The organism is Erwinia sp. Eh17-17, from assembly GCF_039675725.1.
In the GTDB taxonomy this organism is placed as follows: Bacteria; Pseudomonadota; Gammaproteobacteria; order Enterobacterales; family Enterobacteriaceae; genus Erwinia.
The window spans coordinates 169760-226669 of sequence record NZ_JBDFQT010000006.1 but is presented as its reverse complement, the minus strand read 5'-3'; the positions used below and the strand labels follow the sequence as shown (position 1 = coordinate 226669).

Annotated in this window: 54 protein-coding genes and 1 pseudogene (2 of these 55 only partly in view); 32 read left to right on the top strand and 23 right to left on the bottom strand. The window is 57.8% G+C overall.

What is annotated here, in order from left to right; translation table 11 throughout:
- Together ABEH87_RS16685 and ABEH87_RS16680 are read right to left on the bottom strand one after the other, a co-directional pair.
- Positions 1 to 220, bottom strand: partial view of a hypothetical protein gene (locus tag ABEH87_RS16685; protein WP_346577875.1) — the beginning only. It extends 1061 nt beyond the left edge of the window; only the first 220 of its 1281 coding nucleotides appear in the window; its start codon is at positions 218 to 220; its stop codon lies off the left edge, out of view.
- A gap of 158 nt (positions 221 to 378) precedes the next feature.
- Positions 379 to 2451, bottom strand: a complete 2073-nt coding sequence (locus ABEH87_RS16680; RefSeq protein WP_346577873.1) for a DUF4034 domain-containing protein — start codon at positions 2449 to 2451, stop codon at positions 379 to 381.
- A gap of 433 nt (positions 2452 to 2884) precedes the next feature.
- On the opposite strand from ABEH87_RS16680, the gene ABEH87_RS16675 reads away from it, so the two are divergent.
- From ABEH87_RS16675 to yjiA, 3 genes are read left to right on the top strand one after another with little or no spacing between them, the layout of a single operon-like run.
- Positions 2885 to 5035 (top strand): carbon starvation CstA family protein, encoded by a 2151-nt coding sequence (locus tag ABEH87_RS16675; protein ID WP_346577871.1) that lies wholly within the window; start codon positions 2885 to 2887, stop codon positions 5033 to 5035.
- Between the two features lie 46 nt (positions 5036 to 5081).
- Positions 5082 to 5285 (top strand): YbdD/YjiX family protein, encoded by a 204-nt coding sequence (locus ABEH87_RS16670; protein WP_133843580.1) that lies wholly within the window; start codon positions 5082 to 5084, stop codon positions 5283 to 5285.
- Positions 5286 to 5298: 13 nt separating this feature from the next.
- The gene (gene yjiA, locus ABEH87_RS16665) at positions 5299 to 6258 is read left to right on the top strand and encodes a GTPase (RefSeq protein ID WP_346577870.1); all 960 of its coding nucleotides are present in this window, start codon (positions 5299 to 5301) and stop codon (positions 6256 to 6258) included.
- 2 nt (positions 6259 to 6260) lie between these two features.
- On the opposite strand, the gene btsR is transcribed toward yjiA, so the two are convergent.
- The 6 genes and pseudogenes from btsR to ABEH87_RS16635 all read right to left on the bottom strand — a co-directional run bounded on the left by btsR (position 6261) and on the right by ABEH87_RS16635 (position 11872).
- Positions 6261 to 6980 carry a two-component system response regulator BtsR gene (btsR, locus tag ABEH87_RS16660; protein WP_346577868.1) on the bottom strand — a complete coding sequence of 240 codons (720 nt, stop codon included), beginning with the start codon at positions 6978 to 6980 and terminating at the stop codon, positions 6261 to 6263.
- Complete coding sequence (locus ABEH87_RS16655) at positions 6977 to 7966, bottom strand: histidine kinase (RefSeq protein WP_346577913.1); 990 nt, start codon at positions 7964 to 7966, stop codon at positions 6977 to 6979. Before ABEH87_RS16655 ends, btsR begins: the two co-directional genes overlap by 4 nt.
- 168 nt (positions 7967 to 8134) lie before the next feature.
- Positions 8135 to 8562: pseudogene (locus ABEH87_RS16650) on the bottom strand (LytS/YhcK type 5TM receptor domain-containing protein); the annotation flags it as partial.
- Positions 8563 to 8808: 246 nt separating this feature from the next.
- Positions 8809 to 9597 (bottom strand): ABC transporter ATP-binding protein, encoded by a 789-nt coding sequence (locus ABEH87_RS16645; RefSeq protein ID WP_346577866.1) that lies wholly within the window; start codon positions 9595 to 9597, stop codon positions 8809 to 8811.
- The gene (locus ABEH87_RS16640; protein WP_346577864.1) at positions 9594 to 10646 is read right to left on the bottom strand and encodes an iron ABC transporter permease; all 1053 of its coding nucleotides are present in this window, start codon (positions 10644 to 10646) and stop codon (positions 9594 to 9596) included. Before ABEH87_RS16640 ends, ABEH87_RS16645 begins: the two co-directional genes overlap by 4 nt.
- Positions 10647 to 10753: 107 nt before the next feature.
- The gene (locus ABEH87_RS16635; protein ID WP_346577863.1) at positions 10754 to 11872 is read right to left on the bottom strand and encodes an ABC transporter substrate-binding protein; all 1119 of its coding nucleotides are present in this window, start codon (positions 11870 to 11872) and stop codon (positions 10754 to 10756) included.
- 540 nt (positions 11873 to 12412) lie between these two features.
- Between ABEH87_RS16635 and mdtJ the strand changes: the two genes are divergently transcribed.
- The 8 genes from mdtJ (at position 12413) to lldD (ending at position 20493) form a co-directional block, all read left to right on the top strand.
- Positions 12413 to 12757 (top strand): multidrug/spermidine efflux SMR transporter subunit MdtJ, encoded by a 345-nt coding sequence (gene mdtJ, locus ABEH87_RS16630; protein WP_346577861.1) that lies wholly within the window; start codon positions 12413 to 12415, stop codon positions 12755 to 12757.
- Entirely contained in the window at positions 12744 to 13073 is a 330-nt protein-coding gene (gene mdtI / locus ABEH87_RS16625; RefSeq protein ID WP_346577860.1) for a multidrug/spermidine efflux SMR transporter subunit MdtI, read from the top strand. The genes mdtJ and mdtI overlap by 14 nt, the downstream gene beginning before the upstream one ends.
- 181 nt (positions 13074 to 13254) lie before the next feature.
- Positions 13255 to 15087 (top strand): beta-glucoside-specific PTS transporter subunit IIABC, encoded by a 1833-nt coding sequence (locus tag ABEH87_RS16620; RefSeq protein WP_346577858.1) that lies wholly within the window; start codon positions 13255 to 13257, stop codon positions 15085 to 15087.
- Positions 15084 to 16550 (top strand): family 1 glycosylhydrolase, encoded by a 1467-nt coding sequence (locus ABEH87_RS16615; protein WP_346577857.1) that lies wholly within the window; start codon positions 15084 to 15086, stop codon positions 16548 to 16550. Before ABEH87_RS16620 ends, ABEH87_RS16615 begins: the two co-directional genes overlap by 4 nt.
- Positions 16551 to 16566: 16 nt before the next feature.
- Positions 16567 to 17403, top strand: a complete 837-nt coding sequence (locus ABEH87_RS16610; RefSeq protein WP_346577855.1) for a PRD domain-containing protein — start codon at positions 16567 to 16569, stop codon at positions 17401 to 17403.
- A gap of 77 nt (positions 17404 to 17480) precedes the next feature.
- Positions 17481 to 18386, top strand: coding sequence for an aromatic amino acid DMT transporter YddG (yddG, locus tag ABEH87_RS16605; RefSeq protein WP_346577853.1), 906 nt, complete (start codon positions 17481 to 17483; stop codon positions 18384 to 18386).
- 182 nt (positions 18387 to 18568) lie between these two features.
- On the top strand, positions 18569 to 19351 hold the full coding sequence (gene lldR / locus ABEH87_RS16600; RefSeq protein ID WP_346577852.1) for a transcriptional regulator LldR: 783 nt from the start codon (positions 18569 to 18571) through the stop codon (positions 19349 to 19351).
- Entirely contained in the window at positions 19348 to 20493 is a 1146-nt protein-coding gene (gene lldD / locus ABEH87_RS16595; protein ID WP_346577850.1) for an FMN-dependent L-lactate dehydrogenase LldD, read from the top strand. Before lldR ends, lldD begins: the two co-directional genes overlap by 4 nt.
- A 114-nt stretch (positions 20494 to 20607) precedes the next feature.
- Here the strand turns inward: lldD and ABEH87_RS16590 are convergent, their stop codons facing one another.
- The 4 genes from ABEH87_RS16590 to ABEH87_RS16575 form a co-directional block, all read right to left on the bottom strand.
- Entirely contained in the window at positions 20608 to 21792 is a 1185-nt protein-coding gene (locus ABEH87_RS16590) for a nucleotide disphospho-sugar-binding domain-containing protein (protein ID WP_346577849.1), read from the bottom strand.
- Between the two features lie 20 nt (positions 21793 to 21812).
- Positions 21813 to 22937 carry a glycosyltransferase gene (locus ABEH87_RS16585; protein ID WP_346577847.1) on the bottom strand — a complete coding sequence of 375 codons (1125 nt, stop codon included), beginning with the start codon at positions 22935 to 22937 and terminating at the stop codon, positions 21813 to 21815.
- Positions 22931 to 23893 (bottom strand): NAD(P)-dependent oxidoreductase, encoded by a 963-nt coding sequence (locus tag ABEH87_RS16580; protein ID WP_346577845.1) that lies wholly within the window; start codon positions 23891 to 23893, stop codon positions 22931 to 22933. Before ABEH87_RS16580 ends, ABEH87_RS16585 begins: the two co-directional genes overlap by 7 nt.
- A gap of 128 nt (positions 23894 to 24021) precedes the next feature.
- A complete protein-coding gene (locus ABEH87_RS16575) occupies positions 24022 to 24408 on the bottom strand; it encodes a cupin domain-containing protein (protein WP_346577843.1) in 387 nt (128 codons plus the stop codon).
- Positions 24409 to 24559: 151 nt separating this feature from the next.
- Between ABEH87_RS16575 and ABEH87_RS16570 the strand changes: the two genes are divergently transcribed.
- From ABEH87_RS16570 to fecE, 9 genes are all read left to right on the top strand, one after another.
- Positions 24560 to 25252, top strand: coding sequence for a LuxR C-terminal-related transcriptional regulator (locus ABEH87_RS16570; RefSeq protein WP_346577841.1), 693 nt, complete (start codon positions 24560 to 24562; stop codon positions 25250 to 25252).
- A 19-nt stretch (positions 25253 to 25271) separates the two neighbouring features.
- The gene (locus tag ABEH87_RS16565; RefSeq protein ID WP_346577839.1) at positions 25272 to 25544 is read left to right on the top strand and encodes a helix-turn-helix transcriptional regulator; all 273 of its coding nucleotides are present in this window, start codon (positions 25272 to 25274) and stop codon (positions 25542 to 25544) included.
- A gap of 157 nt (positions 25545 to 25701) precedes the next feature.
- Entirely contained in the window at positions 25702 to 26220 is a 519-nt protein-coding gene (gene fecI / locus ABEH87_RS16560) for a ferric citrate uptake sigma factor FecI (RefSeq protein ID WP_346577837.1), read from the top strand.
- Positions 26220 to 27188 carry a ferric citrate uptake sigma factor regulator FecR gene (gene fecR / locus ABEH87_RS16555; RefSeq protein ID WP_346577912.1) on the top strand — a complete coding sequence of 323 codons (969 nt, stop codon included), beginning with the start codon at positions 26220 to 26222 and terminating at the stop codon, positions 27186 to 27188. Before fecI ends, fecR begins: the two co-directional genes overlap by 1 nt.
- 112 nt (positions 27189 to 27300) lie before the next feature.
- The gene (fecA, locus tag ABEH87_RS16550; protein WP_346577835.1) at positions 27301 to 29667 is read left to right on the top strand and encodes a TonB-dependent Fe(3+) dicitrate receptor FecA; all 2367 of its coding nucleotides are present in this window, start codon (positions 27301 to 27303) and stop codon (positions 29665 to 29667) included.
- A 64-nt stretch (positions 29668 to 29731) separates the two neighbouring features.
- On the top strand, positions 29732 to 30637 hold the full coding sequence (locus tag ABEH87_RS16545) for a Fe(3+) dicitrate ABC transporter substrate-binding protein FecB (RefSeq protein WP_346577833.1): 906 nt from the start codon (positions 29732 to 29734) through the stop codon (positions 30635 to 30637).
- Positions 30637 to 31629, top strand: a complete 993-nt coding sequence (fecC, locus tag ABEH87_RS16540; protein ID WP_346577911.1) for an iron-dicitrate ABC transporter permease FecC — start codon at positions 30637 to 30639, stop codon at positions 31627 to 31629. The genes ABEH87_RS16545 and fecC overlap by 1 nt, the downstream gene beginning before the upstream one ends.
- On the top strand, positions 31626 to 32588 hold the full coding sequence (fecD, locus tag ABEH87_RS16535) for a Fe(3+) dicitrate ABC transporter permease subunit FecD (RefSeq protein ID WP_346577831.1): 963 nt from the start codon (positions 31626 to 31628) through the stop codon (positions 32586 to 32588). The genes fecC and fecD overlap by 4 nt, the downstream gene beginning before the upstream one ends.
- Positions 32588 to 33358 carry a Fe(3+) dicitrate ABC transporter ATP-binding protein FecE gene (gene fecE / locus ABEH87_RS16530; RefSeq protein WP_191936292.1) on the top strand — a complete coding sequence of 257 codons (771 nt, stop codon included), beginning with the start codon at positions 32588 to 32590 and terminating at the stop codon, positions 33356 to 33358. Before fecD ends, fecE begins: the two co-directional genes overlap by 1 nt.
- 55 nt (positions 33359 to 33413) lie before the next feature.
- On the opposite strand, the gene ABEH87_RS16525 is transcribed toward fecE, so the two are convergent.
- On the bottom strand, positions 33414 to 33866 hold the full coding sequence (locus ABEH87_RS16525; RefSeq protein WP_191936293.1) for an acyltransferase: 453 nt from the start codon (positions 33864 to 33866) through the stop codon (positions 33414 to 33416).
- Positions 33867 to 33875: 9 nt separating this feature from the next.
- Positions 33876 to 34298 (bottom strand): DUF2000 domain-containing protein, encoded by a 423-nt coding sequence (locus ABEH87_RS16520; RefSeq protein WP_346577829.1) that lies wholly within the window; start codon positions 34296 to 34298, stop codon positions 33876 to 33878.
- A gap of 143 nt (positions 34299 to 34441) precedes the next feature.
- Here ABEH87_RS16520 and ABEH87_RS16515 point away from each other — a divergent pair, with 143 nt between their 5' ends.
- The 6 genes from ABEH87_RS16515 to ABEH87_RS16490 all read left to right on the top strand — a co-directional run bounded on the left by ABEH87_RS16515 (position 34442) and on the right by ABEH87_RS16490 (position 40449).
- On the top strand, positions 34442 to 34918 hold the full coding sequence (locus tag ABEH87_RS16515; protein ID WP_346577827.1) for an Lrp/AsnC family transcriptional regulator: 477 nt from the start codon (positions 34442 to 34444) through the stop codon (positions 34916 to 34918).
- A gap of 162 nt (positions 34919 to 35080) precedes the next feature.
- A complete protein-coding gene (locus ABEH87_RS16510; protein ID WP_346577825.1) occupies positions 35081 to 37216 on the top strand; it encodes an EAL domain-containing protein in 2136 nt (711 codons plus the stop codon).
- Positions 37217 to 37228: 12 nt separating this feature from the next.
- On the top strand, positions 37229 to 37567 hold the full coding sequence (locus tag ABEH87_RS16505; RefSeq protein ID WP_346577823.1) for a hypothetical protein: 339 nt from the start codon (positions 37229 to 37231) through the stop codon (positions 37565 to 37567).
- A gap of 438 nt (positions 37568 to 38005) precedes the next feature.
- Entirely contained in the window at positions 38006 to 38416 is a 411-nt protein-coding gene (locus ABEH87_RS16500) for a GNAT family N-acetyltransferase (RefSeq protein ID WP_346577909.1), read from the top strand.
- Positions 38417 to 38441: 25 nt separating this feature from the next.
- The gene (locus ABEH87_RS16495) at positions 38442 to 39131 is read left to right on the top strand and encodes a LuxR C-terminal-related transcriptional regulator (protein WP_346577821.1); all 690 of its coding nucleotides are present in this window, start codon (positions 38442 to 38444) and stop codon (positions 39129 to 39131) included.
- A 22-nt stretch (positions 39132 to 39153) separates the two neighbouring features.
- Positions 39154 to 40449 (top strand): cytosine permease, encoded by a 1296-nt coding sequence (locus ABEH87_RS16490; RefSeq protein ID WP_346577819.1) that lies wholly within the window; start codon positions 39154 to 39156, stop codon positions 40447 to 40449.
- Between the two features lie 46 nt (positions 40450 to 40495).
- On the opposite strand, the gene wzz(fepE) is transcribed toward ABEH87_RS16490, so the two are convergent.
- Both wzz(fepE) and ABEH87_RS16480 read right to left on the bottom strand, forming a co-directional pair.
- Positions 40496 to 41638: an LPS O-antigen length regulator Wzz(fepE) gene (wzz(fepE), locus tag ABEH87_RS16485; protein WP_346577817.1), complete on the bottom strand. Its 1143-nt coding sequence runs from the start codon at positions 41636 to 41638 to the stop codon at positions 40496 to 40498.
- A 410-nt stretch (positions 41639 to 42048) separates the two neighbouring features.
- Positions 42049 to 43071, bottom strand: a complete 1023-nt coding sequence (locus tag ABEH87_RS16480; protein ID WP_346577815.1) for a LacI family DNA-binding transcriptional regulator — start codon at positions 43069 to 43071, stop codon at positions 42049 to 42051.
- A 338-nt stretch (positions 43072 to 43409) separates the two neighbouring features.
- Here ABEH87_RS16480 and ABEH87_RS16475 point away from each other — a divergent pair, with 338 nt between their 5' ends.
- The 5 genes from ABEH87_RS16475 (at position 43410) to ABEH87_RS16455 (ending at position 48416) form a co-directional block, all read left to right on the top strand.
- Complete coding sequence (locus ABEH87_RS16475) at positions 43410 to 43733, top strand: PTS sugar transporter subunit IIB (RefSeq protein WP_346577814.1); 324 nt, start codon at positions 43410 to 43412, stop codon at positions 43731 to 43733.
- Positions 43730 to 45046, top strand: a complete 1317-nt coding sequence (locus ABEH87_RS16470; protein ID WP_346577813.1) for a PTS sugar transporter subunit IIC — start codon at positions 43730 to 43732, stop codon at positions 45044 to 45046. Before ABEH87_RS16475 ends, ABEH87_RS16470 begins: the two co-directional genes overlap by 4 nt.
- A 2-nt stretch (positions 45047 to 45048) precedes the next feature.
- The gene (locus ABEH87_RS16465; RefSeq protein WP_346577907.1) at positions 45049 to 45372 is read left to right on the top strand and encodes a PTS lactose/cellobiose transporter subunit IIA; all 324 of its coding nucleotides are present in this window, start codon (positions 45049 to 45051) and stop codon (positions 45370 to 45372) included.
- A gap of 107 nt (positions 45373 to 45479) precedes the next feature.
- Positions 45480 to 46907 (top strand): glycoside hydrolase family 1 protein, encoded by a 1428-nt coding sequence (locus ABEH87_RS16460; RefSeq protein ID WP_346577811.1) that lies wholly within the window; start codon positions 45480 to 45482, stop codon positions 46905 to 46907.
- Positions 46908 to 46973: 66 nt separating this feature from the next.
- Positions 46974 to 48416, top strand: coding sequence for a 6-phospho-beta-glucosidase (locus ABEH87_RS16455; protein WP_346577809.1), 1443 nt, complete (start codon positions 46974 to 46976; stop codon positions 48414 to 48416).
- A gap of 319 nt (positions 48417 to 48735) precedes the next feature.
- Here the strand turns inward: ABEH87_RS16455 and ABEH87_RS16450 are convergent, their stop codons facing one another.
- From ABEH87_RS16450 to ABEH87_RS16430, 5 genes are all read right to left on the bottom strand, one after another.
- Positions 48736 to 49629, bottom strand: a complete 894-nt coding sequence (locus tag ABEH87_RS16450; RefSeq protein WP_346577807.1) for a MurR/RpiR family transcriptional regulator — start codon at positions 49627 to 49629, stop codon at positions 48736 to 48738.
- Positions 49626 to 50582 carry an ABC transporter substrate-binding protein gene (locus ABEH87_RS16445; protein ID WP_346577806.1) on the bottom strand — a complete coding sequence of 319 codons (957 nt, stop codon included), beginning with the start codon at positions 50580 to 50582 and terminating at the stop codon, positions 49626 to 49628. The genes ABEH87_RS16450 and ABEH87_RS16445 overlap by 4 nt, the downstream gene beginning before the upstream one ends.
- Positions 50583 to 50658: 76 nt before the next feature.
- Positions 50659 to 51711, bottom strand: coding sequence for an iron ABC transporter permease (locus tag ABEH87_RS16440; protein WP_346577804.1), 1053 nt, complete (start codon positions 51709 to 51711; stop codon positions 50659 to 50661).
- On the bottom strand, positions 51708 to 52733 hold the full coding sequence (locus ABEH87_RS16435) for an iron ABC transporter permease (RefSeq protein WP_346577802.1): 1026 nt from the start codon (positions 52731 to 52733) through the stop codon (positions 51708 to 51710). The genes ABEH87_RS16440 and ABEH87_RS16435 overlap by 4 nt, the downstream gene beginning before the upstream one ends.
- Positions 52730 to 53575, bottom strand: coding sequence for an ABC transporter ATP-binding protein (locus ABEH87_RS16430; RefSeq protein ID WP_346577800.1), 846 nt, complete (start codon positions 53573 to 53575; stop codon positions 52730 to 52732). Before ABEH87_RS16430 ends, ABEH87_RS16435 begins: the two co-directional genes overlap by 4 nt.
- 454 nt (positions 53576 to 54029) lie before the next feature.
- Between ABEH87_RS16430 and ABEH87_RS16425 the strand changes: the two genes are divergently transcribed.
- Positions 54030 to 56216: a TonB-dependent siderophore receptor gene (locus ABEH87_RS16425; RefSeq protein ID WP_346577798.1), complete on the top strand. Its 2187-nt coding sequence runs from the start codon at positions 54030 to 54032 to the stop codon at positions 56214 to 56216.
- A 132-nt stretch (positions 56217 to 56348) separates the two neighbouring features.
- On the opposite strand, the gene ABEH87_RS16420 is transcribed toward ABEH87_RS16425, so the two are convergent.
- Both ABEH87_RS16420 and ABEH87_RS16415 read right to left on the bottom strand, forming a co-directional pair.
- Positions 56349 to 56651 (bottom strand): hypothetical protein, encoded by a 303-nt coding sequence (locus ABEH87_RS16420; RefSeq protein ID WP_346577796.1) that lies wholly within the window; start codon positions 56649 to 56651, stop codon positions 56349 to 56351.
- A 17-nt stretch (positions 56652 to 56668) separates the two neighbouring features.
- Positions 56669 to 56910, bottom strand: partial view of a PTS sugar transporter subunit IIC gene (locus ABEH87_RS16415; RefSeq protein WP_346577795.1) — the 3' end only. Its footprint extends 1024 nt past the window's final position; the window shows 242 of its 1266 coding nt (coding positions 1025-1266); its start codon lies off the right edge, out of view; it ends in the stop codon at positions 56669 to 56671.

Here is a 56910-nt window from a genome sequence, read left to right as displayed (position 1 = left end):
TTCTCTGCTCGCGCGCCAGGCTGCCAACCGCGAAGCTGTTATCCATCGCTTTAACAAAATAGCCGTTAGTGACATTATCCAGGCCGGAAAGATAGGTATCTTTGCAGATGGTTTTTTCGGTGGTGTTCAGACCGCTCAGCGAACAGTCAAATCCGGCGGCCAGCGCATTCTGCGCCAGAAAAGCCAGCCCGATTCCCAGACAGTATTTTAGCTTTATCATTTTTATTTCCTTACGCCCTTTCCATAATGACATGTTGATGAGCAGGTGCTTGTATGTGTATTGCCGCGGGACTGAAGGCCCGCGTGTCAGGCAGAGCAATAATCTACCGGAAAAAACAGCAAAAGGTGCGATTAAGAAAACAAAGCGCACCGGCAGGCTTACTCTGCCCCGTCAAAGGTGATGGCCCTGCCCCGCTGGTCGATACGCTTCTGGTCGCGCCGGAAGGCCATTGACGAGCGCAGCCCGCCGAACAGCGCGCCACGCTGATAAATATCCGCCGCATGCGCCAGCAGGTATTCATCCTGCGGGTTAAGGGCCAGCCCGCGATCCACCCAGACTTTCGCCAGATAACGGTTTGCCTGGCAGCCCGCTCCGGTGAAAAAGGCGTAGGCATAATAGCCAGCGGCATACTCCTGATTCACCGGGCGTTCATCGCGCCACAGGGCAGCCAGCACCTCTTCAACGGCCAGCCTGCGGTCGGCATCGCTGGCATACTCGTTAAACAGAATCAGCCCTGCCAGCTCTCGCGTGGCGCGCTGCCAGACTTCCAGCCCGACATTGGATGCGTTCATCACCCGGATAAACAGATCGCGCGCGCGCCGGTACTGCTGCGCATTCACGATGGCGTTTTCCCGCGAGATCACATAGCCGAGGTTATACTGGCATGTCACATTGCCCGCGTCTGCCGCCCGCTCCATCCACCGCAGAGCCTGCACCCGATCTTCATATGGCGTGGCGTCGCGGCCATAGCGGCGTGACAGGCTGCCGGAATAGAGGTCATACAGCCCGGCCATGGCAGAAGCATCCCCGGCATCGGCTGCGATCTGCGTCAGATAAATGCCCGCCTCTTCCGAAACGGACCCGAACAGATTCGCTGCGGCCTGACCGAGATCGCTGTCAGACTCCAGCGCCAGACCGGTCGCGATCAGTTTCTCATGGTCAAACTGCCCCTGACGGATACCATAAAAACCGTATTTGCTGGCCAGGCCTGCGATCAGCACTTCGTACTGGCTGTCGCCCCACTGCTGGCTGCGTTCCAGCCACAGCGGGAGCAGCCCAAAACGGTCTTCAATGCCGGCAAAATCCAGACAGGCGATTAAGGTGCTGAAGGCATCGTCAGAGCCCGGATCGGCCACCGGATGATCCACCTGCCACGCCAGAACCAGCGCATCGTAAGCGCGCTGCATCTCAGGCAGGTTCCAGCTCACCTCCCCTTCCTGTTCCGTGCGCGCATAGTGGCAGAGGAAGCTGGCATAGCTGCGCAGCACGGCGGCGTGCTGACGCGGCGTCAGGTTGAGCGCCAGCAGCGCATCGTACTGGCGCAGGCAGAAGGCAATATGCTCATCATCGTCGGCGCGCGGCATCAGCGCCACATAGCCAATATAGTCCCAGGCCTGGATCATCCGCAGACCGTTGCGCTCTTGCTCACTCAACCCGCGACACAGATCGCTGTCGATAAACGCCGACATTTGCTGGTGACTGCCGCCCCAGCGCGGATAGAGGAAATGCACCCAGGCACTGAGGATCGCATAGAGGTTCGGGCGCGCCGCCAGCGTCAGCTGCAGCCAGTAGTGCTTACTGTCCTGCTGACCGTCATCGCGCGGCGGTAAGCAGTGCGGTAACGCCGCAGGGATCGCGGCCAGCTCACTGCCGCCCTGCTCGCGCAGCCGCTGCACTCCGGCGGCCCAGACCGCAGGCGCTACCCCGGCCTGCTGCTGCGCATAGTCCTGCACTTCTGTGCCCTCAGCCAGCGCGGTCAGCCACTGCGGTTCGCCCAGATAGCAGGTCAGGCGGAAAATACGGAACAGCGCAAAGGCGGGCTTCAGGTGCAGAGGCAGCGCCCGCAGATAAGCGGCTATTCCCAGGTCTCGCGCCAGCCCGGCCCCTGTCCAGCGGTCGTCCGAGACAAACTCGCCGCCATCCTGGGTACGAATCCTGGATGCCGCACGCTCCCAGTAGCAGCCCAGCAGCAGATGAGCGTGATACGAAGCCGGGCTCTCGGCAACCCACGACTGCAGAAGCGCCAGCGTTTCCGCATCAGACTGGAGCGGATCGAACATCATTTCGATGCTCCACTCGTAGTCGTATCTGGCGCTGACGCCATTCAGCCAGGGCTGGGATTGCTGTTCCAGTAGCGCATCCAGTGCGTCAAACTGCTGGCTGACAAACAGTGCACGCAGGTGCGCACGGCGGCTGAGGATCGACGCCAGAGGTTCGAAATCAGTGGTCATGTAATCGGTTCTTCCTGAGTTTTCGCTCTTCGCTCTTTCCGTAAGTCAAATTCAGCGAAAAGTCCCTGAGCTATTGAAAAAGTTGATGAAAGACATTTTTTTAAGGCTTGTTTATAGCAGTATTTACCCCCGGAATCAGGCAATAAATGATCCTGAATGACAAACTTTACATTAACGCTGCTGATTTATTCCCTGCCAGCCCCCCGGCGTCAGAGCGCCGGAATGCACGGCAGGACAGGTGAGACCTCAGTCACAAATTTTAAGCTACTGGTTTCACTGCAAAACCGTTCATTCCGGCAGGCTACCGCTTACCCCCGCATTATAACCACTCAGCGAATTATCCCCCCGGTAGCTATTGAAATTCGCCACCATAGACCCGGTATACCAACATTTCGATTGCACACCCTATAACATCGTTAAAACCAGGTCCCCTATGAATAAAAATAAGTTTATCAGGCATATACCCTGGATGATTCTTGGCATCATCGGAGCATGCTGTCTGGCCGTCGTCGCACTGCGGCGCGGTGAACATATCAGTGCGCTGTGGATCGTGGTCGCCAGCGTCTCGGTCTATCTGGTGGCCTATCGCTACTACAGCCTGTATATCGCCCAGAAGGTGATGAGACTCGACCCGACCCGCGCCACTCCGGCGGTGCTGAACAATGACGGCCTGAATTACGTGCCGACCAACCGTAACGTGCTGTTTGGTCATCACTTCGCCGCGATCGCCGGGGCGGGACCGCTGGTCGGCCCGGTGCTGGCGGCACAGATGGGCTACCTGCCCGGCGTGCTGTGGCTGCTGGCAGGCGTAGTGCTGGCCGGAGCGGTGCAGGACTTTATGGTGCTGTTTATCTCCCAGCGCCGTAACGGTGCCTCGCTCGGTGAGATGATCAAAAACGAGATGGGTCCGGTGCCCGGCACCATCGCACTGTTCGGCTGCTTCCTGATCATGATTATCATCCTCGCGGTGCTGGCGCTGATCGTGGTGAAAGCGCTGGCGGAAAGCCCGTGGGGGGTGTTTACCGTCTGCTCAACGGTGCCGATTGCGCTGTTTATGGGCATCTATATGCGCTTTATCCGCCCCGGACGGGTGGGTGAGATTTCGGTGATTGGCGTGATACTGCTGATTGCCTCCATTTACTTCGGTGGCGTCATCGCCCACGACCCTTACTGGGGCCCGGCGCTGACCTTTAAAGACACCACCATCACCTTTACCCTGATTGGCTACGCGTTTATTTCCGCGCTGCTGCCGGTGTGGCTGATCCTCGCCCCGCGTGATTATCTGGCCACCTTCCTCAAAATCGGCGTCATTGTCGGCCTGGCCATCGGGATTGTGATCCTCAACCCGGAACTGAAAATGCCGGCGCTGACCCAGTACATTGACGGCACCGGTCCACTGTGGAAAGGCGCCCTGTTCCCGTTCCTGTTTATTACCATCGCCTGCGGTGCGGTCTCCGGTTTCCATGCGCTGATCGCATCCGGCACCACGCCAAAACTGCTGGCCAGTGAAACGGACGCGCGCTTTATCGGCTACGGCGCAATGCTGATGGAGTCGTTTGTGGCAGTGATGGCGCTGGTGGCGGCATCGATTATCGAACCCGGCCTTTACTTCGCCATGAATACCCCTCCGGCTGGTCTCGGCATCGTGATGCCCAACCTGCACGAGCTGGGCGGCGCGAACGCACCGATGATCATGGCGCAGCTGCACGACGTGACCGCTCAGGCGGCCGCCACCGTCAGCTCGTGGGGCTTTGTTATCTCGCCGGAAGAGATCCTGCAAACCGCGAAAGATATCGGTGAGCCGTCGGTGCTGAACCGTGCGGGCGGCGCGCCCACGCTGGCCGTCGGAATTGCCCACGTGTTCGACAAAATTATGCCGATTGCCGATATGGGCTTCTGGTATCACTTCGGCATTCTGTTTGAGGCGCTGTTTATCCTCACCGCACTGGATGCCGGTACGCGTTCCGGCCGCTTTATGTTGCAGGATCTGCTGGGGAACTTCGTGCCGTTCCTGAAAAAAACCGACTCGCTGCTGGCCGGCGTGGTCGGGACCGCAGGCTGCGTCGGGCTGTGGGGCTACCTGCTTTATCAGGGCGTGGTTGACCCGCTGGGCGGCGTGAAAAGCCTGTGGCCGCTGTTCGGCATCTCGAACCAGATGCTGGCCGCCGTGGCGCTGGTGCTGGCGAGTGTGGTGCTGATTAAGATGAAGCGCACGCAGTACATCTGGGTGACCATGCTGCCCGCTATCTGGCTGCTGATCTGTACTACCTGGGCACTGGGTCTGAAGCTGTTCAGCAACAACCCGCAGATGGAAGGCTTCTTCTATATGGCCGGGGAGTACAAAGCGAAAGTGGCGGCAGGCGGTGAACTGACCGCCAGGCAGATCGCCGATATGAATCATATCGTGATCAACAACTACACCAACGCAGGCCTGAGTATTCTGTTCCTCGTGGTGGTGTACAGTATTATCTTCTACGGTATTAAAGCCTGGCTGAAAGCACGCCAGTCCGATCAGCCAACGGATACGGAAACACCGTATTTCGCGGTGCCGAAGGAAGGGATCAAGATTTCATCCGGTCATTAATCACTGCGGGCCGGGCATGACCGGCCCGCAGAACAGGACAGATATTATGTTTGATAATCTCGGCGCAGCGAAAAAATACCTCGGCCAGGCCGCGCGGATGCTGGTCGGTATTCCTGACTACGACACCTACGTCGAACATATGCAGACCAATCATCCGGACAAGCCGGTGATGACCTATAAAGAGTTCTTCCGCGAGCGCCAGCAGGCGCGCTACGGCGGGGACGGTAAAGGCGGCATGCGCTGCTGCTGATAAGGAAAAGACCATGACACCGATTGCCGTTACCGTACTGACTGGTTTTCTCGGCGCGGGTAAAACCACGCTGCTGCGTCATATACTGCACGAACAGCAGGATTATAAAATTGCTGTGATTGAGAATGAGTTTGGCGCCGTCGCGATTGATAACCAGCTGCTGGGCGACCGCGCCACACAGATCACCACGCTGACCAACGGCTGCATCTGCTGCACCCGCTCCGGCGAACTGGAAGAGGCGCTGCTGGACCTGCTGGCACGTCGCGACAGCGGTGAAATCACTTTTGACCGCTTAATCATTGAATGCACCGGCATGGCCGATCCCGGCCCGATTATTCAGACCTTTTTTTCCCATGACGTTCTCTGCCAGCGCTATCTGCTGGACGGGGTGATCGCGCTGGTGGATGCGGTTCACGCCGGGCAGCAGATGGATGAGTATATTCTGGCGCAGTCGCAGGTGGGCTATGCCGACCGTATTTTGCTGACCAAAACCGATATCAGCGGCACGCCGCCGGCGCTGCTGGAGCGTTTGCAGCGCATCAACGCCCGCGCGCCGATCTATCCGGCGATCCACGGCGATATTGACCTGGCGCTGCTGTTTGATACGCGCGGATTTATGCTGGAAGAGACGATCGTCACCCCGAAGCCGCGCTTCCAGTTTATCCCGCAGCAGCGCAATGATATCGTCTCGGTGGTGCTGGAGCTGGACTACCCGCTGGCGCTGGAGGCGGTCTCCAGAGTGATGGAGGAGCTGCTGGCCGGTTTCGCCGATAAGCTACTGCGCTACAAGGGCATGCTGTGGATTGCCGACCAGCCGTGCCGCCTGCTGTTCCAGGGCGTACAGCGCCTGTACAGCGCCGACTGGGACCGCGAGTGGCAGCCTGATGAGCTGCCTGCCAGTACGCTGGTGTTTATCGGCGTACAGCTACCGGAAGCGCAAATCCGCGCCGCGTTTGCCGGGCTGAAACCCTGAATCTACAGCCCCAGCGCCTCCTTCAGGCTTTTCAGATAGCGGCGGCTGACCGGTACGGTATGGCCGCCCCGGAGCAGCAGTTCAGCCTGGCCGTTATCCTCCAGGCGGATCTCCTTCAGATGGTCCATATTCACCAGAAACTGGCGATGGCAGCGCAGCAGCGGCGTGCGGTTCTCCAGCGTGCGTAATGTCAGCTCGGTGATGCCCTCTTTTCCCTCCTGGCTGGTGACGTACACCCCGCTCAGACGGCTGCTGACAAACACCACGTCTTCCATCTGCAACAGCCAGATGCGGCTCAGGCCACTGCAGGGAATAAACTTCAGATCCTGCTGACTGTCCGGTAGGACCGAAACATCCTGACCGTGACGATCGTGGCGCAGGCGCATCAGCGTTTTATTCAGGCGCGACGCTTCCACCGGTTTCAGCAGATAGTCAAAGGCATGTTCCTCAAACGCCTGTACGGCAAACTCATCAAAGGCGGTGAGGAACACGATCCACGGGCGCTCTTCCGGGTCGAGCATGCTGACCATTTCCAGCCCGCTGATGCGCGGCATCTGGATGTCGAGAAACAGCACGTCAGGGCGCAGTTTATGCACCATGCCGATACCTTCAACCGCATTACCACACTCTCCGACAATTTCGATATCGGCTTCATTCTGCAGCTGGACGCGCAGGTTTTCACGCGCCAGGGGCTCATCGTCCACAATCAATACGCTTATCATACAGTTTCCTCCAGCGGCAACCGCAGGGTGATACGGGTGAGACAATCCGGCTCACAGGTGACGGTGATCCCGTACGCGTCGCCATAGCGGGCGCGTAAACGTTTATCCACCAGGCTCATCCCCAGCCCACCGCTGCTCTCTCCGGGCTGATACAGCCCGGCATTATCTTCAATATCCAGCACCAGATGCTGCCCGTCGCGGCTGGCCTGCAGGGTGATCTCCCCCGTGCCCAGCAGCTGCGAGGTGCCGTGCTTAATGGCATTTTCAACAATCGGTTGCAGGGTGAACGCCGGAAGCTGGTAATACGCCAGCTCGTCGGGCACCCGTAAGCGGATGCTCAGCCGCGACTGAAAACGCGCCTGCTCAATTTGCAGGTAGGCATTCACATGTTCGATCTCATTCGCCAGTGTCACTATCTCCGACGGGCGCTTGAGATTTTTGCGAAAGAAGGTGGAAAGATACTGCACCAGCTGCCCGGCTTTATCGCTGTCGTGGCGGATCACCGCCATCAGGGTATTCAGCGCATTAAACAGAAAATGCGGGTTGACCTGGGCATGCAGCAGCTTGATTTCCGACTGGGCGAGCAGCGCCTTCTGGCGCTCGTACTGACCGGCCAGGATCTGCGCCGACAGCAGCTGTGCAATCCCTTCACCCAGCGTGCGGTTGATGGAGCTGAACAGGCGGTTGCGCGGCTCGTACAGTTTTATGGTGCCGATCACCCGCTGATTTTCCCCCCGCAGCGGGATCACCAGCGTGGAGCCGAGCTTGCAGTTAGGGTGCAGCGAACAGCGGTACGGCACCTCGTTGCCGTCGGCGTACACCACTTCCCCGCTGTCAATCGCCCGCCAGGTATAAGACGACGAGATGGGCCTGCCGGGCAGATGGTGGTCGTCGCCGGTGCCGGTAAAGGCCAGTAACCGTTCCCGGTCGGTAATCGCCACCGCGCCAATATCCAGCGCCTGGTAGAGCACCTGCGCCACCTTCATGCTGTTCTCTTCGTTAAAGCCCTGGCGCAGGATCCCCTCGGTAGAGGCTGCCACCTTCAGCGCCGTAGCGGAAAACGCCGTGGTGTATTTCTCAAACATCGCCCGCTTATCCAGCAGGATACGCATAAACATCGCCGCACCCAGGGTGTTGGTGACCATCATCGGGGCGGCAATGCTCTGCACCAGGTGCAGCGCATCCTGAAACGGGCGGGCAATCAGCAGGATAATCGCCATCTGCACCAGTTCGGCGATAAAGGTGATCCCCCCTGCCGTCAGCGGGCTGAAGACCTTATCGCTGCGCCCGCGTTTGATCAGAATACTGTGCATCAGGCCGCCCAGCAGCCCCTCAGCAATGGTCGAAATCATGCAGCTCAGCGCGGTCATGCCGCCCAGCGAATAGCGGTGCAGCCCCCCGTCAGCCCCACCAGCCCGCCGACCACCGGCCCGCCCAGCAGGCCGCCCATTACGGCGCCGATGGCGCGCGTATTGGCAATCGAGTCTTCGATATGCAGGCCAAAATAGGTGCCCATAATGCAGAAAATCGAGAAGGTGATGTAGCACAGCAGCTTGTGCGGCAGGCGCACCGTCACCTGCATTAAGGGGATGAACAGACGGGTTTTACTCATCAGCCAGGCGATGACCAGAAAGACACACATCTGCTGTAACAGCAGTAAAATTAACGTAAATTCGTACATGCCCTGTAACTCAAAATTCCCAATGCCAGCAACATACACCCGGCAAGGCAATCTTTCCTGCATCAAGCTGCAAAATGCGAGCTGGTACGCCATTTTGACAGAAAAATGCCACAGTAAGGGCGGTTCATGCCCTGACTGACTCTGAGCTTACCCTGCCGCGCGGCTGAACGGCTGGATCACCGGATGACCGGCACGATCGCGCAGGATCTCCACCTCAACGCCGTAGGTGGCGGCGATCAGGTCGGCGGTGACCACATCACGCGGTTTCCCGGCGGCCTGGATTTTCCCCTGTGCCACCACCAGCAGGTTGTCGGCATACTGGCAGGCGAGGTTGAGATCGTGCAGCACAATCACCGTGACCCAGCCGCGGGCGCGGGTTTCACGCCGCACCAGGTCCAGCAGCGCCAGCTGATGTTTCAGATCCAGGGCGCTGACCGGTTCATCCAGCAGCATCACCTGCGGCTCACGCATCATCACCTGGGCAAACAGCACCATCTGGCGCTGCCCGCCGCTCAGCGAGGCGATATCGCGCCCGGCAAGATGGGCGATACCCGCCTGTGCCAGGCGCTGCATCGCCGCTTCCAGCGTTTCATCATCAATATGCAGCGCCAGCCTGCCCAGCCGTCCCAGCACCACCACTTCCAGCACCGTCAGGCCAATATCGGCACTGCTGTCCTGCGGCAGGTAGGCAAACACGTCGCGCCAGGCGTGCAGGACGCGGCCCGATGGCTTGCCCGCCGCCAGCGCAGCCCCGCCAAAGCGGATCTGTCCGCAGGCCAGCGCCAGCTCGCCAAAGATTGCGCTCAGCAGGGTGGTTTTACCGGTGCCGTTCGGGCCGATAATTACATGGATTTTACCGGCCTCCAGCCCGGCGCTGACCCCATCGATCACCGGCCGCCCCTGACGGTGAACAGAGATATTATCAAGCTGGATCACAGCGCACTCCTTCGCGGGGAAAAAATCAGCCACAGCAGGAAAGGCACGCCGACGATGGCGGTGACTATGCCTACCGGAAACAGCGCACCGGGCACAATAGATTTCGACAATACCGAGGCGGCCGACAGCATCAGCGCACCGCTCAGTAGCGACATCGGCAGGGAAAAACGCTGATCCTCCCCCACCAGCATGCGGGCAATATGCGGGGCCACCAGGCCGATAAAGCCGATCACCCCGACGAAGCTGGTGGCCGTCGCCGTCATCACCGCAACAATCACCAGCACCTTCATACGCAGACGCCGCACGTTGACGCCCAGACTGAGCGCGCGCATTTCCCCCATGCGCAGGGCGGCCAGCTTCCACGAGTCCGCCATCAGCAGCAGACAGCACACCAGCGTCACGCCTGCCGTCAGGGCCAGCGTGGGCCAGGTGGCTTTGGTCAGGCTGCCGAACAGCCAGAATAATATCTGCTGCGACAGCTCAGGTGCGGAAAGAAACTGGATCAGCGACAGCATCGACTGGAACAGGAACAGCAGCGCAATGCCGCCGAGGATAATGGTTTCAGTTCGCACCCGGCGCATCGACGCCAGCATAAACAGGAACAGCGCCGCCAGCATGGAGAAGAGAAAAGCCCCCACCGGCACGGCAATCATCGGGTTCAGCCCGAAGCCGCCCGCCGCCAGGCTCAGCGCCGCGCCAAACCCGGCAGCGGCGGCCATCCCCAGCGTGTAGGGGCTGGCCATCGGGTTATTGAGCAGGGTCTGCATCTGCGCACCTCCGGCGCCGAGTGCCGCGCCCACCACCAGCGCCATCAGCGCCATCGGCAGGCGAAACTCCCGCACGATGGCGTCGGTCATCGCCGCCCGTTCACCGATGCCGGTCAGCGAGCGGATCACCTCTGACGGTGCCAGCAGCGACGGCCCGGTGGCAATATCCAGCACCAGGCAGGCGGCCGTCAGCAGAATAAAAAGCAACACATAGCGCCAGCGCTTACCTTCGCGCACGCGATGTGCCGCAATAGCAGCACGATGGTCGGTAGGAGTGTTCATTAAACGGTCCTGGCTAACAGCGCGCGGCGACCCAAACTGCGGTCGCCGCTTCGGAAAACAGGGCGATTCGGACTGTCGTCGCCCCGGATGAGACAGGCAAGGCTGGCTTACGCTTTTACGCTAACAACAAAGGTGCCTTTCGGGGTCACCGGCAGGTATTTTTTGTAGAAGTTCAGGTAATTTGCCAGCGGGTCGATATCCTTAAACAGCTCAGGATAGAGCTGCTTCGCCATATACTGCACCATCGCGAAATCTGACAGGGTGCGCGATGCGCCCTGATAAACGCCGAACACCTTGCCGTTTTTCACCGCCGGTAACTGGTTCCAGCCCGCACGCTGTTCAAAGCCTTTCAGCTTCGCCCGCGCTTCCGCTTCGTTTACCCCCTGCCCCATCGGCAGCGCGTCAGGATTTTTATTGTTCTCACGCCCGGAGATGAAAATCGCGTCCGGTTTTGACGCCAGCACCTGCTCCGGGTTCAGCGGCCCCCACCACTCCACGAACGGCGTAGCGATGTTATTGCCACCCGCTGCCGTAGCCATTGAGCCCCACATATTTTTGCCGTAGGTAAAGGAGTACTCTTCCGGCCCTTTGTTGCCGAACTCCACGTACACCTTTGGCTGCGGTTTGCCCGCCGCCGCAATGCGGTCAGCCACCTGCTTCAGCGCACCGGCGTACAGCGCCGCCATTTCACTGGCGCGCGCCTCCTGCCCGGTCAGCGTTCCCAGCACGCGCGTTGAGGCCACGTGGCGCTCCACGGTCTGTGCGTTGTAGTCGATGACCACAATCGGGATACCCTGTTTTTCAATGCGCTGCACATCCTGCCCCAGCGCCTGGAACTGCCAGTCGGCGAGGATCACCAGGTCCGGGTTCAGGCTGAGCACTTTTTCTACCGAGAAGCTCTGTGCTTCCACTTCCCCCACGTCCGGAATGTTCTTCAGCGAAGGGCGGTGCGCCACGTGCATATTCCAGTTCGCCGGCACCCAGCCTTCCCAGGCTTCGCGAGAAATGCCGACCACGGAGTCGTACGCTTTTTCACCGCCCACCGACATGTAATCTTCAAAGTAAAAACCCAGCACCACGCGTTTGGCAGGCAGGTCAACTTTCACTTCACGGCCGATGACATCGGTCAGCGTCTGAACTTTGGCGGAGGCCGATGTGGCCACTGCCAGTACCGCCAGGGAGAGCGCGCAGACAATGGCACGCGGATTTAATACAGAGAGGGTCATGGATACAGGTTCCTGGTAAGAAACTAAAGACAAATAAAAATGATTATCAGTTAGATTTGATACGGTTTTTTACACAGTTTAACGATTTCCTGCAACTGATTTAGTGGCTGCATTATCTCGCAGCGTGAGCAACGACCTCAGTGATGAACTCTGCCCCTGAACCGTTCTCTGGCGCGTTATAACGCCATCAGACAGTGATATTCGCTGCTTTTTGTTTTAAATGCAGCGTAAAGAATTGAAAATAAGCCAGCTTAACGGTTGATGATCGGGTAAAAGAGAGGCGTGTATCACTACTGAGGACAATTCTCTTTCCGCACTGACGAGAAGCAACAACGCGGATAAGTTGTAAATATTATGGATAATATCGGCAAGACCTGGCAAAACCGCTCTCCCCTTTTCTCTTCTGCTTATTCCCTTTCCGGTGAACAACACTGGCGTAACGCGCTTTAGTCCCCTTCCTCATTCTGTTTGTCTGTAATTTATTGCCGCCTGTACGCTTTTCAGGCTGGCGCGTAGACAGTTTTTGTGGAAGAAAAAATCATGTTTTACTGGATGTTACTGGCTCTGGCGATCGCGCTTGAGATCGCCGGCACGCTATTAATGAAGTGGTCAGACGTCAGCGATAATCAGCTGGGCTATTTCCTGATGCTGGTGATGATCGCTCTCTCTTACATCGCCCTTTCCGTTTCGATTAAAAAAATCGCCCTCGGCGTCGCCTACGCGATGTGGGAAGGGATCGGTATTTTGTTTATTACGCTGTTCAGCGTGCTGTTATTCGATGAGTCCGTCTCGCTGGCCAGACTCTTCGGCCTGGCCACGCTGGTGGCGGGGATTATCCTGATTAAATCCGGTACCAGCAGCAGGAGGCCGCATGCAGGCGTTTGAGTGGCTACATGCCGCCTGGCTGTGCGCGGCCATCGTGCTGGAAATTGCCGCCAATATTTTCCTTAAGCTGTCAGACGGCTTTAAGCGTAAAGCCTTTGGCCTGCTGTCATTGCTGGCCGTGCTGGCGGCTTTCAGCGCGCTGGCGCAGGCGGTGAAAGGGATTGAACTGTCCGTCGCTTACGCGCTGTGGGGCGGGTTCGGGCTGGTGGCGACCATCGCCGCAGGCTGGATCCTGTTCGGTCAGCGCCTGAATCGTCAAGGCTGGCTGGGGGTGGTTCTGCTGCTGATCGGCATGGTGATGATTAAGCTTTCCTGATCCCACTCTGCAATAGCGCTCACAAAATCTGTACAGCAGAATGCAATCTGGTTGCCTTTAGCCGCCGCTGGCGATAGAAGTGAACGCAGGCGTGTCACTGGTATCGACCAGGCAAGACCTGAAGCTCTCCCTCACCGGAGGGCTTCAGGTCTTTTTTTTTGCGTGAAAGAAGGGGCGTCAGATGAATCACATGGAAACGGCACAACAGATCGTCGCTCTGGTGGGCGGTATCAATAATATTGACCATATTGAACACTGTTCAACCCGACTGCGGCTGACGCTCAATGATAACGCACTGGTGCAGCAGGCGGCGCTGGAGAAGGTACCGGGCGTCCTCGGCGTGCGCGTCAACGTGCAGTGCCAGGTGATCATCGGCAAAGAGGTGATCGGCATCTTTGAAGCGGTGCGTGACCTTGCCGCAGGGCGTGAAACCGGCGCGAAGCAACCCGCCGCCCGCATCAGCATTGGGGCGAGGATCGTTGACTTCGTGATCAGTATTTTCCAGCCGCTGATCCCGGCGATTGCTGGTGGCGGCGTACTGAAGTCGCTGCTGCTGCTGCTGGACCTGCTCGGCTGGCTTAGCCGCAGCAGCTCAACCTGGAAAGTGCTGGATAATATCGGCTCTGCCCCGCTCTACTTTCTGCCCGTTCTGGTGGCGATCACCACCGCCACCAAGCTGAAGGTCAATATACTGGTGGCGGTGTCCGCCGTGTCGGTCCTGCTGCTGCCCGCGATGGCGAAACAGCTGGCGGAAGGCGCGCAGTTCCTGGCGCTGGACCTGCAAAATGTCGCCTATGCCTCACAGGTGTTCCCGGCCATTCTCTGCGTGCTGTTCTACGCTCAGACCGAGAAACTGTTTAACCGCTATTCGCCCGCCGCACTGCGGGTATTTCTCTCCCCGATGCTGTCGCTGCTGGTTACCGTACCCGTAACGCTGCTGTTCCTCGGCCCGCTCGGCTATGAGCTGGGGTCCGGACTGGCCACGGTGATACTCTGGCTGTATGACCGACTGGGCTTTGTCGCTACCGCACTGCTGGCCGGCGTGCTGCCGTTTATGGTGGCTTCCGGGATGCACAAACCGATGATCCCTTATGTCGTGGCCTCAATGGCACAGTTTGGCCGCGAGATGCTCTACCTGCCCGCGTCGCTGGCCCACAATATTGCCGAAGCCGCGACCTGCTTTGCCATCTACTTCAAAAGCCGTGATAAAAACAAAAAATCCACCGCGCTGTCGGCGGCGCTCTCCGCCCTGTGCGGCATTACCGAACCGGCGCTGTACGGCATCACCCTGCTGAACAAGAAAGCCCTGTACGCCGTGATTGTCGGCAGCGTGATCGGCGGCGGCTTTATTGGCTGGATGGCGGTCGAAGCCTTTGCGCTGGTGGGGCCGGGGCTGGCCAGTATCTCAATGTTTGTCGCGGCGGATAACCCGTCGAATATCCTCTATGCCCTGCTGGGCGCGGCGCTGGCATTTGTCATCACCTTTGTCGCCACCCTGCTGATCTGGCAGGAAGAGCCGCAGCCCGCCGCCAGCGGACTGCCGTCTGCGCTGAGCGGCATTGACCTGCTCAGCCCGGCCGAAGGCAGGGTGATCCCATTAGCCCAGGTCAGTGACGATGTGTTCTCGGCCGGGATCATGGGCGACGGCATTGCGGTTATTCCCAGACGTGGCGCGCTGTTTGCCCCGGCCAGCGGCACGATCGGCAGCGTATTCGACAGCGGTCACGCGCTCAGCATGCTGACCGACGGCGGTGCCGAGCTGATTTTCCATATTGGCATCGACACCATCAAAATGGATGGGCGCGGCTTCTCCCCACAGGTGACAGAAAACCAGTCGGTGCAGGCGGGCGAGCTGCTAGTAACATTCGATCTTGAGGCGATTATCGCGGCCGGATTTGATCCGGTGGTGATCATGGTGGTGACCAACAGTGAGCGTTTTCAGGTGTCAGCGAACACGCTGACCAGCGCGGTCGGCCATCCCTGTAATGTAATGACTTTAAAGGAGTCGGTATGAAGCAGAACAACCCTGTTTTTCCCCCAAACTTTTTGTGGGGCGCAGCGATTGCCGCTAACCAGGCTGAAGGGGCGTGGAATGTGGCGGGCAAAGGTCCGTCGGTGGCCGATGCCATCGCCCATAAAAGCAATCTGGATCTGACCGATTACAGCGGACATATGGCGCTGACCGACGAGAATATCCGCGATGCGCTGAACGGCACCCGCGATGCGCTCTATCCTAAGCGTCGCGGCATCGATTTTTATCACCGTTATAAAGAAGACCTGGCGCTGTTCGCCGAGATGGGCATTAAAGTGCTGCGCGTTTCGATTGCCTGGTCGCGCATCTTCCCGGCGGGCGAAGAGCAGGAGCCGAACGAGGCAGGACTGCAATTCTATGACGATCTGTTCCGTGAAATGCGCAGGCACCATATCGAACCGCTGGTCACGCTGTCGCACTACGAGATGCCGCTGAAGCTGAGCGAAAAGTACAACGGCTGGGTTGACCGTCACGTGGTGGAGGCCTTTGTGCGCTACAGCAACGCCTGCTTTGACCGTTACAAAGACCTGGTGCGCTACTGGCTGACGTTTAACGAGATCGACAGTATTCACCGCCACCCGTTCACCACCGCCGGTATCCGCGAAGAGAAATGCGCCCCAGGCCAGGCGACGCAGGACATCTATCAGGCTCTGCACCATCAGTTTGTAGCCTCGGCGCTGGTGACGCGCGACTGCCACGCCAAAATCCCCGGCAGCCAGGTCGGCTGTATGCTCACCAAGCTGACCACCTATTCGCGTACCTGCCACCCGCAGGATGTGGAAGCCACGCTGAAGAAGAACCTGGAAAACTACTTCTACACCGACGTGCAGGTCAAAGGCGAGTATCCACCGCTGATTCTGCGTGACCTGGAACGGCGCGGCATCCATCTGGAGATGCAGCCGGACGATCTGGCAATCCTGCGCCAGCACACCGTCGATTTCCTGTCGTTCAGTTACTATATGTCGATAACCGAATCCACCCAGCCGGACGCCGAACGCATTCCGGGCAATACCGTACTCGGCGTGAAAAACCCCTACCTGCCTGCGTCTGAATGGGGCTGGCAGATTGACCCTGTGGGGCTGAAGATCTCCCTGCTGGAGCTGTACGACCGCTATCAGAAACCGCTGTTTATTGTGGAAAACGGTCTGGGGGCAAAAGACGTGCTGGTGGATGGCAAAATTCATGACGACTACCGCATTGACTACTTCAGATCACACTTCGAACAAATGCAGGCCGCGATAGACGAAGGTGTTGATCTGCTGGGCTTTACCAGCTGGGGAACCATTGACATTATTAGTGCCGGAACCTCGCAGATGTCCAAACGCTATGGCTTTATCTATGTCGATCAGGACGATGACGGCAACGGTACGCTGGCGCGTCTGCGTAAAGACTCGTTTTACTGGTATCAGCAGGTGATTGCCAGCAACGGCAGCGATCTCAGTTAAAGCCGCAGGAAATATCGTGATGAAAGTGAAGAAGTCGCTGAACAACAGTCTGCTGCTGGTCGAACAGGACCAGCGCGAACTGATCCTGTTCGGCAAAGGGATTGGATTTGGTGCCAGACCCGGCACCCTGGTGGACAGGGAGAGTATCGAGCAGGTGTTTATCCCGCTTGAAGAGTTTAAAACTCAGCACTTTCTCTCACTCACCGACACGGTTCCGGCGGCCTTTTTTGACCTGACCCACGATATTATCGCCCTGGCGCAAAAACAGTACGTTGAGAAACTGAGCAGCGTGCTGTTTTTCACCCTGGCGGAGCATCTGTTCTATGCCGTTGAGCGCTGCAGGGCGGGCAACCCGCTGGCGAATAAGCTGTCGTGGGAGGTGAAACGCTACTATCCGCGTGAATATCAGATCGGTGTGCAGGGTCGCGATCTCGCCAGCCAGCGTTTTCAGGTGGCGCTGGACGATGACGAGGCGGTGCATATTGCCTTCCATCTGATTAACGCCTCCGGCGACCCGGACAGCGGTGATGCCCACCAGCAGGTACAGCTGGTGAACCGTATTGCCGAAATTGTTCGCTATAAGCTGAATAAAAACATCGATATCAGCAGCGTGAACTACCACCGCTTTATTACGCATCTGCGTTATTTTGCCGAACGGGTGATTGCGCAGAAAATACCGGCGCAGCAAGGCGATGACTTTTATCACGAGATGCTGAAGTTCCATCCGCTGGCGATGTCAGTCGCCTGTACCGTGCGCGACTATATTCAGGATAAATATCAGTATCGTTTACCCAATGATGAATTAACCTGGATAGGGATCCATATCAGCCGCCTGGCGGATACCCCCTCCTGAACGCGATAGTCGGTGCGCATTCGCACGCCGCCCTGTAAAGTCTTAACCGGTCATTTTTCAACGGCAGGGACGACACCATGACACAAAACAAAGCCACGCTTATCGGGCTGATCGCCATCGTGCTGTGGAGCGCGATTGTCGGGCTGATACGCGGTGTCAGTGAGGGTCTTGGTGCCGTCGGCGGAGCGGCGATGATCTACACGCTCAGCGCGCTGCTGCTTCTGCTGACGGTGGGCTTTCCTGCTGTCAGGAAGTTTCCCCGCGCCTATCTGATTAGCGGCAGCCTGCTGTTTGTCTGTTACGAACTCTGCCTGTCGCTGTCGCTCGGCTACGCCAGTACCGGCGCCCAGGCGATTGAGGTCGGCATGGTGAACTACCTGTGGCCAGGTATGACCGTGCTGTTATCGGTACTGATTACCCGCCAGAAGTGCAGCCTGTTGATGATTCCGGGCCTGATGATATCCCTCGCCGGGATCGGCATGGTGCTGGCGGGCGACAGCACCCTTTCGCTGACAGAGATCGCCCGCAATGTGGCGACTAACCCTCTCAGCTACGGGCTGGCGTTTGCCGGGGCCGTCATCTGGGCCGTGTACTGTGTGGTCACCCGCAAAATCGCGCAGGGCAGCAACGGTATTACGCTGTTCTTTATTCTGACGGCGCTGGCGCTGTGGGTGAAGTTTTTCACGGCTCCGCAGCCGGAGATGACCTTCAGCGTACCGGTGCTGGTCAGGCTGGCGCTGGCCGCGATGGCGATGGGCTTTGGCTATGCCGCCTGGAACACCGGCATCTTGCACGGCAACGTGACGCTGCTGGCGGCCGCCTCCTACTTTATTCCGGTGATTTCCGCCCTGCTGGCGGCCCTGCTGCTTAACGCCAGCCTGTCGGTTAACTTCTGGCAGGGGGCGGCGATGGTCAGCCTGGGGTCGCTGCTGTGCTGGTGGTCAACGCGCAGCCAAGCGAAAGGGGTCAAAACCGCGCCCTGAGCCCGCCCTCTTTCCTGCTGATTCTGGTCCTACCAATTTTAGAAAAATAACCAACCCGGCCACAAAAAAACAAAATTCCCCGCAAGATCGTTGTATTCAGATAACAAAATATTAACTATCAGCAGCAGTGAACGCTGTACTGCGTCATTTGGTAGGACCACCCCCTGTCAGGAGAAGCTGGAATGCCGCCGTGGGAAAATCTGTCTGCTCCGCTCGTGGAACGTATCCGGGCGCTGATCGCCGGGCGTCAGCTGGCGCCAGGGGCGCGCCTGCCTGCCGAGCGTAAGCTGGCTGACGAGCTGAGCGTCTCGCGCTCTTCGCTACGTGAAGCGCTGCAAAAACTGGTGGGCGAAGGCGTGCTGTTCAGCCGTCACGGTGGCGGCTATTACCTGAGTGACGCGCCGCCGCCGTGGTCGGAGCAGCGTATCGTCCAGCCGCTGAAGGCGCTGGTCGCGGACGATCCGGACTACCGTAACGACATCCTCGAAGCCCGTCACGCCATCGAAGCCAGTACCGCCTGGTATGCCGCGCTGCGCGCCACCGATGCTGATAAAGAGAAGCTGCAAAGCTGTTTTGACGCCATCCAGCAGCAGGAGAGCCTGTCGCCGGAGATGGCGGCCCAGGCCGATGTGCGCTTTCATCTGGCGATTGCTGAAGCGTCGCACAACGTGGTGCTGCTTCAGACCATGCGCGGCTTCTTCGACCTGCTGCAATCCTCGGTGGCGCACAGCCGCGAACGTATGTACAGCGCGCCGACAATTTTTGCCCGGCTGACGGACCAGCATGAAGCGATACTGCTGGCGATCCTCGCGGGCGATGCCGAACGTGCAGGTCAGGCGGCCAGGCAGCATCTTGGCTTTGTTCAGACCACCCTGAAAGACCTGCATGAAAATGAAGCCCGGCGGCGGCGCAGCACCCGCCTGCCGGATGACAACAGTCCTGCCACCAGGGAAGAAAATCGATGATTATTTCAGCCGGAACTGACTACCGCGCCGCCGCTAAGCGCATCCTGCCCCCGTTTCTGTTTCATTACATTGACGGCGGTGCCTATGCCGAACACACCCTGCGCCGCAACGTAGAGGACCTGGCCAGCATCGCGCTGAAACAGCGCGTGCTGAACAATATGTCCGACCTCAGCCTGCAAACCACGCTGTTTAATGAAACGCTGTCAATGCCGGTGGCGCTGGCTCCGGTCGGGCTGTGCGGCATGTACGCCCGCCGGGGAGAGGTACAGGCGGCCAAAGCAGCGGCGGCCAGAGGCATTCCTTTTACCCTGTCCACCGTGTCGGTGTGCCCGATTGAAGAGGTGGCGCCAGCCATCTCGCGCCCGATGTGGTTCCAGCTCTACGTGCTGAAAGATCGTGGTTTTATGCGCAATGCGCTGGAGCGCGCCAAAGCAGCAGGCTGCTCGACGCTGGTGTTTACTGTCGATATGCCCACTCCCGGCGCGCGCTACCGCGATGCGCACTCGGGCATGAGCGGCCCGAATGCGGCCCTGCGCCGCTACTGGCAGTCCGTCACCCATCCGCAATGGGCCTGGGACGTGGGCCTGCACGGCAAACCGCACGACCTCGGCAATATCTCCACCTATCTCGGCAAGCCGACCGGGCTGGAAGATTATATTGGCTGGCTGGCGAATAATTTCGACCCGTCTATCAGCTGGAGCGACCTGGAGTGGATCCGCGAGTTCTGGGACGGCCCGATGATCATCAAAGGTATTCTCGACCCGGACGATGCGCGTGACGCCGTGCGCTTCGGCGCCGACGGTATTGTGGTGTCCAACCACGGTGGCCGCCAGCTGGACGGCGTGCTGTCCACCGCACGGGCGCTGCCCGCGATTGCCGACGCGGTGAAAGGTGATATTGCCATTCTGGCCGACAGCGGTATCCGCAACGGGCTGGACGTGGTGCGGATGATTGCGCTGGGTGCAGATACCGTGCTGCTGGGCCGCGCCTATCTTTATGCGCTGGCCACCGCCGGTCAGGCCGGAGTGGAGAATCTGCTGACGCTGATCGAGAAAGAGATGCGGGTGGCTATGACCCTGACGGGGATGAGGTCCGTGGCGGAGATTTCACGCTCGGCGCTGGTGGAGAATGGGCTGGGGTGATGAATACCCCACTATCACCGTCACCGGGGCTTTTAAGATCTGCGCTGGAGGGTCTTTACAACGCCTGTAGGGGCTGACCTTCTTTTCCGGTCAGCCCGCACACCGCACCGTCCGCTACGAAACCAGCTGTTCCAGCAGCGGGCGCGCATCACGCAGAGCGGACAGGCCGCCCCTGAGCCAGATGCCCTTTCCTGCCGCTTCGATCCTGGCCGCATGATCAAACTGATCGTAGTCCACCGGATAGATCAGTGCGGGAATATCATGCCGCAGGCAGTAATACATGATCCCGGCCCCGCCGTGATGGATCACCACATCGTAGTGTTCCAGATCCCGCTCGTAATCGATCCACGCCAGGCAGACCAGATTGGCCTGAACAGGCGCCGTTCCCTGAGTCTCCGGGTCACCCCAGGTGAAATGAAACTGCCATTCCGGCAGCGTCGCGGCCAGCTGAGCCAGCGCGTTAATCGTCGGCTGCTTGTGCCAGGCCAGATGAGTCCCCAGGGTGACCAGCACATGACGCTGCCCGCATTTAAACGGCGGGGCAGGCAGATCGTAGTGTGGCGTATACAGCGCCGGCCCGATAAATTTCACCGCTGACGGCCAGCGGCGGGGGAACTCCAGTGCCGGGTCACCGAGCGCTAAAATGCACTCGGCAGAATAGGCGCTTTCACTGCCGTCGTCGCGGTACAGCTGTTTCATCCCCAGCGCCTGTATCGGGCGGCGGAACAGCGCAAAAATCGTCTTTTTAAACAGCCTTAACTTGTAGCGCGCCAGTGCATGACGGCTCTGCTGCCAGCGGGTACGCGCGGGGAACAGACCGCCAAAGTAGGCGGGCGGGCCGTCCGGCGTTTCCAGCACGCAGGGCGAAGGCAGGCTGGTCCACCAGCGGACGCCGCGATCCTGCGCCACGCAACCGACAATGGGCAGGGTAAAATCCGCAATCGCCAGGTCGGGCGCTGACTGACGGTACAGGGCGTCCAGCTCGCTGCGGAAATCTGCCAGCAGCGCCAGCGCTGCGCGGAACTGCCTGTAAAGCCGCAGAGGATGGTTACCGACCGCATACTGCGGATTGGCAATCGCCAGCAGCGCCTGCTCCTGGCCTGCCAGCAGCTCATGTGCTTCCAGCCCCGCCGCCCGGATACGCGGCAGCATACTTTCCGTGCTGATGACCCGCACCTGATAGTGTGCCCGGAGGACGCATGCCAGCGCCAGGATCGGGTGCAGATGCCCGGCGAAAGGCGGGGCGAGAAGATCGATGCGCCGCGTGCCCGCCGGGATCAGATCCCGTACGTTATTCATGGTGACGCCGTGCCCTGAGCTCATCGTGAAATAAACCGATCGTTGCTGAAAACCCGATAGCGACGACTGCGCCAGCGGATACTGCGGCGGCACAGCGCGTGCAGCAGATGCAGCGGCTGTAACAGTTCGGACAGCAGTGAGAGAAACGGATGTGAACCCCCGCGACCGCGCAGCAGCCAGCACAGCGTTCCCTGCCTGACCAGCAGGCAGGCTGTGCCGGAAATGAGCGCCGCCGGTGAACCGCTCAGCATCCCGATCAGGATGCCCCACAGCAACAGGGGATGCAGCCCCTGCAGCAGGAAAATAATCAGCTTAATTCCGGCAGACTTCTCACGCAGCAGCAGAGTGGCAAACAGATTCCAGCGGTGCATCTGCTGGGCGTAATGCCGCAGATCGCGCAGGCTGGTCTGTACCCGGACGGTCGCCGTATGCTGAACGATAGCGACCTGATGGCGGCGCGCCAGGTCGGCCAGCGCCAGATCGTCGGTCAGATGATGCAGGATTGGCGCAAAGCCTCCCAGCCGTGCCAGCGTCTCTTTGTGCAGGGCATAGCACATGCCATTCAGCGTCAGCGGCGGGCTGAAGGGCAACAGCGGAAGATAGGTCATCAGCGCATTGTCGTTGACGAACTGCGCCAGCAGCCGCGACGGCAAGTCCTGCGCTGCATGGTAATGCGGCAGCCCGGTCACGATCTTTCCGGGCTGGCAGGATGCCACCAGGTCATGGAAGTCCTGGCCCGCCAGCTGGCTGTCATCATCCAGCACCAGACACACCTCCGTACTGACGCTGCGCCACGCCTGCTCGAGTTTGAACAGCTTTGGATTGATCCCTTCCGCCGCCTGCGGGTACAGCTGAATATCAATCGCCACCGCCGGGTAACGCTGGCGCAGATCGCGGCAGATTTGCTGCGCCTCCCCATCATCCTCATCCACCAGCCAGCAGAACGCCGCCCCGCTCAGGTTGCTGACGTTCGACTCCAGCACCGCCGACAGCGCCGGATCGCCGCTGAGTATCGGCTGCACAATGGTGACGCTTTGCTTCCGCGGATTATCCCGCTGCGGCTGACGCAATACCCGGAGCGCCAGCCCCGCCTTCAGCAGTAAAATCATCAGGTACAGCGCGCATAGTGCGCCCGGTATTAACATGGCACACCCCGGCTAATCAGCTGCGTTATGCCCTGCTCCAGGGTCATCGAAGGCGGGCCAAAGTCCCGCAGCATCCGGCTGACGTTCAGAGTCTTCGAATAAGCAAACACCCCGACGCCAAATTCAGTCACCGGCGGCGGCTGACGCGTGGGCACCAGCGGCCAAAGGCGCTCCAGCCAGCGCGCTGCGCGCATTGCGGTGCGGGTTTTGATGCGACGCGCTGGCGCTGGCAGCTGTAGCTGCTGCAACAGCTGCTGTAAAAAAGCGGCAATCTCTACCGGGCGATCGTTACTGATGTTGTACACCGGCTGCAGCTGGGGGCTGCGGGCCGCCTGCAGCAGATAATCGCACAGCACTTCTACCGCCATCAGTTCCCCCTGCGCCGCCATACCGTCGGGCAGGAGCAGCGGCAGCTGCTTTTTACGGGCCGCACGGACCAGCGGCGGCAACAGCAGCGTGTCGCCCTCTCCGAATACGGCGCAGGGGCGCAGAATGGTTTTATCACCGCGATAGTGGCTCACTAACTGTTCGGCGGCATATTTACTGGCGGCGTAGCGATTGACGAACGACGGGCCGCACGGGCTGTGCTCTGAGAGGTCCAACTGGTGGTGATAGCGATAACAGACGGCAGGGCTGGAAAGAAATATCAGCCGGGGGCGGCCGCGACGTTCGCAGAAATCGATCACCTGGCGGGTCGTAACGACGTTCTCCTGCTGATACTGATGTGCGCTCCCCCAGGGGACGGCTCGCCCGGCAGCGTGGATCACCACATCAGGCTGGCAGGCGATATCCAGCCTGCTGGTCAAATCGGCAACATGCCAGGTGACCGTCGCAGGCAGATGTTGCGCCGCCCGCCGCCCGCTGGCATGGAGTTGCAGACCGTCATACCCGGAAAAACGCCGGATAAAGTGCCCAGCTATAAATCCTGATGCGCCGGTTATCAGTATCTTGATCACATCCGTTCCTATGATGCTGCCCCTGTTGGCCGGCAAAGAATAGCATCTGGCGAACGGAAGAGATAATGCCCTGTTTCGCCCAGGGCCCGGCAGATCTTAAGCGTGATGCGCATCGCACCCGCTGCGAATTAATTTATCAAATCATCAAAAAACGTTCTGTCAGAGGTAATATGCGTTGTCGGACACAGGAAAATAAATTCCAAATCAGTGAGTGCAATCAACTGGTGTGCCGTTCCGGGATAAATACAAAAAGTTGAGCCTTTTTTTATCGTATTAACCTGTTTATTGACCGCCTGATTATTGTCAGTATCCGCTGTCCATATCTGGCCCTCTCCGGAGAGAATAATATACCATTCCTCACCTTCTGAGTGGCTATGGCAGGTCACACGCCGGCCTTTCGTCAGAGAGGTTCCATAAGCGCACAGTCCGTCTTTAATGACCATTTCTGCAATTGAAATACCTGCAAGGGCATCTTTTTCTGCAACATCGATATTAAAGTCTGAAATAGTGATCACACCGAACTCCTTTTGTTACAATTTAGAGTAACTTCTACCCTGCAAAATTGACGCTGCTCGTCGTGTAATTACCTACACCAATTATCTATTCAAGTAAACGAGAACATGTCAGATGAGAAAAATTGGATGAATGACTAAAAAGGAAAAGCACATGGAAAACTATTCCATCACGCAACAAAGCCTCATGATGTTGATCAAATTCTGGGAAAAAAGCCATGAGCCGTGGGGAGCTAAAGATCGTTCTTCGACATTTATTTACGCCAACAGAAAATATTGTGAACTTTTAGGACTCCCGCCCGACTTCAGCGTTGAGGGCCGTTTAGATGGCGAACTCCCAGCTTCAACCTCCTGTTTTCAGGAACAGTTTCAGGCTCACGACCGGAAAGTTGAGCTGCTTCAGGACCGGGTAACCTCTATTGAAATTCATCCTTTCGAGAGACACCAGTGGCTCCAACCCTGGTATTTCGACAAATATCCTCTCTTCAATGAACAGGGGGTATGTTGTGGAACGATATTCCACGGCAGGCCGGTAGAATCCGTGGCGCTGGCCAGCCTGGAAAAATTTCAAATGCCTACGTCTCTGGTCTTCACTCCCCCCTCAGAGCTGTTCTCTGTTCGCGAATGGGATATTATTTTTTATACCATACACGGTTTTACCAGTAAGGAAATTTCGAAAAAACTCTGTCTGTCACAGCGAACCGTCAGTAATTACCTGCAAAAAATATATAACAAGGCACAGGTCAATAACAAAAGGGGGCTGGTCGATTACTGTTTCGCCCATAATTTTAACAGTTATATTCCACAAGGGTTTTTTGATCGCTCCTTATCACTCACTTCTTTATAACACCAGCGGAGATAACACTATGAAAGATGACAAAGACTGGCACCAGGCCGTCATTCAGGCAGAAATAAGGAAAAAAGGGTATTCTATGGCGAGTCTTTCACGAGAAAATGGCCTGGCCTCAGGAACACTGGCTAACGCGCTGATCAGACCCTGGCCGAAAGGAGAGCTTATTATTTCGAAAGCGCTGGGCGTCTCACCTGAAAAAATATGGCCCTCGCGATATTATAAAAATAATAAATTAGTTAAACGCCTCTGTCGCGTGAAAAAAAGTCGCCATCAGGACGATACCTGATGCGCGTTTTCTGCCAGGTATCAGCTGCAATTCGGGGTCAGGAGGACTGATCCCTCCCCGCTGCGGGCATCAACCGCACAAATAGCCATCATTGTAATGATAACCATTATCAATTATCCTCTTACCGTCATTTTATTGTCGGGCTCTGTAACTTTTTATGTCAACGCTGACGGCGCCACTGGCTGCCGACGCTTTTGCCAACCTTTATCAGACGCATCACCGCTGGCTGCGCCACTGGCTGCAACACAAGCTGGGCTCTCCCTGCGATGCCGACGATCTGGCACAGGATACCTTTGTTCGGGTGCTGCTTGCCGGCAGCGCTCAGGATATCCGTGAGCCAAAATCCTTCCTCTGTACCGTTGCACGCCGGGTGATGGTCGACTTCTTCCGCCGCAATGCGCTGGAGCGCGCGTGGCTTGAGATGGTGGAACAGCTGCCGGAAGAGCAGATGCCCTCGCCCGAACTTCAGCACGAGCTGCTGGAAACGCTGCAACAGATCGATACGATGCTCGACGGTCTGGGTACAAAAGTACGCCAGGCGTTTCTGCTGTCGCAGCTGGAAGGACTGACCTACCCGCAGATAGCCGACCAGATGCAGCTCTCCGTCAGCTCAGTGAAAAAGTATATGGCGAAAGCCACCGAGCACTGCCTGCTGTTCCGGCTGGGGCTGAAATGATGCACGAAACGGTGAGCGAGCAGCAGCGGCTGGCGCTGAAAATGGCGGCACACTGGTTCGCCACCCTGTGCGCCGGGGAGATTACCGCGCAGCAGACCCTGAAATGGCAGCAGTGGTATCAGCAGCATGAGGATCACCGCTGGGCCTGGCAGCGCGTTGAGTCACTGCAGGGCCAGCTGCACAGCCTGCCCGGCCATCTCGGTTATCAGACGCTGCATCAGGCCCATCAAAATGCACAGCTGACGCGCCGCCGGGTGCTGAAATCGCTGCTGCTGCTGCTGGGCGTCGGGGGCAGCAGCTGGCAGCTGTGGCAGTCGCCGCTGGGCGTTGGCCTGCGCGCTGACTACCACACCGCTACCGGTGAACAACAGCGGGTGAGACTGGACGACGGCTCGCAGCTTCAGCTCAACACCGCCAGCGCGGTGCAGGTTGCGCTCACGACGCAGCAGCGTTTAATCCATCTCCGTCAGGGTGAAATTGCCATTATCACCGCGCCAGACGCGCAGCAGCGCCCGTTTTTTGTCGCCACCCGCGAGGGAATGCTGCGCGCACTCGGCACCGGGTTCAGCGTGCGCCAGTGGGAAAACCAGACGGAGCTGGCGGTGCAGCAACACGCCGTGGAAGTAACGCTGAACGCCGATCCACGTCAGAAAATGGTGCTGCAACAGGGCCACAAACTGCGCTTCAGCGCCAGCGCTTTCGATGTGGTACAGCCGTTGACGCCAGCCGATAACAGCTGGATGCAGGGCCTGCTCAGCGTCAGCAATCGTCGTCTGGCGGAGGTGATCGCCGAGGTGGCGCGCTACCGTCACGGCGTACTGCGCTGCGAGCCAGACGCTGCCGATCTGCGCGTCAGCGGCACCTTCCGGTTAAACGATACCGACCAGCTGCTGCACGTGCTGGCGCAGACATTGCCGATTAAAATTCACACTGTCAGCCGTTACTGGGTCAGGGTCAGTGCAGCCTGAAGCACAAACACTGAATAAAAATAAGAAATATTTTCATTTCGATTGTCCCTTTTCAACGGCTCATCCGACTCCTTAGTACACAAGATAAAAAAACACTTTCCCGGAGACGGTCATGTCTGATTCCTGCGCCCGTATCAAGCGCGCTTTTGCCCCAACAACACCTCTGGTTTTTGCCATTCACTGCGCGCTCACGCCGCTGGCGCTGCTGACCCCGGCGCTGGCAGCGGCGGCCAGTGCTCAGGCTGCGACGTTAAATTATCAGATTGCAGCAGGTGAGCTCGACAGCGCGCTGAACCAGTTTGCGGCGCGCGCCGGCATCACCCTGTCAGTCGATGCCACCCTGACGCAGGGCAAACAGAGCCCCGGTCTGAACGGTAGCTATTCACCGCAGGGCGGTCTGCAAACGCTGCTCGACGGCAGCGGCCTGCAGGCAAAATCGCTGGGTAACAACGCCTTTACCCTGACCCCTGTGCCGGCGGTAGCCCCAGCGCAAACGCTGACCGTGGTCGGTGACTGGCTGGCGGAGGCGCGTGAGAATGACGTGTTTGAACACGCGGGTGCCCGTGACGTGATCCGCCGCGACGACGTGATCAAAACCGGTGCCACCACCATGCGTGAAGCGCTGAACCGCATTCCCGGCGTCAACGCTCCGGAGAATAACGGCACGGGCAGTCACGATATGGCGATGAACTTTGGCATTCGCGGCCTCAATCCACGCCTTGCCAGCCGCTCGACCATTCTGATGGACGGCATCCCGGTGCCGTTTGCGCCTTACGGCCAGCCCCAGCTGTCGCTGGCACCGGTGTCGCTCGGCAATATGGATGCGGTGGACGTGGTGCGCGGCGGCGGTGCCGTGCGCTACGGGCCGCAGAGCGTGGGTGGCGTGGTGAATTTCGTCACCCGCGCTATCCCGAAGGATTTCGGCATTGAAGCTGGAATGGAAGGGTTGCAGAGCCCGACCTCCAACCAGCACGATCCGAAAGGCAGCGGCAACCTGATGATTGGCGGCACTGCGGATAACGGCCTTGGCGCCGCGCTGCTCTACTCCGGCACGCGCGGCAGCGACTGGCGCGAACACAGCTCGACCAAAATCGACGACGTGATGCTGAAGACCCGCTACGCACCGAATGAGGTCCATACCTTTACCAGCCTGTTGCAGTATTACGAGGGCCGGGCGCAGATGCCGGGGGGCCTGTCACGCGCCGCCTATAATGCCGACCGCTTTCAGTCCACCCGCCCCTATGACGAGTTCTGGGGCCGCCGTCAGCTGGCCAGCCTTGGCTATCAGTATCAGCCGGACACGCAGCATAAATTTAATCTTCTCACCTTCTACACCAACACCCTGCGCAGCGGCTATCTCGATCAGGGAAAGAACCTGACCCTGTCGCCGCGTGAATACTGGGTACGCGGTGTGGAACCGCGCTACAGCCAGAGCTTTACGCTGGGGGAAACTGCCCATGAGGTCGGCATCGGCTACCGCTATGTCAGTGAGTCCACCCATGAGGTGCGCTACACCAGCCCGGCCAGCAGCGGCAGACTGCCAACCGGTAACAGCCCGTACGATCGCGATACGCAGTCCGGCACCGAGGCACACGCCTGGTATATCGATGACCGCATCGATGTGGGTAACTGGACCCTGACGCCGGGCATGCGCTACGAGCATATTCAGTCCTACCAGAATGATTACGTCAAAGACGGCAGACAGGAGATTGGCTATAACGCACCGCTTCCGGCGCTGAACGTGCTGTATCACCTCAACGAGTCGTGGAACCTGTATGCCAACACCGAGGGCTCCTTCGGCACCGTGCAGTACAGCCAGATTGGCAAAGCGGTCAGCAGCGGCAGCATTGAGCCGGAAAAAGCGCGCACCTGGGAGCTGGGCACCCGCTTTGATAATCAGGCCCTGCAGGCAGAAGTCGGCCTGTTCCTGATTAACTTCAGCAATCAGTATGAATCCAACCAGACTGACGACAGCGTGACCTCGCGCGGAAAAACACGCCACAGCGGTCTGGAAAGTCGTCTGCGCTACGATCTTGGCGATGTCTCACCGGCGCTGGAAAACCTCTCCGTTTCCGCCAGCTATGCGTACGTTAATGCGGTGATCCGCCAGGCGGGTGATAACTATGGCAATCAGGTGCCGTTCTCACCGAAGCATAAAGGCACGCTGGGGATGGATTACCTCCACGGTAGCTGGACCTTTAACGTTAACAGTGAATATCAGTCCGGCCAGTATGCAGACAATGCCAACACTCAGGATGAGAGTGCGGACGGCAGCCTCGGCCGCATTCCCGGCTTTATGCTGTGGGGCGCACGGGCTAACTATGACTTCGGCCCGCAGTTCGCCAACCTCAATCTCGCCGTCGGCGTGAAGAATATTTTTGACCACAACTACTTCACCCGCGCCGCCGAAGACAATAACAAAGGTCTTTACGCCGGTCAGCCGCGCACGATTTATATGCAGGGTTCAGTGAAGTTTTGATCCATCATCCCGGCGGGCAGCTTAGCGGCGGCCCGCCGGGTCATTTCTGTTATCCGGAGGAAACATGCTTAAGCGACTCTCCCTCATTCTGTTCTGCACGCTGCTGTCGATCGTGCCCGCCGCTCACGCGGTAACGGTGCAGGACAGCAACGGGCCGTTTACCCTTGATAAAACGCCGCAGCGCGTGGTGGTGCTGGAACTGTCGTTTGTTGATGCGCTGGCCGCCGTCGGCGTCAGTCCGGTCGGGGTGGCCGATGACAACGACCCGGCGCGCATCCTGCCGGAAGTGCGGGCGCGCATCCAGCCGTGGAAATCGGTGGGTACCCGCGCCCAGCCCAGCCTGGAGGTGATTGCCGCCCTGAAACCGGACCTGATCATTGCCGATGCCGCCCGTCACGGCGGCATTCTCGGCCAGTTAAAAACGATCGCCCCGACGCTGATGCTGAAATCACGTAATGAAACCTATGCTGAAAACCTGCAATCGGCAGCGATTATTGGCAAAGTGCTGGGAAAAGACGGTGAAATGCAGCAACGGCTGGCAGAGCATCATCAGCGTATGCAGGCCATCGCCGCCGGTCTGCCCAGGAACCTGAAGGTGGTGTTCGGCACGTCGCGCGAGCAGCAGTTCAACCTGCACAGTAGCGACTCCTATACCGGCAGCGTGCTGGCCGCGCTGGGGATGAACGTTCCGGGGCCGGTCAATCAGGTGGCGCTGGCGAGTATCAGCCTTGAACAGCTGCTGGCGATTGACCCGGACTGGCTTATCGTCGCCCACTACCGCCAGCAGAGCATCGTGCGTAACTGGCAGCAGGATGCGCTGTGGTCTGTGCTGAAAGCCGCACAGCATCACCAGGTCGCCGCCGTGGACAGCAATGTCTGGGCGCGGATGCGCGGGCTGTTTGCGGCAGAACATATTGCCAGCGATCTGGTCGCTATTCTCCATCATCGCCCGGTGGCTGCCGCGCAATGATGCGCGCCACTCCGCTGCTGGCCTGGGGTCTGCCGCTGGTCCTGCTGCTGCTGGCGTTCTGGCTGTCGCTGTTCTGCTGGTCGCCCGTGCCCGTCAGCCCGTGGCAGGCGATAAGCGCGCTGCTTCCCGGCCACGGTACTTCACTGCCGCAGGCGCTGGTGCTGAATCTGCGCCTGCCGCGCAGCCTGGTGGCGGCGCTGCTCGGGGCCAGCCTGGCGCTGGCCGGCAGCCTGCTGCAGACGCTGACGCGTAACCCGCTGGCCTCCCCTTCCTTGCTCGGCATTAATGCCGGAGCATCGCTGGCGATGGTGCTGGCCAGCGCCTTTAATCCCGCCTGGGTGGCCGGTTACAGCATTGCCCTGCTGGCCGCCTGCGGAGGCGGGCTGAGCTGGGGCGCGGTGATGCTGCTGGGCAGAGGGTGGCAGCAGGCAGGCGACCGCAGCCGGTTGATCCTTGCCGGGGTAACGGTGTCGGCACTGTGCGCTGCGCTGACGAAGGCCACGCTGCTGCTGGCTGAAGACCATGCTTACGGCATCCTGCACTGGCTGGCGGGGGGAGTGTCCCACGTCCGCTGGCGCGAGTTCTGGCAGCTGTTTCCCTTCGTGGTGCTGCTCTCTCCGCTGGCGTTACTGCTGGCCGCCCGCCTCAACCTGCTGCGCGTCGGCGACGACAGTGCGCGTACGCTGGGCGTGGATCCCGGCAGGCTGCGCCTGCTGGTCAATATTGTGGTGGTACTGCTGGTCGGAAGCTGCGTCAGCGTTGCCGGACCGGTGGCGTTTCTCGGCCTGCTGGTGCCGCACATGGCGCGGGCGTGGATCGGCCACGACCTGCGCGTGATGCTGCCGGTGGCAATGCTGCTGGGCGCACTGCTGATGCTGTTAGCCGACCTGCTGGCACGCGGCCTGGCCTTCCCCGGCGAGCTGCCCGCCGGGGCGGTACTGGCGCTGGTCGGCGCGCCGTTCTTTGTCTGGCTGGTGCGGAGGCGCACATGAGGTCGCCGCGTCTGACCCTGCTGCTGCTGCTGGCGCTGGTGCTGCTGACCCTGCTGCTGTCACTGCGCTACGGCAGTGAAACGCTGAGCTTCAGCGCGCTGCGCCAGGCGCTGGACCCGGCGGATGCACGCCACTTCGCCCTGATGGAGTACCGCCTGCCCCGCGCCCTGCTGGCGCTGCTGGTCGGTGCCGCGCTGGCGGTGTCCGGCGTGCTGGTGCAGGGGGTGATCCGCAACCCGCTGGCCTCGCCGGAAATTCTGGGGGTGAACCACGCTGCCGGGCTGTGCTCCGTGGCCGCGCTGATGCTGTTCCCGTCGCTGCCGGTGGTCTGGCTGCCGCTGCTGGCGTTTGTCGGCGGGCTGCTGGCGTTTATGCTGTTGAGCGTGCTGGCGGGTAACAGCGCGCCGCTGAGGCTGGCGCTGCTGGGCGTGGCGCTGACCGCGCTGTACGCCAGCGTCACCGATTATCTGATGCTGTCGCGCCCGCTGGAGATCAACCAGGCGCTGCTGTGGCTGACCGGCAGCCTGTGGGGACGTGGCTGGCCGTTTGTCTGGGTGGCCCTGCCGTGGCTGTTGCTACTGCTCCCTCTCAGTCTGCTGCTGTGCCGCGATCTCGATCTGCTGGCGCTGGGTGAGGAGCAGGCCCACACTCTCGGGGTTGCCCTGCCGGCCACTCCACACCGTGCCCTGCTGCTGGCCGTCGCATTAGCGGCGGTCAGCGTTGCGCTGTGTGGCCCCTTAAGCTTTATCGGTCTGGTGGCCCCGCATCTTACCCGGCGGTTGATCGGCGGACGACACCACTGGCTGCTACCGGCCTCAATGCTGGTCGGCGCACTGCTGCTTCTGCTGGCCGACCTGCTGGCACGCACGCTGCACCCGCCACTTGAACTGCCCGCCGGCGTGCTGACCGCCATTATTGGTGCCCCCTACTTTTTCTGGCTGTTAATGAGGACCCGCTGATGACGCAGATTGCCGCTGAACGGCTTCACGCTGGCTATGGCAGCACGCCTGTCCTGCAGGATATTTCGCTGACGCTGCCGGCGGCTAAGATTACCGCTCTGCTCGGCCCGAACGGATGCGGAAAATCCACCCTGTTACGCTGCTTTTCGCGGCTGTTGCGACCAGGCTCAGGAGAAGTCCGTCTGAATGGTCAGCCACTGAACAGCTTCAGCGCCCGCCAGCTCGGGCAGACGCTGGCCCTGTTACCCCAGCAGCACATTGCGCCGGAAGGAGTGACCGTGCAGGAACTGGTCGGCTACGGCCGCAGCCCGTGGCAGAATCTGTTTGGCCGCCCCTCGTCGGCAGACCGCAGGCTGATCGCCACGGCGATGGACGACGCGCAGATAGCCGATCTGGCCGGGAAAAATGTCACCGAGCTGTCAGGGGGCCAGCGTCAGCGGGTCTTTATCGCCATGATGCTGGCACAGGACACGCCCCTGCTGTTGCTGGATGAGCCTAACACCTGGCTCGACATACACCACCAGGTGGAGCTGATGGCCCTGTTGCGCCGCCAGCAGCAGCAGGGGAAAACCGTGGTTGCCGTATTGCACGATCTGAATCAGGCCAGCCGCTACTGCGACCATCTGGTGCTGATGTCTGGCGGACAGATTGTGGCCAGCGGGACGCCGGAACAGGTGATGACACCGGCGCTGCTAAGGAAGGTGTTCAGTATTGATGCACAGATTTACCCCGAACCGGCCTCAGGGCGCCCGATGTGCGTGGTGCGCTGACGGCGTTCCGGTCAGGCGCGGGGACCGGTTTTTTCTCTCGCCCGGCCCGAAACGATCATAACGTCCTGATCAACCTGGCCGGGTTGCCGGCATAGATCCCCTTTACGGTCGCCGGCCTGATCACCACGCTCCCGGCGCCGATCACCGCCCCGCTGCACACCGTTTCCGTCAGGATGGTGGCGCCACTGCCCACGGTCACACCGTCGCCCAGCGTGATAGTGATCCAGTTCTGCGCATCGGCATCGGGCTTCCCGCTGTGGAACAGATCGTTGGCAAAGGTGACGTTATGTCCGATAAAACAGTGCTCGCCCAGCTTCACGTTTTCACAGAGAAACGTATGCGACTGGATACGGCTGCCACGACCGATGACGCATCCTTTCTGGATTTCGACAAACGGGCCGATAAAAACATCGTCGTGCAGCTCACACTGATACAGGTTAGCTGGCGTCATCACCCGAACATTTTGACCCGATGTCACATCACGAATTTCACTGTTAATAATTTTCATCCTCACCCTCTATTTATACAGCGCCAGATTTCCCGTCAGTTGAGTAATTTTCTTTTTCGGACCGAGCAGGCCAATCGCCACCAGCGCAATCTGTGGGCTGGGGACGGCAGAAATTCGTTCGCTATATTCCTCATAGGTCCGGCAGGACTGTGCCAGGGCGCTGAACGGCATTGCGATGATTTCATCGTCCTGCCCGGCGATGGCCAGCAGCTGCTGAACATAGCAGCCCTCCGCCCGCAGAACCGGCAACGGTGCGTAAATCACTCCCGGATAATTTACCGCATCAAGACTTTGCCGGTCCGGTCCGACCAGATTTTCAACCGTGCGGCCAAAGCTGATGCCGATCACACTGGCGGCATTCATCGCCAGCCCCGGACTGAGCTGGCTATCGATAATAATCGTACAACGGTGCTGGCTGGCGTCAAACTTCATCAGAACATTCTCCCGGTCGTCTTAAAAAGGACGTTTATTATCGCGCACTGCCGGAGGTAAAGGCTGTCTGAATCCCTTGTAAAGTGCGTTAAAAAGGGCAAGATCATTCCATTAATTAATGACAAAAAGAAGAATCGGACCTGATGACCTTAAACGCTATTGATATGAAAATCCTGACGCTGCTGCAAAACGATGCGCGAATGACCAACCAGACGCTGGCCGACGACATCGGTATGTCGGCCTCGCCCTGCTGGCGCAGGGTGCGCAAACTGGAAGAAGACGAGGTCATCCAGGGCTACCGCGCGGTGCTGAACCGCAGGAAAATCGGCCTGGGGGTGATGGTCTTTGTGCGCGTGTCGATCGACAGCCACAGCGAGAACGAAGCCCGCAAGTTTGAGGAGGAAGTCACGGCGCTGGAGAATGTCGTGGCCTGCTACAGCGTCGGCGGTGATGCCGATTTTCTGCTTCAGGTCGTTGCCCGGGATCTCGATTCGTACGCTGACTTTGCAATGGCAGTGATCCGCCGCCTGCCGGGCATCAAAGAGATGCAGAGCATGTTTGTCCTGAAAGAGATTAAACCTCTGGCCAGCTATCCGGTCAGGACGCAGGGTCCGGCCTAAGCCGCTCCTCTGCACGGGTAAATGCATTGCCCCGCGTGATTTCAGATAAACGGATATTTTATAAAGCCTTTATCTTTGCCAATAATAGGTCATGAGGTAATGTTTGCCCCTTGCAGGACCCGTGGTTTCCTGGGGCAACGACCCGTCTATCCTGGAAGGTCAATGAAAATCGAATACAGCACAATTGCTGAACTACGCCGCGAATTTATGCGTAACGTCGTCGCGCCGGTAGTGGCGGTGGTGCTGTTCGCCCTGCTGGGATGTGGGTTTACCGCCTGGTGGGTCACCGCGCAAAGCAATGCCAAAGCAGAAGAAAAACAGCAGCAGATTATTCAAAATATCCTTACTCAGCATCTGGCTGACTTTTCCCTGCAACACAGAAACCTGTTGAATGACCCGGACCTGACGCGTCAGTTAGCCAGACCAGCCGAGTTTGGCAGCTGGCTGTTTAACCTTGCCGGTGACAACGAAATTTATCTGCTGAATGCCCGGCAGCAACCGCTGGTCAGCTGGCGGGAAGGCAAACCCGTCCCCACCTCCAGCTATGATGATATTGCCCTGTCACTCGATCATCTGCTGCAACCGTTAGAGCAAACCAGCGTCACCGATGATTTCATTCGCCTGCGCGGTCGGGTCGCCGAGATCGTCACCGGCAACCTGCCGGACAGCACCGGAAAGAAACTGGTCTTCATCCGCTATCTGCATTACAGCTTTATCGACTTTCTGGAACATCGCGGCGTTGTCAGCCATTTTCGTTTTACGCCTAATAACCCCGACCAGGCCAACAGCGCCGGCTTTCTTCTGACCTCGTCAGGGGGAATCCCGGTGAGCAGCGTCTCCTGGATACCCATGCGTCCCGGCAGTCAGATGCTGATGGTCACCGGGCCGCTGATTGCGGTGGCTATTCTCAGTATTTCCCTGATGTGCATCATTATGACGCGCCGCCTGTGGTATTCATCGCTGAAACTCTCCAGTTCAATGCGCCGCCTGGCGGCCAGTGAAGCCCATGCACAGCATCTGGCACGCCACGATGTGTTAACCGGGTTGCCCAATCGTGCCTGGATAGAAGAACAGCTTAACCAACGCCTGCACCACCTGCCCGGCAAAGACCGCAAGCTGGCACTGCTGCTGCTCGACCTCGACCGCTTTAAAATGATTAACGATACCTATGGTCACCATACCGGGGACGACCTGATCGTTGAGATTGGTCAACGGCTGTCATCGCTGCTGCCGGTACAGGATGCCGTCGGCCGCCTGGGGGGTGATGAGTTTGTCGTGATGATAAGCGGTGTGGAGAGCGAACAGCAGGTCGCCGCGCTGTGCCGGCAGATCATTACCCGCCTCGGTGAACCCATGACGCTGCGCGGCCATACGCTGTGGGTCGGCGTCAGCATCGGGGTAGCGCTGGCACCGCAGCACAGTCTGGATCGGCTGGAGCTGATGCGCAAAGCCGATATTGCCCTGTACGCCGCCAAAGCAGAAGGCCGTGGTCGCTACTGCCTGTTTGCTCCGGCCATGGATGAAGCCGTGCAAAAACGCCAGCGCCTGGCGCAGCAGCTTCATCTGGCGCTGGAAAATCAGTGTGGACTGATGCAGTGGTATCAGCCGATTATGGATATCAGCGGTACAACGCTGATATCCGTTGAAGCCTTACTGCGCTGGCAGCATCCGGAGCTGGGGGCCATCCCACCGGCGGAGTTTGTGCCAATAGCGGAAGAGACCGGGCTGATTATCCCGCTGGGAGAATGGGTGCTGGAGCAGGCCTGCGGGCTGGCAAAAACCTACCCCAGGCTGAAAGTGGCGGTGAATGTCTCGCCGCTGCAGTTCCTCGCTCCCGGATTTGTCGACAATCTGCTGGCGATGGTCGCGCGGCACGCCATCAATCCCCGGCAGATTGAACTGGAAATAACCGAAGGGGTGCTGCTGGAAAATGAACAGGATGCGCTGAAAACTATTAACATCCTGCGCGCCGCCGGATTCTGCATTGCACTTGACGATTTTGGCACCGGCTACTCCAGTCTGAGCTATCTGGTACAATTCCCGGTGGACACCATTAAGATCGACCGCGCTTTCATCCAGTCGCTGGGGGTGCGAGAAAACTCAGCGACCATCGTGGAATCGGTGATTACTCTCGGCCATAGCCTGGGTATTACGGTCACCGCAGAAGGGGTGGAAACCGAAGAACAGCGACTGATGCTGGAGGCAGCGGGATGCGACCGCTTGCAGGGGTACCTGCTGAGTAAACCGCAGCCCGCAGAGCAGTTACACTCGCTGTTGTATCCCCGCCCTGACAAGTAAAAAGTGAAAATAATGAAAAAGCGCTATTCCCTGTTGATTATAGTTGCCGCTGCCCTGCTGGTGTGGTGGTTTCTGTTCCGCAGCCCGGCGCATGACCCTCACTATGATGCTGCGGCCTGTGCGGCAGTCAATGTGCTGGGCGCTCCCACCAGCGATCGCGATTTTAGCAATAAGATCCGTACCGTCATCATCAATGAAAACAGCTCTTACTCGTTTAAACAGGTGAACTACGATGACCGCCTGGGCCGATCGTCGATGGAAAAATACCAGGCCCTGACGCCGGAGCAGAAAACGGCGGCCGCCAGAGACGTTGAGAGCTGTATCAACGTAATGGCCGGCGTCGGGCGTTAACCGCCCTCAGCACGCCGCCGGCTGGTACAGCGTTCCGCAGCCTGCGAACCACCAAGTGAAAAAGGCCGCTCAGCGAGCGGCCTTTCACAAAACAACGTCTTTTAAGAAAGATTTTCTGATGTAATATTCGATATCACCATCAGACTTCTTTATTTATAATCTCTTCCATCCGCCAGGATACTGGTCGCTGAAAAAGCTGCTGCATGTATAACTTTCCCCGGCGAGGCTCAATATTGCCTTGCCAAATTGGCAGGACGACAGGATATTAGACTGACTGGCTGGACACTGTCGTCCGTGGCGCACACCTTATGCTTTTTCAACGCTCAGGGTAAGGGGGGAAAACACTCTTGTAATACCTGGGCAGAAATGATAATTACGCGGTGGTAATGTACAAGTTATCTTATTAATTGTTATTCGAATAATGAGAGCATGAAGCCAATGAAAATCACCGTGACCGATCGTCCTTCTGCCGCCGATGAGGCATTCGTCATCGACAGCCTGTGGCAGCATAATGCCAAAACCACCCCGGTAGACATCCACCCGCTGTTTCTCACCCTGCGTGATGAGAACCATCAGATTATGGCGGGACTGGTGGCCAGAACCTGGTGGGGTGGACTGGAAGTGCAATATTTATGGGTCAGCGACGCCTGTCGGGGCCAGGGGGTCGGCCGCGACCTGATGCTGGCGGCAGAAGAAGAGGCGAAACAGCGTGGCTGCCATATGGCCTACGTCGATACCTTCGATTTCCAGGCAAAAGGGTTTTACGAAAAATTAGGCTATGCAGCCTACGGCGATCTTGGCGGCTATGCCCATCGGCATACCCGTCATTATCTCGCTAAACAGATTTGATCGCAGTCTTCCCCAGGGGGAAAAAATGGAATTACCAGACAACAAGCAAAGGTCAGACTTCAGTGCTCTGATTGCCATGATGGAACATTTATCCGAACCCTGGGGGATCAAAGACCCTGAATCCCGCCATCTCTATATGAATAAAGCGGCGTATCTGTATACCAATACGCCAGCGAAATTTAATATCGAAGGTCAGCTGGACAGTGATTTCCCGGCCTCCTGGGCCGAGTGCGAAGAAGCCTTAATCGAACACGATAGACGCACGCTGGCCTCCAACGGCCGGGTGGCAGTGATCGAAACTCATTACTGGTTCGGCCAGAAAACCCTGACCCCTTATATCAGTGAAAAAATCCCCCTGCACGATGCGAAGGGGGATTTTATTGGCATTGCCTGGAACGCCAAGCTGCTCGATACCATGTCTCCCCTGAAGTACATCACACAGCAAAAACCTGGGGTCCTGACCACCGAAGTCAGCAACGACCTGTTTACCCGTTCGGAGCTGGATACGCTTTTTCTTATGCTGCAACGCCTGTCGACTAAGGAGATTGCCCGTATTTATAACCTCAGCCACCGTACGGTAGAGAACCGCATTTATAACATCTATCAGAAAGCCGGCGTGCATACGCACAGTCAGTTCGAAGAGTATTGCCGTCATGCCGGGTTAGATAACTTTATTCCGGATCGCCTGATCGAAAAGGGTATCCAGTTTATTTAATTTGTTGCTAAGGAACCTCACCTTGATTCGTATCGAAGATTACCCGTTAAGCCGCGTGCCTGAAAATAAACGCGTCTCATTTTTAAGTGTTGCCGTCGTACATATGGGTATGCTGACCGCGCTGGACCAGTTTATGCTGGGTGCGGTTCTGGGGGATTCGATGAGTCTCGCTTCCGCTTTTCTCGCCATCCTTGCCGGGAGTGTGATTTTTGGCGTAGTGACCTTCGGCCTGGGCTATGCCGGGATGAGAGAGGGGATATCCGGTAGCCTGCTGGCGCGCTGGTGTGGGTTTGGCCGTATTGGCTCGGTGCTGATTGGCCTGGTCGTCGCCGTCAGTCTGCTGGGCTGGTTTGGAATTCAGAACGCCATCTTCGCCAAGTCGCTGAATTTTGCCCTCGGGGGTGCGCTGGGCTTCCCTCTGGCGGCCAGCCTCTCCGGCCTGCTGCTGACCGTGCTGGTGACCTTTGGTTTTAAAGCGCTGCGCGTGACGGCGCGCATCGCAGTGCCGCTGTTTATCTGCCTGGTCGGTTTTATCTCGTTCCAGACGCTTTCCGGCCATACGCTACAGCAGATCATTGACCTGCCGCCGACGGGCAGCCCGCTGACCATTAGTGCAGCCATCACGATGGTGGTCGGCGGCGCGATTGTCGCCAGCCTGATGACACCAGACCTGACACGCTATTCACGCTCGTCAAAACACGTTGCTGGCATCACGTTAATGACGATTATCGCCGGGGAGTTTATTGTGAACGGGCTGGCCATTATGATTGCCCGCACGCTGCAAACCGCCGATGTCGTGACCATTATGTCGCAGGTCGCCGGCGGCGTCGGGCTGCTGGTGGTGATCCTTTCCACGCTGCGCGTCAACGACTTAAACCTCTACTCCTCTTCCCTCGGGGTGATTAACGCCGTCGAAGGGATTTGTGGCAAGAGGCTTCAGTATCGTTACACCACGCTGGCGATCGGCCTGCTGGGTACCCTGCTGTCAGTGCTCGGTATTCTTGACCGCTTCGTTGATTTCCTCACCGTGCTGGGCGTGGTGTTTCCACCGATTCTCGGCATCATGCTGGTCGATTATCTGCTGCTGCGCACGCATCGCGCCGCGCTGGATAAAAGCCGTGCGCTGGGACAGCTGCCGGGGGATAGCGAAACCCCAGCCATTGGCTGGACGGCGATTATCGCTACGCTGGTCGGAAGTGTGGTTGGCCTGATGACCGAATGGGGGGTGCCGACGATAAATTCACTGCTGGTGTCGTGCGTCATTTATTACGTGCTGGCGCTGGCGCTGCGCAACCGGACGGTGGCACCGTCGGTTTAAGGCATTTGAATAACCGGGCAGCGATGCTGCGCTGCCCGGTGTACTGTTAGTTCAGTCGTTTCGCAAACACTTCAATCGTCTGACGACGCTGAGACATCGCATGGTTCAGCAGCACATAGCTGCAGCCCGCAATCCCGCCTGCCAGAGCAAACAGCAGCACAATCAACGAACGTTTTGGCGCGTCCCGGCTAATCGGCTCATACGGCGCACGCATGTATTTGAACGGCTCCACATGCAGCTCGTTAATTTTCAGGTTATTGAGCTTTTCAATATACAGATGGCGATTCTGTAAATCGGCGCTGAGCATGGCGGGGTCGTCAATCGACTGCTCAATTTTAAGTTTGCGCGCAAGACCGTCTGCACCGAGCGTCACCGAAAAATCCGGGTCATCCTGAATGGTGCTGCCATTGCTCCACGACGGTTTTTTCAGCCCCGCTGCGTCGGCAATCTGCAGCGCATACTGCAAACGTTCAAGCTTGATACGGTGCGCATTTTCCGCACGGCTGACATCAAGATTGTACTGTCCGATGGCTTTCCCTCGCAGCATATCCACCTGATAGCTGATGCGCTGATGTAATTCACTCTCGACCACGCCCGTCACATAATTAATGTAGCCTTCCAGCAGGTCGCGCGCGGCTGTCGGGTTTTCGGCAGTATATTTGATTTCGTAATAGCGATACTCTTTCTTATCCGCGTCTTTATCCTGTGCCGAACTGTGCGAAACAATATTTCCCTGCAAAATACTGTTAATCAGGTGATTACGCATCTCCGGAGTATCTGCTTTATTTTTCACCAGATCTTTAAAGTAGGTGGTATTAACCAGATACTTTTCGCGCAGAGTGCGTGAATCAAAATTGCGCATAAAATCAGAAAGCAGTGAATCCGGTGTAATATCCGTTTTAATATCCAGCACGGTCAGTTCAGTCAGAATCTTATCCATACTGCGCAGCTGGGAAGCCTCTGCCGGCACCAGCACGGCGGAGCTGGTCCAGCGCTGCGGCATCATATAGCTGATGCCTGCCCCAACTATCAGAGCCAGACCGGTAAAGGCGGCAATGGTGAATTTGCGGCTAATCAGAACACTCAATAGCCCCAGCAGATCGAGTTCATCGTCATGATGTTTATAGGGGGTGATCCCATGATTAGCAGGGTGGGCAGATGAAATATCATCAAGTTTAATATCACTCATGGTTCAGTTCCTTTGAGGCGACCGGGTACAGGATTACCGGCAGCAGAGCTGTACGCATTCCTTAACGACGTTCACTTGTGAATAGGATAATTCTTCAATCTGCACATTATCGTAATATTCCTACCTCAAATCAATAAAAATGAGACGAGAGAATTAAAATTCAGCTGAAACTATTTCATGGACAATAATAACTTATTTATACAAAGATTATTGTAATGAGAAATTAAGGCATTATTATTTCGGCGCAGAAAGATTGAAATGTTAATGACTGGCAGAAATAAAAATAAATCCACCATCTTAAACTTATAAAACAAAAATTTACGATATAAAATTCTACCTGGTAGCCTTCTGTTCATCACGCCGCATCACTCCAGGGTCAGAGCCAGCATTGTCGGCTGGCGGAAGGATCGTCAGGTACGCCCCAGATAAGGCCCGGCCACCACAGAATCACGAACGATAAGCTGGCCGTTAAAAGCGGGCAGTGGATCGCCTGGCTGCCCGTCGAGCATCATCACCACTTTTTCCAGCGTATGTTTGATCATCTCTCCGACCGGGACATGGACGGTGGTCAGCGGCGGAACAAAGAACGACGCCATCGGAATATCATCGAAACTCAGCAGTGAGACATCCTCTGGGATGCGCTTTCCCGCGGCATACAGCGCCCTGGCGGCGCCCATGGCCATATCGTCGTTACTCGCTACCAGCGCGGTAAATTCTGCCCCTTTTGCCAGAAGTTCCTGACCGGCCTGGTATCCACTTTGCAGCGTCCAGCTTCCCTGCACCACCCGCCGATCGTTAAAAGCGAGATGGTGAGCCTGGAGTGCTTTGCGGTAGCCATTAAGGCGACTGATACCGGTGGGAGAACCGGGGTAACCGGAAATAAAGGCAATATCACGATGTCCCTGGGAGACCAGGTAATCAACGGCATCAAAAGTATTCTGCTCATGCGCGGCAATCACGCAGTGCTGCGGATGCTTTTCCAACTGGCGGTTCACCACAATAATGGGCTTGCTGGTCTGCTCAATAATCTCATCCAGTTCGCGGGTATTGAGGAAGCGCGGATAGATGATGATCGCATCACAGCGCAGGTCGAGCAAAAACTCAATGGCCTGGCGCTCCTGACGCGCGTCATGCTTGCCATCTGCCAGCAGCAGCTGGCGACCATGCTGTTCCGTTACCGTGGCCGCCTGGAATAACAGCTCGCTGAAATAGGGGCCGTTATATAATGTATTGGTCACTACCAGACCAATATTTTGGGATTTATTAGTAGCCAGATTACGCGCCAGTAAATTAGGCCGATAGCCGGTTTCTTCAATCGCTTTAAATACCCGTTCCTGGGTCGTTTTACTGACGTAGCTGTTGCCCGCTAATACACGGGAAACGGTCGCTTTCGAGACGCCAGCTTTTTTTGCGACATCCAGCATGGTAATCATTGTGGCTCCCTGACATCAAGATTCTGAGCATTATAGTACCCTGTTTTACACCCCGACCCAAAGCCAGATGATAACAGGATGAAATTATTGTATTTAATGTAAAAAAAGCCTGCTTTCATCGCCTCTTCTCCTGGGTTTTTTTACCGGGCTATGGGGGCCGCGATGCGCTGTTAAACGGCATCACACCCTCTTTATTACCCGCACAAATTCACCGTTTTGCCTGGACCATAACAGGCTTTGCGATCGCGCTCACAGAACAAATCATCGAATATGAAACCGGTTGCAGAAACGGTCCGGTTTCGGCTATTTATTAAAGAAACCCAGACCGGAGAACAACCATGAATAAAATCTTACTCTGTTGTGCCGCAGGTATGTCCACCAGCATGGTGGTACAGCGTATGGAAAAAGCGGCAAAAGAAAAAAATATTGCCGTCGAAATTAATGCGGTCGGTCTGGATGAATTTTCTGAGCAGATAGCGGCTTACGACTGCTGCCTTCTCGGCCCGCAAATCAAATACAAACTGGCGGATTTCAAGCCGCTGGCCGATGAACTGAATAAGCCGATCGCGGTGATCAACACCATGGATTACGGCATGATGAACGGTGAGAAAATCCTCGCGGAAGCGCTGGCGATGATCGCGAACGGCGGATCCCGCCAATGAGTCGCTTTAGCGAGTCCCTGTTCGGCGTGATCGAGAATCAGATCAGCCCCATCGCAGCCAGGCTCTCCAGCCAGCGTCACGTGGTGGCGATCAAAGACGGATTTATCTCGTCCATGCCGTTCCTGATCGTGGGTTCGTTTATGCTGCTTTTCGCCCATCCTCCGTTTGGTGCCGACAGCCAGTGGGCCTTCGCCCGTTGGTGGCTGGGAATGGTCGAGCGCCACTCCGCGCAGATTATGATGCCCTACAATATGACGATGGGCATTATGGCGGTGTATATCGCCGCCGCCATCTCTTACAACCTCGCCATCAGCTACAAAATGAACGGCTTTATGGCCGCCTGCCTGTCCCTGATGTCGTTTCTGCTGGTCGCGGCACCGCAGAGCAACGGCGCACTGCCGGTCGGCTCGCTGGGCGGAGAAGGTATCTTCACCGCGATCCTCGTCAGTCTCTACTCCACCGAGCTGATGCATTTCCTGCAAAAGCACCATATTGGCTTCAAGCTGCCAGAGCAGGTGCCGCCGAAAATCCGTCAGTCGTTTGACCTGCTGATCCCCATTCTGGCTATTTTCCTGACGCTGTTCCCGCTCAGCCTGCTGGTGCAGGATCAGTTCGGTATGCTGTTGCCGCAGGCAATTATGGCTGTCTTTAAACCGATTATCTCCGCTTCCGACTCGCTGCCTGCGGTGCTGATTGCCGTGCTGCTGTGCCATCTGCTGTGGTTTGCCGGCATCCACGGCGCGGTAATCGTCGGCGGTATTTTGCAGGCGTTCTGGCTGACCAATCTCGGCATTAACCAGCAGGAGCTGAATGCCGGGCAGCCGATTACGCAGATCTTTATCGAGCCGTTCTGGCAGTTCTTTATCGTGGTCGGGGGGTCCGGTTCCACCATGGGGCTGGTGTTCCTGTACCTGCGCAGCCGCTCAGCGCACCTGCGCTCCATCGGCAAGCTGGGCCTGGTGCCAAGCATGTTTAACATCAATGAGCCGATTATCTTCGGTTCACCGGTGGTCATGAATCCGCTGCTGTTTATTCCGTTTATCACCGCCCCGCTGGTCAACGCCATCATTGCGTGGGTGGCTACGCGCACTGATCTGGTGAACCATGTGGTGTCGCTGGCTCCCTGGACCACACCCGGCCCGATCGGGGCCGCCTGGTCCACCGGCTGGGATTTCCGCGCGGTGATTCTGGTCGGCGTGCTGATTATGGTCTCAACACTGATTTACTACCCCTTCTTCAAAATGTACGAGCGCGAGCTGTTAAAGCAGGAAACCCCCACAGCGGGCGATGAACTGAAAGCAGTGGAGAACTGATGATGGATATGGAAACCACGGTAATGGAGTTGATTATTCACGCTGGTGAAGCGCGTTCCTGCTCGATGCAGGCGCTGCGTGCCGCACGCAGTTATGACTGGCAGGAAGCGGATGCCCAACTGAGCGCCGCGAGCGCTGCCGCCAGGGCCGCCCATAAAATTCAGACCGCGCTGATCGGCGCTGATGAGGGCGTCGGCAAGGTGCCGGTAAATCTGATTCTGGTCCATGCGCAGGACCATCTGATGAACGCCATGCTGTGCCGCGAACTGGCCGAAGAGATCATCATTCTGCACCGCGAGATTGCCACATTGAAAAACAACGGCTGACTGAAAAAGAGGGTCAGCCCCTACATTTTCCAGTCGGCCCACGCCTGATAATTTTGTACGGCACGGGTCAGGTACACCTGACCCGATAAACACCTAAGGAGAACAGGATGCAATACCGCGAGCTTACGCCCTTCCCTGACGGATTTTTATGGGGAGCGTCCACCTCGGCCTATCAGGTTGAAGGAGCTTCAGACCAGGACGGTAAAGGGCCATCGGTCATTGATAAAGCCCGTTTCGATCCACGCCTGACCGACTTTACCGTCACCAGCGATCACTACCACCGCTTCGCTGAGGATGTGGCACTGTTCGCTGAACTGGGCCTGAAAACCTACCGTCTGTCGATCTCATGGAGCCGTCTGTTCCCGCAGGGAACCGGTGAAATCAATGCCAAAGGGGTCGAGTTTTATCAGAAACTGATTACCGCCCTGACCGATAAAGGCATTGAGCCGCTGGTCACGCTGTACCATTTCGATCTGCCGTGGGCGCTGCAGGAAAAAGGCGGCTGGTCCGACCCGGCCACTATCGCGGCCTTTGAGCATTTTGCCCGCACCTGCTTTGCGCTGTACGGCGACCGGGTGAAATACTGGCTGACCATCAATGAGCAAAACATGATGATCCTCAAAGGGGATGTCATTGGTACGCTACCGGAGGGGACTCCTGACCCGCATAAAACCCTGTACCAGCAGAATCACCATATGATGCTGGCCCAGGCGCGAGCGATGATCGCCTGCCACGAGATGCTGCCAGCGGCAAAAATCGGCCCGGCGCCAAACATCTCCTGCGTCTATCCGGCCAGTTCTAAACCGGAAGATGTGCTGGCGGCCAGTAACTTCACGTCGATTCGTAACTGGCTGTACCTCGACCTCGCTGTCTGTGGCCGTTACAACACCGTTGCCTGGCGTTTTATGCAGGAAAAAGGCTGGTTGCCCACCATCACCGACGCTGAGATGGCGCTGCTGGCGCAGGCAAAACCGGACTTTATCGCCTTTAACTATTACGCCTCCGCCACCGTCGCTGCCGAACTGGAAAATGAAGGAGAAGGCAGTCAGAAAGTGGATCAGCAGATGGCGGGGATCGACAAAAGCGTTTACGTCGGCACCAATAACCCGCACCTGAAGAAAAATCAGTTTAACTGGTATGTCGATCCGGTCGGCTTCCGCATAACCGCTCGTGAGATCTATGACCGCTACCATCTGCCGCTGATCGTCACCGAAAACGGCCTGGGTGCCTTCGACGAGCTGGCCGCCGGCAATAAGGTCCATGACGACTATCGCATTGCCTATCTCAGCGATCATCTGGCGCAGCTACAGCTGGCGATTAGCGACGGAGTGGCGATCTTCGGTTACTGCCCGTGGTCGGCGATCGATCTGGTCAGCACTCATCAGGGGATCAGCAAGCGCTACGGCTTTATCTACGTTAACCGTGACGAGCACGATCTGAAAGATCTGGCGCGCTACCGTAAGAAAAGCTTTAGCTGGTATCAGCGCGTGATCAACACCAATGGCGCGAATTTAGAGAAAGAGATCGATTATTAATTCTCACCGTGCCCTGCGGCACGGTTTTTTTACAGACGTTGTTAATCTCACCAGAAAGGACGGATTATGTCAGAGCAGCAATTACCAAAAGATTTTTTATGGGGCGGCGCGGTAGCGGCACACCAGGTTGAGGGCGGCTGGGATCAGGGCGGTAAAGGCCCGTGTATTGTCGATGTCCTGTCCGGCGGCGCACACGGCGTAGACCGCGTGATCACCGACGGTATTGATCCGGCACACCACTACCCTAACCACCTGGCGGTGGATTTTTACCATCGCTATAAAGAAGATATCGCGCTGTTTGCCGAGATGGGCTTCAAGTGTTTTCGTACCTCAATTGCCTGGACGCGCATCTTCCCGAAAGGCGATGAGCAGGAACCCAACGAAGAGGGTTTACAGTTCTATGACGACCTGTTTGACGAACTGCTGAAGCACGGCATCGAACCGGTCATCACCCTGTCCCACTTCGAGATGCCGGTGCATCTGGTCAAGGAGTACGGCGGCTGGCTGAACCGCAAAGTGGTGGATTTCTTTGTGCGCTACAGCGAAGTCGTGCTGAAACGCTATCAGCACAAAGTGAAATACTGGATGACCTTTAACGAGATCAATAACCAGCGTAACTGGCGCTATCCGCTGTTTGGTTACTGTAACTCCGGGGTGATTTTCAACGATCACGAAAAACCGGAGCAGGCGATGTATCAGGTACTGCATCACCAGTTCGTCGCCAGTGCGCAGGTGGTGAAGCTGGGGCACCAGATCAACCCTGAGCTGCAGATCGGCTGTATGCTGGCCATCGTGCCGCTCTATCCGTGGTCATGCCATCCGGACGATGTGATGTTTGCCCAGGAATCAATGCGCGAACGCTATCTGTTCGGTGACGTGCATCTGCGCGGCTACTACCCGTCCTACATTTTGAAAGAGTGGGCGCGTAAGGGCTACCAGATTGAGATGGAGCCGGGCGATGAGCAGGCGCTGCGCGACGGCTGTGCCGACTACCTGGGCTTCAGCTACTACATGAGTAACGCGGTGCAGTTTTCCGCCAAAGACAGCGACGATGGCCGCCACATTGAAGGCTTCCGCGGCAGCCGCCCGAACCCGCATGTGAAAGCCTCCGACTGGGGCTGGCAGATTGACCCGGTGGGTCTGCGCTATACGCTGAATGCCTTCTGGGAGCGCTATCAGAAACCGATGTTTATCGTCGAGAACGGCTTTGGTGCCTACGATACCGTCGAAGCCGATGGCCAGATCAACGATGACTACCGCATCGCCTATTTGAAAGCCCATATTGAGCAGATGAAAATTGCGGTGCTGGAAGATGGCGTTGAGCTGATGGGGTATACCCCGTGGGGCTGCCTGGACTGCGTGTCATTCACCACCGGCCAGTACAACAAACGTTATGGCTTTATCCATGTGGATAAAAATGATGACGGTACCGGCACCATGGCGCGTTCGAAGAAGAAAAGCTTCGACTGGTATAAGCAGGTGATCGCCAGCAACGGTGCGGATCTGTAACGTGTTGCGGTGATGTGGTGTCACAGGACCACAAAGGGCAGAACGCCGGGACGCCGTAAATTCATCCCTGGAGGCTCCAGCCGCCGCATCCATGCGGCGGAGGCCCGGCTAACCTGTCCCTTTGTGGTCCCTGTCTGACAACATCGTCGCTGTTGAAAAAAGTCACAGCAACACCGTGCTAAATGGCAATCGGGGCTATCCGGGTTAGCGGACCGTTGAGCGCAGGGATGCGCGAACACGAGCCCCCAGGGATGGGTTTACGGCGTGTCCGCGTTTCGGATAGCCCTGATAGGCCGAATGACGGTTTATCAGCGATAAATCAGCCCTTCTTCCCCCCCGATTTACCAATCGACCGATGCAGATCCTGAATGCGCTTCATCGACTTCATGGTTTTCTGCGGGGCAGTAGACGCCAGCGACATGACCAGCATCTCCAGGCAGAGCAGGACGGAACCGTGCAGAGGGACTTTGCCGTTTTCCCCACCGCGCGGCACGGCGATCACCGTATGCGCTTCCCGGCTAAAACGGGAGTCCGGCGCATTGGTCAGTAAGATGGCAGGGATCCCCAGCCGTCGCGCTTCCGCCAGCGTGGTGAGCCCTTCGCGATGCGCCGATTTCTGACCCATCATGATCAGCACATCGCCGCGTTGGAGATCTAACAACTGTTCCGCCAGCAAAATTCCGGTACGATTCAGCGCATACGCAGGCGTACCGATACGCGTTAATAATCGCGCCGTGTAGTCAGCCAGAATACCGGAAGCCCCAATCCCAAAAATCGCCACCTGTCGCGCCTCGGCCAGCAGAGCGACGGCCTGTGCCATCGCCCGACGATTCTGCGGTTCACTTAGCGCTTCACATGCACGCTGATGCCCTTCCACCACAAAATCTATGCTGGCATTAATATCGCAGGACAGCGCGCTGACCGTGGTATTCATCTTCTCCGCTGAGTTGATCCCTGGCCCCAGGAAACGCTCGATAGTCAGCTTTAAATCACGTAACCCGGCGAAACCCAGCGCCTGCATGGCGCGGATTACCGTCGCATCTGAACTCTGCGTCGCTGCGGCGATCTCCATCGCCGTATTCTCCAGCACCACATGACGGTGCTCGTTGATGTAGCTGGCCACCGCATATAACCGTGGGGAGAGTTGATGCGCCCGTGCGCGAAAACGCTCGCCGTACAGATCCACACGCCTGCGCCCGGTAGACAAACTCATGGCTGCCCCGCTTTTTCCGGCAGCGTGCGCCCGGAAAGATGCGACTGCACCTGTGCCACCAGCAGCCCCAGCGAGGCATAAGAGTTCGAGATCACTTCGTCGCGTGACAATAAAATGTAATGTCCTTCGCGACAGGCGCGTAAGAAATCGCAGAACCCCGGCATGACCCGATTCATATCGGCGATCTCATCGGCGGGTTTACCTCCGGTATCAGCACGCCAGGTATCAAAAATATAATCGGCATCCAACTCAGGTAATCTTTCTGCACTGACATCGATCCTTCCTCCCTCTGGGATCGCGTCCACCAACGGAGGAAAACGAAAACCGGCATCGCGCAGCACCCGCCCAAGCGAATGGTAGCTGTGATGCACGGTGAGCTTGCCATTGTTGGCCTGCAACACCGATACGGTAATGTGCTGCGTATCCACCACGTGCTTGAGCTGTTTAATCTGTTCCTGGTAGCGGCGTTCCAGAATCGCGAGCTGTGCCTGGCTGCCAGTCAGTTGCGCCAGCTTGCTATAGATACGCGGTGCACCACCTTTCAGGTGATCAATACTCACCGTAGGGGCAATTTTCTCCAGCTGTTCAACCGCCACATTGCGGGCTGGCTCAGTGATGATCAGATCCGGTTTGGCCGCAGCAATCGCTTCAATATCCATATCGGCAGTGCCGATAAACTGAATAGACGAGTTATCGAAATCCACACCGGTGAGCAGACCGCTCGAACGCAGAAAATGGCTGCCGTCCGGGCGCGTGCGTCCGTGGCTGGCAACAGGCGGTACACCCAGTTCAATCAGGGGAATGGTGATATCCAGATCGTGCAGCGAGACAATACGTTTCGGATGCAGCGGCACGACCACCGTACGGCCCAGGTCATCGGTAAAGGTTTGCGTGGGCACGGCCGCAGCCGCCGAAGCCGCCACCAACAGCAGTAGAACAGTCAGAATACGCATCATAAGTCCCAGATAAATTGTGTTATACGGATCGCCATGTTCGCCCCCAACCCAGGGTGAGACACGCCTCGCCCGGTTACAAAACATCACGACGGCGCCAGAGCAACAGCAGGAAAAACGGCCCGCCCACCAGAGCAATCACAATGCCTGCCGGTATTTGCAACGGGGCAAAGGCCAGCCGCCCGATCGTGTCCGTGCCCAGCACCAGCAACGCCCCAATCAGCGCGCTGCCGCTGAGCAGCGCAACCTGCCCGCCGCGCAGCAGAAAACGCGCCATATGCGGGGCGATCAGCCCGACAAACCCCAGGCTGCCCACGCAGGAGACGCTGGCCGCCGTCAGCAGGACTGGCGCGGCAAAGCGGATCAACGCCAGATGCTGTAGCCGCACGCCCAGCCCACTGGCCGCCTGATTGCCGAGCAGCACCACATCAGATGCACGGGCAGTAAGAAACAGGATCATCGCGCCCGGCAGCGCCCAGCAGGCGGCAACGGCCACCAGCGACCAGGTCGCGGCATGCAGGCTGCCCGCCATCCACACCAGCGCCGTCTGCACATCGCGCACGTCTGCGGTGGTCATAAATACCCCGATCCCGGCCGAGAATGCCCAGGAAACGCCGATGCCGATCAGAATAAAACGGGGACGCGTGAAATCTCGCGCCAGTGCCACCACCAGCAGCGCCACCAGCAGTCCGCCCGCCATCCCCGCCAGCGGCCGCCACAGCAGACCGAGCGACGGGAACAACAGGATCAGCGCCAACACCACCGCGCTGGTGCCTTCTTTCACCCCGATCAGCCCCGGATCGGCCAGCCCATTACGGGTAATAGATTGCATCGCAGCGCCCGCCATCCCCAGCATCGCCCCACTCAGGGCGGCCATCAGCAGGCGCGGCAGACGAATATCCCAGACAATGTAGTCCTGCTGTGACGGCAGCGGTTGCGGGTAGAACAGCGCCCGGCCAATGGCCGATGCCGGGACGGGCAGCGAACCCTGGGTAACGCCAAAAATCACTAACGCCAGCACCAGCACCGCCAGGAGCGCAGCGCAGGCCAGAGCTCGCGGGCGCAGCAGCAGGCTAAAGGCCCCCCACTGCCAGCGCCGATAGCCCAACCGCTGAAGCGACATTTTCATTTAAAAAATCTCGATGCGATAAAGATAAACACCGGCGCACCGACCAGCGCCGTCATCACGCCCGTTGCCAGTTCCTGAGGGGCAATCAGCGTGCGGGCGGCAATATCCGCCAGCAGCAGCAACAGTGCGCCGCACAAGGCCGACAGCGGGATGGCCAGGCGAATATCATCGGTGATCAGCCGCCGCACGATATGCGGCACCACCAGACCAATAAACCCGATCGGGCCTGCCACCGACACCGCCGCACCGCACAGCAGCGCGGTAGCGAGCAGCCCCAGCAGCCGGGTACGGACACTATTTACCCCCAGCCCGCTGGCAATCACATCGCCCAGTGCCAGCACATTCAGACGCGGGGCAATCCACAGTGCCAGAACCATCCCCACCGCACCCGGCAGCGCAGCGGCGCGCGTCACCGCCCAGCTTAGCCCGGCAAGATCGCCCGCCAGCCAGGTGCGTATTTCCATCAGCGTTTGTTCATCGAGGATCAGGATAGCCGCCGTGACTGACGAGGCAAAAGAGGAGACCGCCACGCCACAGAGAGTAACCTTCAGTGGCGTCAGACCGGTACGCCCGGCAGATGCCAGCAGCATCACCAGCGCAAACAACGCGGCAGCGCCTCCGGCAGCAATCAGCGGACGACCCAACAGCAGTCCGCCCCACTGGCCACCCAGCGCCGATGCAATGACTACTGCCAGTGCCGCCCCGGCATTCAGCCCGAGGATATGGGGTTCGCCCAGCGGGTTGCGGATCACCGCCTGGAGCAGCACTCCGGCCACGCCCAGCACCGCACCGGTCAGCAGTGCAGCAACCAGTCGCAGCAACCGCAGGTCCACGATCACCTTGTGGTCAAAGTTACGTGGGTTAAATTCCAGCAGCGCCTGCAATACCGTACCGGGGCCGATATAACGCGCCCCCAGCCCGAGGTGGATCAGCGCGCAGCCCAGCAGGGTCAGCAGCAGGATGATCAGTGCCACGCCCGAACGGGCGCGACGACGGCGTACCACCACAGCAAAATCACTCATCCGGTGCGCTCACCGGGGGCACGGAACGGCATAAAGAAGGGTTTGCCGGTCAGCGGGTTTACCGACATCTGCACGTCAACATCAAACACCGCTTTGATCAACGCAGGTGTACAGTGCTCTCCTTCGCGTATCACCCCCTCCAGGCGCCCCTGTCGCAGGAATACCACTGTATCGGCGTAGTTCACGGCAAAGTTCAGGTCGTGCAGCACGACGACAACGGTACGGCCATGCAGCCGCGTCAGGTCATGCAGCAGTTCAAGAATATCGACCTGATAGCGCAGGTCGAGGAACGTGGTCGGTTCGTCCAGCAGGATAGTGGCGGTTTGCTGTGCCAGCGCCATCGCAATCCAGCAGCGCTGGCGCTGGCCGCCGGACAGGCTGTCGACGGGTAAATGGGCAAACTCCAGCGTGCCGGTCATCCGCAGGGCATCGTGTACCGCCTCTTCATCTTCGGCTGACCACTGCCGCATAAGGTTCTGCCAGGGATAGCGCCCGCGTGACACCAGTTCAAACACGGTGAGTCCATCCGGCAACAGCGGCGATTGCGGCAACATGCCCAGCTGGCGCGCCACCGCTTTAGTGGGCTGATCGTGGATGATTTTACCGTCAAGGCGAACGCAGCCGTCGAGGGGGGCCAGCATACGGGCAATCGTCGTCAGCAGCGTGGATTTACCGGAGCCGTTCGCGCCCACCAGCACGGTCATTTTTCCGTGTTCAATGGTCAGGCTGACACCGTCAACAATGACTTTTTTGCCATAACCGGCAGAGAGCTGGTCGAGGACAATACCCTGTTCAGCGGGCGCCTGGTGTGCACCTGCTGTCTTTTCCACCCGCTGTGGCATCTGGCGCTCCTGCACCGCAACGGCGTGGCAGCCAGGCCAGCGCGCGTGTACGTCTTAAATAAAAATAAATCTCATTCGTTTTCCGATCATGCGTAGAATGCCTGTAGTAGTCAAGAATTAAAAGAGAGCTTACTGACAGAGCGATACCCGGTGATAAAAGCCATAAAAATATGCCGGGTATAAAATTATTTAATCTATTTATCAATGAATTAAAAAATAATACCCGCAATGCGAAAGTGATAATTCAGTGGCAATCGGCTTGTCGGTTTTTTTGATAATTTTTGCATTTACTACTACATAACAGCATGGTTGAATGATTCTCAATTACATATCCGGGCCACGAGAACCAGGTTTAACGGATAGAACTGCGCGTGACGCAACCCATCGGGCAATGAAAACAACACACCTCTTCTCATTCAACAGGGAATGGGAAAGCTTGCGGAAATGACAATAAATGACTGAATTATCACCTTCTTTTCTGGGGAAAAAAGGGCGCGTACTGTTTTCAATGCTCTTTATCGGGGTACTGACAGCGCCGGTGGCGATGGCAGCAGGTACGCCAGCCAGCAACCAGCACAAAAGCGATGCCGACAGCAGCAATGAGAGTGGCACGCTGACGGTCGAAGCCAGCATAGCCGATGCCGACCAGCCAATGACCTCCGGCTATCAGCCGCTGAACTCTTCCACCGCCACGCTGACCACTACCCCGCTGCTGGATATTCCGCAGGTGGTGAACACCGTCAGCGACCGGGTGATTGAGGATCAGCACGCCACCACGCTGGACGAAGTGCTGAACAACGTCAGCAACGTGGTTCAGACCAACACGCTCGGTGGCACGCAGGATGCGTTCGTGCGCCGTGGCTTTGGCAGCAACCGCGATGGTTCGGTGATGACCAACGGCCTGAAAACCGTGCTGCCGCGCAGCTTTAACGCCGCGACCGATCGCGTTGAAGTGCTGAAAGGCCCGGCCTCAACGCTGTACGGTATTCTCGATCCCGGCGGCCTGATCAATGTGATAACTAAACGCCCGGAAAAAACCTTCGGTGGCTCGATTCAGGGCACCTCCACCAGCTTTGGCGGCGGCACCGGCAGCGTGGATGTTACCGGCCCGATTGAAGGCACCAACCTTGCTTACCGCCTGATCGGATCTTATCAGCATGAAGATTACTGGCGTAATTTCGGCAAAGAGCGCAGCAGCTTTATTGCCCCGTCTTTGACCTGGTTTGGCGATGATGCCACGGTGACCGTTGCTTACTCACATCGTAACTACAGCACTCCATTCGACCGCGGCACCATTTTCGATTTGAATACCGGCCATGCGGTGAATGTGAATCGCGAAACCCGTTTCGATGAAGCCTATAACATCACAGACGGTGAGTCGGATCTGGCCCAGTTGAATACCGAGTACCGCATCAATAATCAGTGGACGGCGAAGTTCGATTACAGCTTCAGCCAGGACAAATACAGCGATAACCAGGCGCGGGTGATGGCCTATGATTCCGCCACCGGCAACCTGACGCGTCGTGTCGATGCCACCCAGGGATCGACCCAGCGCCAGCACTCCGCGCGCTTCGATTTGCAGGGTGATGTCGCGATCGGGGGTTTCTATAACGAGATCCTGACCGGGCTGTCGTATGAGAATTACGATCTGCTGCGCACCGATATGATCCGCTGTAAGAACGTGAAAGATTTCAATATTTACACCCCTTCCTACGGGACCACCGGGAAATGCACTACGGTATCGGCCGCCGACAGCGATCAGCGCATCCAGCAGGTCAGTTACTCTGCCTACGTACAGGACTCGCTCTACCTGACCGATAAGTGGATTGCGGTCAGCGCCATGCGCTACACCACCTTTAGCGAATATGCCGGTAAAGGCCGCCCGTTCAACGTCAACACTGACAGCCGCGACAGCGCGTGGGTGCCGAAATTTGGTCTGGTGTATAAAGCCACGCCGAATATCTCGTTCTTCGGTAACGTTTCGCGTTCGTTTATGCCGCAGTATTCGATTGCCAGCTACATCGGTGAACTGCCGCCGGAAACCGCCACCGCCTATGAAGTGGGTGCCAAGTTTGACCTGTTCAGCGGTGTGACCGCCAACGTGACGATGTTCAATATCGATAAGAGCCACGTGCTGTACACCGACACGGTTAACGGCGAGAGCGTGGCGAAAACCGCCGGAAAAGTGCGTTCGCGAGGGGTAGAAGTGGATGTGGCGGGTGCGCTGACGCAGAACGTCAATGTGATTGCCAGCTACGGCTATACCGATGCCAAAGTGATGGAAGACCCCGATTACCAGGGCAAGATGTTGCCTAACGTGCCGCGTCACACCGGTTCACTGTTCCTGACTTATGACTTCCACAACGTGATCGGCGGCAATACGCTCACCGTTGGTGGCGGCGGTCATGCGGTCAGCCGTCGTTCCGGTGACAATGGCGAGGACTACTCCTTACAGGGCTACGCGGTGGCGGATGCGTTTGCGTCTTATAAAATTAAAACGCAGAACCCGGTGACCTTGCAGGTTAACGTGAAGAACCTGTTCGACAAAACGTACTACACCTCGTCGATCGCCACCAATAATCTGTCCAACCAGATTGGCGATCCACGTGAAGTGCAGTTCACCGTCAAGATGGATTTCTGATCGTCAAATTTGCGTCAGGTGAAATGCGGGTCAGGCATGCCTGACCCCTACGACAATCGAACCAACATGCCCGGCACGGCAAAATCGTGACCACCAGGGGCCGGGCATGCCCGGCCCTTTTAGGGTCCGTGTTCAAAAACCGTAGCGGATCGCATCCTTACTCTGCTGCATCAACCCGTCGATTTTCTCTGAGTACAGCTCCACGCCATGGCCGTCACCCGCCTGTGAGCAGGCACGACGCTTCGCGTTGTAAGCCTTCATCAGTTGGGCCTGGGCAAAACCCGGCTTGCCGTAGCGGGCCATGCTCTGCTCCCAGCACTGGATGGCACTGTCGCTGTCCTGCTGCGCCATAAACTGCTTACCCAGCTCATTCAGCGCCTCAGCACAGGCTTTCGCCGGCAGTTCCTGCTGTAAGATCTTCTCAATCGCGTCCATAAATCCTCCTGAATCAGTTAGTGGAAGAAGTTAAGAATATGGCCGAACACCAGCCCGACGCCGATCACATCCGAGTCGCTAAAGGTCACGTTCTGGAAGCCATACTGGCCGAGCAGCGGCAGTAACAGCGCGGGCAACAGCGTGATAAACAGCCCGTGGAATACGCCGCCAATCACTGCACCGCGTCGTCCCCCCACGGCATTAGCGAAGATCCCCGCAGTGCCGCCGGCAAAGAAGTTGGTCAGCATACCCGGCAGGA

Excerpts from the sequence above, each read along its gene's own strand:
- ABEH87_RS16680 (WP_346577873.1), bottom strand. The coding sequence starts at position 2,451 with ATGACCACTGATTTCGAACCTCTGGCGTCGATCCTCAGCCGCCGTGCG.
- ABEH87_RS16675 (WP_346577871.1), top strand. The coding sequence starts at position 2,885 with ATGAATAAAAATAAGTTTATCAGGCATATACCCTGGATGATTCTTGGC.
- ABEH87_RS16670 (WP_133843580.1), top strand. The coding sequence starts at position 5,082 with ATGTTTGATAATCTCGGCGCAGCGAAAAAATACCTCGGCCAGGCCGCG.
- yjiA (WP_346577870.1), top strand. The coding sequence starts at position 5,299 with ATGACACCGATTGCCGTTACCGTACTGACTGGTTTTCTCGGCGCGGGT.
- btsR (WP_346577868.1), bottom strand. The coding sequence starts at position 6,980 with ATGATAAGCGTATTGATTGTGGACGATGAGCCCCTGGCGCGTGAAAAC.
- ABEH87_RS16655 (WP_346577913.1), bottom strand. The coding sequence starts at position 7,966 with ATGAAGGTGGCGCAGGTGCTCTACCAGGCGCTGGATATTGGCGCGGTG.
- ABEH87_RS16640 (WP_346577864.1), bottom strand. The coding sequence starts at position 10,646 with ATGAACACTCCTACCGACCATCGTGCTGCTATTGCGGCACATCGCGTG.
- ABEH87_RS16635 (WP_346577863.1), bottom strand. The coding sequence starts at position 11,872 with ATGACCCTCTCTGTATTAAATCCGCGTGCCATTGTCTGCGCGCTCTCC.
- mdtJ (WP_346577861.1), top strand. The coding sequence starts at position 12,413 with ATGTTTTACTGGATGTTACTGGCTCTGGCGATCGCGCTTGAGATCGCC.
- mdtI (WP_346577860.1), top strand. The coding sequence starts at position 12,744 with ATGCAGGCGTTTGAGTGGCTACATGCCGCCTGGCTGTGCGCGGCCATC.
- ABEH87_RS16620 (WP_346577858.1), top strand. The coding sequence starts at position 13,255 with ATGAATCACATGGAAACGGCACAACAGATCGTCGCTCTGGTGGGCGGT.
- ABEH87_RS16615 (WP_346577857.1), top strand. The coding sequence starts at position 15,084 with ATGAAGCAGAACAACCCTGTTTTTCCCCCAAACTTTTTGTGGGGCGCA.
- yddG (WP_346577853.1), top strand. The coding sequence starts at position 17,481 with ATGACACAAAACAAAGCCACGCTTATCGGGCTGATCGCCATCGTGCTG.
- lldR (WP_346577852.1), top strand. The coding sequence starts at position 18,569 with ATGCCGCCGTGGGAAAATCTGTCTGCTCCGCTCGTGGAACGTATCCGG.
- lldD (WP_346577850.1), top strand. The coding sequence starts at position 19,348 with ATGATTATTTCAGCCGGAACTGACTACCGCGCCGCCGCTAAGCGCATC.
- ABEH87_RS16590 (WP_346577849.1), bottom strand. The coding sequence starts at position 21,792 with ATGAATAACGTACGGGATCTGATCCCGGCGGGCACGCGGCGCATCGAT.
- ABEH87_RS16585 (WP_346577847.1), bottom strand. The coding sequence starts at position 22,937 with ATGTTAATACCGGGCGCACTATGCGCGCTGTACCTGATGATTTTACTG.
- ABEH87_RS16570 (WP_346577841.1), top strand. The coding sequence starts at position 24,560 with ATGGAAAACTATTCCATCACGCAACAAAGCCTCATGATGTTGATCAAA.
- ABEH87_RS16565 (WP_346577839.1), top strand. The coding sequence starts at position 25,272 with ATGAAAGATGACAAAGACTGGCACCAGGCCGTCATTCAGGCAGAAATA.
- fecI (WP_346577837.1), top strand. The coding sequence starts at position 25,702 with ATGTCAACGCTGACGGCGCCACTGGCTGCCGACGCTTTTGCCAACCTT.
- fecR (WP_346577912.1), top strand. The coding sequence starts at position 26,220 with ATGCACGAAACGGTGAGCGAGCAGCAGCGGCTGGCGCTGAAAATGGCG.
- fecA (WP_346577835.1), top strand. The coding sequence starts at position 27,301 with ATGTCTGATTCCTGCGCCCGTATCAAGCGCGCTTTTGCCCCAACAACA.
- ABEH87_RS16545 (WP_346577833.1), top strand. The coding sequence starts at position 29,732 with ATGCTTAAGCGACTCTCCCTCATTCTGTTCTGCACGCTGCTGTCGATC.
- fecC (WP_346577911.1), top strand. The coding sequence starts at position 30,637 with ATGCGCGCCACTCCGCTGCTGGCCTGGGGTCTGCCGCTGGTCCTGCTG.
- fecD (WP_346577831.1), top strand. The coding sequence starts at position 31,626 with ATGAGGTCGCCGCGTCTGACCCTGCTGCTGCTGCTGGCGCTGGTGCTG.
- fecE (WP_191936292.1), top strand. The coding sequence starts at position 32,588 with ATGACGCAGATTGCCGCTGAACGGCTTCACGCTGGCTATGGCAGCACG.
- ABEH87_RS16525 (WP_191936293.1), bottom strand. The coding sequence starts at position 33,866 with ATGAAAATTATTAACAGTGAAATTCGTGATGTGACATCGGGTCAAAAT.
- ABEH87_RS16520 (WP_346577829.1), bottom strand. The coding sequence starts at position 34,298 with ATGAAGTTTGACGCCAGCCAGCACCGTTGTACGATTATTATCGATAGC.
- ABEH87_RS16515 (WP_346577827.1), top strand. The coding sequence starts at position 34,442 with ATGACCTTAAACGCTATTGATATGAAAATCCTGACGCTGCTGCAAAAC.
- ABEH87_RS16510 (WP_346577825.1), top strand. The coding sequence starts at position 35,081 with ATGAAAATCGAATACAGCACAATTGCTGAACTACGCCGCGAATTTATG.
- ABEH87_RS16505 (WP_346577823.1), top strand. The coding sequence starts at position 37,229 with ATGAAAAAGCGCTATTCCCTGTTGATTATAGTTGCCGCTGCCCTGCTG.
- ABEH87_RS16500 (WP_346577909.1), top strand. The coding sequence starts at position 38,006 with ATGAAAATCACCGTGACCGATCGTCCTTCTGCCGCCGATGAGGCATTC.
- ABEH87_RS16495 (WP_346577821.1), top strand. The coding sequence starts at position 38,442 with ATGGAATTACCAGACAACAAGCAAAGGTCAGACTTCAGTGCTCTGATT.
- ABEH87_RS16480 (WP_346577815.1), bottom strand. The coding sequence starts at position 43,071 with ATGATTACCATGCTGGATGTCGCAAAAAAAGCTGGCGTCTCGAAAGCG.
- ABEH87_RS16475 (WP_346577814.1), top strand. The coding sequence starts at position 43,410 with ATGAATAAAATCTTACTCTGTTGTGCCGCAGGTATGTCCACCAGCATG.
- ABEH87_RS16470 (WP_346577813.1), top strand. The coding sequence starts at position 43,730 with ATGAGTCGCTTTAGCGAGTCCCTGTTCGGCGTGATCGAGAATCAGATC.
- ABEH87_RS16465 (WP_346577907.1), top strand. The coding sequence starts at position 45,049 with ATGGATATGGAAACCACGGTAATGGAGTTGATTATTCACGCTGGTGAA.
- ABEH87_RS16460 (WP_346577811.1), top strand. The coding sequence starts at position 45,480 with ATGCAATACCGCGAGCTTACGCCCTTCCCTGACGGATTTTTATGGGGA.
- ABEH87_RS16455 (WP_346577809.1), top strand. The coding sequence starts at position 46,974 with ATGTCAGAGCAGCAATTACCAAAAGATTTTTTATGGGGCGGCGCGGTA.
- ABEH87_RS16450 (WP_346577807.1), bottom strand. The coding sequence starts at position 49,629 with ATGAGTTTGTCTACCGGGCGCAGGCGTGTGGATCTGTACGGCGAGCGT.
- ABEH87_RS16445 (WP_346577806.1), bottom strand. The coding sequence starts at position 50,582 with ATGCGTATTCTGACTGTTCTACTGCTGTTGGTGGCGGCTTCGGCGGCT.
- ABEH87_RS16440 (WP_346577804.1), bottom strand. The coding sequence starts at position 51,711 with ATGAAAATGTCGCTTCAGCGGTTGGGCTATCGGCGCTGGCAGTGGGGG.
- ABEH87_RS16435 (WP_346577802.1), bottom strand. The coding sequence starts at position 52,733 with ATGAGTGATTTTGCTGTGGTGGTACGCCGTCGTCGCGCCCGTTCGGGC.
- ABEH87_RS16430 (WP_346577800.1), bottom strand. The coding sequence starts at position 53,575 with ATGCCACAGCGGGTGGAAAAGACAGCAGGTGCACACCAGGCGCCCGCT.
- ABEH87_RS16425 (WP_346577798.1), top strand. The coding sequence starts at position 54,030 with ATGACTGAATTATCACCTTCTTTTCTGGGGAAAAAAGGGCGCGTACTG.
- ABEH87_RS16420 (WP_346577796.1), bottom strand. The coding sequence starts at position 56,651 with ATGGACGCGATTGAGAAGATCTTACAGCAGGAACTGCCGGCGAAAGCC.